The 57,671-nt window shown below is 67.7% G+C and carries 45 protein-coding genes and 1 pseudogene (2 of these 46 running past the window's edge); 28 read left to right on the top strand and 18 right to left on the bottom strand.

Going from position 1 to position 57,671, the window contains the following annotated elements:
• Positions 1 to 698 carry the 3' portion of a sugar phosphate nucleotidyltransferase gene (locus tag AC0IZJ_RS07290; protein ID WP_471848479.1) on the top strand. The gene continues 394 nt to the left of window position 1, outside the view, so only the last 698 of its 1,092 coding nucleotides appear in the window; the start codon falls outside the window, past its left edge; it ends in the stop codon at positions 696 to 698.
• A 181-nt stretch (positions 699 to 879) separates the two neighbouring features.
• On the opposite strand, the gene rfbC is transcribed toward AC0IZJ_RS07290, so the two are convergent.
• The 8 genes from rfbC to AC0IZJ_RS07250 all read right to left on the bottom strand — a co-directional run bounded on the left by rfbC (position 880) and on the right by AC0IZJ_RS07250 (position 9,465).
• A complete protein-coding gene (gene rfbC / locus AC0IZJ_RS07285; RefSeq protein WP_471848143.1) occupies positions 880 to 1,431 on the bottom strand; it encodes a dTDP-4-dehydrorhamnose 3,5-epimerase in 552 nt (183 codons plus the stop codon).
• Position 1,432: 1 nt separating this feature from the next.
• A complete protein-coding gene (gene rfbA, locus AC0IZJ_RS07280; RefSeq protein WP_471848141.1) occupies positions 1,433 to 2,320 on the bottom strand; it encodes a glucose-1-phosphate thymidylyltransferase RfbA in 888 nt (295 codons plus the stop codon).
• Positions 2,321 to 2,338: 18 nt separating this feature from the next.
• The gene (rfbD, locus tag AC0IZJ_RS07275; RefSeq protein ID WP_471848139.1) at positions 2,339 to 3,220 is read right to left on the bottom strand and encodes a dTDP-4-dehydrorhamnose reductase; all 882 of its coding nucleotides are present in this window, start codon (positions 3,218 to 3,220) and stop codon (positions 2,339 to 2,341) included.
• A gap of 85 nt (positions 3,221 to 3,305) precedes the next feature.
• On the bottom strand, positions 3,306 to 4,364 hold the full coding sequence (rfbB, locus tag AC0IZJ_RS07270) for a dTDP-glucose 4,6-dehydratase (protein WP_471848137.1): 1,059 nt from the start codon (positions 4,362 to 4,364) through the stop codon (positions 3,306 to 3,308).
• 3 nt (positions 4,365 to 4,367) lie between these two features.
• A complete protein-coding gene (locus AC0IZJ_RS07265) occupies positions 4,368 to 5,810 on the bottom strand; it encodes a mannose-1-phosphate guanylyltransferase/mannose-6-phosphate isomerase (protein ID WP_471848135.1) in 1,443 nt (480 codons plus the stop codon).
• Between the two features lie 13 nt (positions 5,811 to 5,823).
• The gene (gene galE / locus AC0IZJ_RS07260) at positions 5,824 to 6,840 is read right to left on the bottom strand and encodes a UDP-glucose 4-epimerase GalE (RefSeq protein WP_471848477.1); all 1,017 of its coding nucleotides are present in this window, start codon (positions 6,838 to 6,840) and stop codon (positions 5,824 to 5,826) included.
• Positions 6,837 to 8,066, bottom strand: coding sequence for a hypothetical protein (locus AC0IZJ_RS07255; RefSeq protein WP_471848133.1), 1,230 nt, complete (start codon positions 8,064 to 8,066; stop codon positions 6,837 to 6,839). Before AC0IZJ_RS07255 ends, galE begins: the two co-directional genes overlap by 4 nt.
• 10 nt (positions 8,067 to 8,076) lie before the next feature.
• On the bottom strand, positions 8,077 to 9,465 hold the full coding sequence (locus tag AC0IZJ_RS07250; protein ID WP_471848131.1) for an undecaprenyl-phosphate glucose phosphotransferase: 1,389 nt from the start codon (positions 9,463 to 9,465) through the stop codon (positions 8,077 to 8,079).
• A 168-nt stretch (positions 9,466 to 9,633) separates the two neighbouring features.
• On the opposite strand from AC0IZJ_RS07250, the gene AC0IZJ_RS07245 reads away from it, so the two are divergent.
• Positions 9,634 to 10,128, top strand: coding sequence for a hypothetical protein (locus AC0IZJ_RS07245; RefSeq protein WP_471848129.1), 495 nt, complete (start codon positions 9,634 to 9,636; stop codon positions 10,126 to 10,128).
• Positions 10,125 to 11,687, top strand: coding sequence for a ubiquinone biosynthesis regulatory protein kinase UbiB (gene ubiB / locus AC0IZJ_RS07240; RefSeq protein ID WP_471848127.1), 1,563 nt, complete (start codon positions 10,125 to 10,127; stop codon positions 11,685 to 11,687). Before AC0IZJ_RS07245 ends, ubiB begins: the two co-directional genes overlap by 4 nt.
• Positions 11,688 to 11,738: 51 nt before the next feature.
• Here the strand turns inward: ubiB and AC0IZJ_RS07235 are convergent, their stop codons facing one another.
• Positions 11,739 to 12,809, bottom strand: a complete 1,071-nt coding sequence (locus tag AC0IZJ_RS07235) for an NF038122 family metalloprotease (protein ID WP_471848125.1) — start codon at positions 12,807 to 12,809, stop codon at positions 11,739 to 11,741.
• Positions 12,810 to 12,917: 108 nt separating this feature from the next.
• Positions 12,918 to 13,265, bottom strand: a complete 348-nt coding sequence (locus tag AC0IZJ_RS07230) for a hypothetical protein (RefSeq protein WP_471848123.1) — start codon at positions 13,263 to 13,265, stop codon at positions 12,918 to 12,920.
• 193 nt (positions 13,266 to 13,458) lie between these two features.
• Here AC0IZJ_RS07230 and AC0IZJ_RS07225 point away from each other — a divergent pair, with 193 nt between their 5' ends.
• From AC0IZJ_RS07225 to AC0IZJ_RS07195, 7 genes are all read left to right on the top strand, one after another.
• Entirely contained in the window at positions 13,459 to 14,148 is a 690-nt protein-coding gene (locus AC0IZJ_RS07225) for a phosphatase PAP2 family protein (protein WP_471848121.1), read from the top strand.
• 202 nt (positions 14,149 to 14,350) lie between these two features.
• Entirely contained in the window at positions 14,351 to 21,598 is a 7,248-nt protein-coding gene (locus AC0IZJ_RS07220; protein WP_471848119.1) for a dockerin type I domain-containing protein, read from the top strand.
• Positions 21,599 to 21,636: 38 nt separating this feature from the next.
• Complete coding sequence (locus AC0IZJ_RS07215; protein WP_471848117.1) at positions 21,637 to 22,245, top strand: hypothetical protein; 609 nt, start codon at positions 21,637 to 21,639, stop codon at positions 22,243 to 22,245.
• 39 nt (positions 22,246 to 22,284) lie between these two features.
• On the top strand, positions 22,285 to 23,967 hold the full coding sequence (locus AC0IZJ_RS07210) for a type I secretion system permease/ATPase (protein ID WP_471848115.1): 1,683 nt from the start codon (positions 22,285 to 22,287) through the stop codon (positions 23,965 to 23,967).
• On the top strand, positions 23,964 to 25,301 hold the full coding sequence (locus AC0IZJ_RS07205) for an HlyD family type I secretion periplasmic adaptor subunit (protein ID WP_471848113.1): 1,338 nt from the start codon (positions 23,964 to 23,966) through the stop codon (positions 25,299 to 25,301). The genes AC0IZJ_RS07210 and AC0IZJ_RS07205 overlap by 4 nt, the downstream gene beginning before the upstream one ends.
• Before the next feature lie 119 nt (positions 25,302 to 25,420).
• Positions 25,421 to 25,789, top strand: coding sequence for a hypothetical protein (locus AC0IZJ_RS07200; RefSeq protein ID WP_471848111.1), 369 nt, complete (start codon positions 25,421 to 25,423; stop codon positions 25,787 to 25,789).
• On the top strand, positions 25,702 to 28,281 hold the full coding sequence (locus AC0IZJ_RS07195) for a protein kinase domain-containing protein (protein WP_471848109.1): 2,580 nt from the start codon (positions 25,702 to 25,704) through the stop codon (positions 28,279 to 28,281). The genes AC0IZJ_RS07200 and AC0IZJ_RS07195 overlap by 88 nt, the downstream gene beginning before the upstream one ends.
• Before the next feature lie 5 nt (positions 28,282 to 28,286).
• On the opposite strand, the gene AC0IZJ_RS07190 is transcribed toward AC0IZJ_RS07195, so the two are convergent.
• Positions 28,287 to 28,841: an ECF-type sigma factor gene (locus AC0IZJ_RS07190; protein ID WP_471848107.1), complete on the bottom strand. Its 555-nt coding sequence runs from the start codon at positions 28,839 to 28,841 to the stop codon at positions 28,287 to 28,289.
• A gap of 278 nt (positions 28,842 to 29,119) precedes the next feature.
• On the opposite strand from AC0IZJ_RS07190, the gene AC0IZJ_RS07185 reads away from it, so the two are divergent.
• The 4 genes from AC0IZJ_RS07185 to aspS all read left to right on the top strand — a co-directional run bounded on the left by AC0IZJ_RS07185 (position 29,120) and on the right by aspS (position 33,536).
• The gene (locus AC0IZJ_RS07185) at positions 29,120 to 30,583 is read left to right on the top strand and encodes a high affinity choline transporter 1 (protein ID WP_471848105.1); all 1,464 of its coding nucleotides are present in this window, start codon (positions 29,120 to 29,122) and stop codon (positions 30,581 to 30,583) included.
• A gap of 56 nt (positions 30,584 to 30,639) precedes the next feature.
• Entirely contained in the window at positions 30,640 to 30,966 is a 327-nt protein-coding gene (locus tag AC0IZJ_RS07180) for an FmdB family zinc ribbon protein (RefSeq protein ID WP_471848103.1), read from the top strand.
• Positions 30,967 to 30,989: 23 nt separating this feature from the next.
• Positions 30,990 to 31,658 (top strand): DUF502 domain-containing protein, encoded by a 669-nt coding sequence (locus tag AC0IZJ_RS07175; RefSeq protein ID WP_471848475.1) that lies wholly within the window; start codon positions 30,990 to 30,992, stop codon positions 31,656 to 31,658.
• Positions 31,659 to 31,745: 87 nt separating this feature from the next.
• The gene (gene aspS, locus AC0IZJ_RS07170) at positions 31,746 to 33,536 is read left to right on the top strand and encodes an aspartate--tRNA ligase (protein ID WP_471848101.1); all 1,791 of its coding nucleotides are present in this window, start codon (positions 31,746 to 31,748) and stop codon (positions 33,534 to 33,536) included.
• Positions 33,537 to 33,591: 55 nt separating this feature from the next.
• Here the strand turns inward: aspS and mpl are convergent, their stop codons facing one another.
• Genes mpl through thiD form a run of 3 tightly spaced genes read right to left on the bottom strand, consistent with a single transcriptional unit; the run spans position 33,592 to position 37,237 of the window.
• Positions 33,592 to 34,959, bottom strand: a complete 1,368-nt coding sequence (gene mpl / locus AC0IZJ_RS07165) for a UDP-N-acetylmuramate:L-alanyl-gamma-D-glutamyl-meso-diaminopimelate ligase (RefSeq protein WP_471848099.1) — start codon at positions 34,957 to 34,959, stop codon at positions 33,592 to 33,594.
• 30 nt (positions 34,960 to 34,989) lie between these two features.
• Positions 34,990 to 36,276 (bottom strand): glutamate-1-semialdehyde 2,1-aminomutase, encoded by a 1,287-nt coding sequence (gene hemL, locus AC0IZJ_RS07160; RefSeq protein WP_471848097.1) that lies wholly within the window; start codon positions 36,274 to 36,276, stop codon positions 34,990 to 34,992.
• A 13-nt stretch (positions 36,277 to 36,289) separates the two neighbouring features.
• Entirely contained in the window at positions 36,290 to 37,237 is a 948-nt protein-coding gene (thiD, locus tag AC0IZJ_RS07155) for a bifunctional hydroxymethylpyrimidine kinase/phosphomethylpyrimidine kinase (protein WP_471848095.1), read from the bottom strand.
• Between the two features lie 181 nt (positions 37,238 to 37,418).
• Between thiD and AC0IZJ_RS07150 the strand changes: the two genes are divergently transcribed.
• From AC0IZJ_RS07150 to AC0IZJ_RS07120, 7 genes are all read left to right on the top strand, one after another.
• Positions 37,419 to 37,571: a rubredoxin gene (locus AC0IZJ_RS07150; RefSeq protein WP_394471142.1), complete on the top strand. Its 153-nt coding sequence runs from the start codon at positions 37,419 to 37,421 to the stop codon at positions 37,569 to 37,571.
• Positions 37,572 to 37,620: 49 nt separating this feature from the next.
• The gene (locus AC0IZJ_RS07145) at positions 37,621 to 38,010 is read left to right on the top strand and encodes a response regulator (protein ID WP_471848093.1); all 390 of its coding nucleotides are present in this window, start codon (positions 37,621 to 37,623) and stop codon (positions 38,008 to 38,010) included.
• A gap of 25 nt (positions 38,011 to 38,035) precedes the next feature.
• The gene (locus AC0IZJ_RS07140) at positions 38,036 to 38,401 is read left to right on the top strand and encodes a response regulator transcription factor (protein ID WP_457422395.1); all 366 of its coding nucleotides are present in this window, start codon (positions 38,036 to 38,038) and stop codon (positions 38,399 to 38,401) included.
• A gap of 17 nt (positions 38,402 to 38,418) precedes the next feature.
• Positions 38,419 to 38,949 (top strand): chemotaxis protein CheW, encoded by a 531-nt coding sequence (locus tag AC0IZJ_RS07135; protein ID WP_471848091.1) that lies wholly within the window; start codon positions 38,419 to 38,421, stop codon positions 38,947 to 38,949.
• Between the two features lie 69 nt (positions 38,950 to 39,018).
• Positions 39,019 to 41,394, top strand: coding sequence for a methyl-accepting chemotaxis protein (locus tag AC0IZJ_RS07130; protein ID WP_471848089.1), 2,376 nt, complete (start codon positions 39,019 to 39,021; stop codon positions 41,392 to 41,394).
• Between the two features lie 9 nt (positions 41,395 to 41,403).
• Positions 41,404 to 47,385 (top strand): hybrid sensor histidine kinase/response regulator, encoded by a 5,982-nt coding sequence (locus AC0IZJ_RS07125; RefSeq protein WP_471848087.1) that lies wholly within the window; start codon positions 41,404 to 41,406, stop codon positions 47,383 to 47,385.
• A 4-nt stretch (positions 47,386 to 47,389) separates the two neighbouring features.
• The gene (locus AC0IZJ_RS07120) at positions 47,390 to 48,433 is read left to right on the top strand and encodes a GGDEF domain-containing protein (protein ID WP_471848085.1); all 1,044 of its coding nucleotides are present in this window, start codon (positions 47,390 to 47,392) and stop codon (positions 48,431 to 48,433) included.
• A gap of 167 nt (positions 48,434 to 48,600) precedes the next feature.
• Here the strand turns inward: AC0IZJ_RS07120 and AC0IZJ_RS07115 are convergent.
• Positions 48,601 to 49,080 (bottom strand): annotated as a pseudogene (locus AC0IZJ_RS07115) (FxDxF family PEP-CTERM protein); the annotation flags it as partial.
• A 269-nt stretch (positions 49,081 to 49,349) separates the two neighbouring features.
• A complete protein-coding gene (locus AC0IZJ_RS07110) occupies positions 49,350 to 50,783 on the bottom strand; it encodes a cryptochrome/photolyase family protein (protein WP_471848083.1) in 1,434 nt (477 codons plus the stop codon).
• Between the two features lie 103 nt (positions 50,784 to 50,886).
• Here AC0IZJ_RS07110 and AC0IZJ_RS07105 point away from each other — a divergent pair, with 103 nt between their 5' ends.
• The 6 genes from AC0IZJ_RS07105 to AC0IZJ_RS07080 are packed head-to-tail and all read left to right on the top strand — an operon-like array spanning position 50,887 to position 55,407.
• Entirely contained in the window at positions 50,887 to 51,474 is a 588-nt protein-coding gene (locus AC0IZJ_RS07105) for a YqgE/AlgH family protein (protein WP_471848081.1), read from the top strand.
• The gene (gene ruvX, locus AC0IZJ_RS07100) at positions 51,474 to 51,872 is read left to right on the top strand and encodes a Holliday junction resolvase RuvX (protein ID WP_471848079.1); all 399 of its coding nucleotides are present in this window, start codon (positions 51,474 to 51,476) and stop codon (positions 51,870 to 51,872) included. Before AC0IZJ_RS07105 ends, ruvX begins: the two co-directional genes overlap by 1 nt.
• A gap of 58 nt (positions 51,873 to 51,930) precedes the next feature.
• The gene (gene pyrR / locus AC0IZJ_RS07095) at positions 51,931 to 52,416 is read left to right on the top strand and encodes a bifunctional pyr operon transcriptional regulator/uracil phosphoribosyltransferase PyrR (protein WP_471848077.1); all 486 of its coding nucleotides are present in this window, start codon (positions 51,931 to 51,933) and stop codon (positions 52,414 to 52,416) included.
• The gene (locus AC0IZJ_RS07090) at positions 52,416 to 53,378 is read left to right on the top strand and encodes an aspartate carbamoyltransferase catalytic subunit (protein ID WP_471848473.1); all 963 of its coding nucleotides are present in this window, start codon (positions 52,416 to 52,418) and stop codon (positions 53,376 to 53,378) included. The genes pyrR and AC0IZJ_RS07090 overlap by 1 nt, the downstream gene beginning before the upstream one ends.
• Positions 53,375 to 54,679 (top strand): dihydroorotase, encoded by a 1,305-nt coding sequence (locus tag AC0IZJ_RS07085; RefSeq protein ID WP_471848075.1) that lies wholly within the window; start codon positions 53,375 to 53,377, stop codon positions 54,677 to 54,679. Before AC0IZJ_RS07090 ends, AC0IZJ_RS07085 begins: the two co-directional genes overlap by 4 nt.
• The gene (locus AC0IZJ_RS07080; RefSeq protein WP_471848073.1) at positions 54,676 to 55,407 is read left to right on the top strand and encodes a lysophospholipid acyltransferase family protein; all 732 of its coding nucleotides are present in this window, start codon (positions 54,676 to 54,678) and stop codon (positions 55,405 to 55,407) included. The genes AC0IZJ_RS07085 and AC0IZJ_RS07080 overlap by 4 nt, the downstream gene beginning before the upstream one ends.
• Here AC0IZJ_RS07080 and AC0IZJ_RS07075 read toward each other — a convergent pair.
• Positions 55,391 to 56,149 (bottom strand): TIM barrel protein, encoded by a 759-nt coding sequence (locus AC0IZJ_RS07075; protein WP_471848071.1) that lies wholly within the window; start codon positions 56,147 to 56,149, stop codon positions 55,391 to 55,393. The genes AC0IZJ_RS07080 and AC0IZJ_RS07075 overlap by 17 nt on opposite strands.
• The gene (locus tag AC0IZJ_RS07070; protein ID WP_471848069.1) at positions 56,146 to 56,772 is read right to left on the bottom strand and encodes a DUF4254 domain-containing protein; all 627 of its coding nucleotides are present in this window, start codon (positions 56,770 to 56,772) and stop codon (positions 56,146 to 56,148) included. Before AC0IZJ_RS07070 ends, AC0IZJ_RS07075 begins: the two co-directional genes overlap by 4 nt.
• Before the next feature lie 52 nt (positions 56,773 to 56,824).
• On the opposite strand from AC0IZJ_RS07070, the gene AC0IZJ_RS07065 reads away from it, so the two are divergent.
• A protein-coding gene (locus tag AC0IZJ_RS07065; protein ID WP_471848067.1) for a glycosyltransferase family 9 protein crosses the window boundary here: on the top strand, positions 56,825 to 57,671 show its 5' portion. The gene runs 119 nt beyond the window's last position; only the first 847 of its 966 coding nucleotides appear in the window; its start codon is at positions 56,825 to 56,827; its stop codon lies off the right edge, out of view.

Here is a 57,671-nt window from a genome sequence, read left to right as displayed (position 1 = left end):
AGGGCGCCATCGCCAGCGTGGTGACGTTCGAGGTGCCGCGGGAGCAGACGAAGAACTACGGCATCGTGGTGGCGGATGCCGAAGGGCGGGTGACGTCCTTCCAGGAGAAGCCCAAGCCTGAGGACGCCAAGAGCCTGCTGGCTTCAACGGGCATCTACATCTTCGAGCCGGCCGTGCTCGACCTGATCCCGTCGGGCGTTGAGTTCGACATCGGCAGCCAGCTGTTCCCGCTGCTGGTAGAGAAGGGCCTGCCGTTCTTCGCGCAGAACCGTTCGTTCAACTGGATCGATATCGGTCGCGTGACGGACTACTGGGCCGTGACCCAGCAGGTGATGGCGGGTGGCGTGGCCCAGATGGACATGCCGGGGCGCGAAGTCAAGCCGCAGGTCTGGGTGGGTTTGAATACCTCAGTGGACTGGGACAACGTGCAGATCGAGGGGCCGGTCTACATCGGCTCCAACGTGCGCGTCGAGCACGGTGCCAAGATCATCGGCCCGACCTGGATAGGTCATGGGTCGCATGTGCGCAGCGGCGCAACCGTCGAGCGCTCGGTGCTCATCGAGCACACGCGCATCGGTGAAGGCATGACCGTGCGCGAGATGATCATCTCGCCACAGTACTGTGTGGACCGCAGCGGCCACACCAGCTATGTGGGCGATGAAGTGACGCCGCTGCGCTGGGGCGATGCGCGCGCTTGAATGTGAGCCCCTCGCCCAGTTGCGCCGCGCGAAACGCGGGGCGCAACTGGGCGGTCCCCCGAGGGGAAGGCGATGCTCGCGGCGTTGAGCCGCTCGCACATCGCCTGACGGGCCGGCTTGGGAGCGGCCCGGCGCTCGGCCCGAATGCGGGGCTCCGGCGCCGACGTTCAGCTCACCTGGATCAGTCGAAGGTCTTGGCGTCCGCCAGGAGCGGCGCCGCCACGTCCTTGGCGGATAGCTGCGGCGTGATGCCGTCGAGGGGCCATTCGATGCCGATCGCTGGGTCGTTCCAGCGCACGGCGCCCTCACATTCGGGGGCGTAGCGGCCGCTGGTTTTGTAGAGGAAGTCGGCCGTCTCGCTGAGCACGACGAAGCCATGGGCAAAGCCCGGCGGGATCCACATCTGGCGGTGGTTCTCGGCCGTCAGCTCATTGCCGACCCAGCGGCCGAAATTGGGACTGGAACGCCGCATGTCCACGGCGACATCGAAGACGGCGCCGGCCGTGCAGCGCACCAGCTTGCCCTGGGCGTGCGGGTCGAGCTGGTAGTGCAGGCCGCGCAGCACGCCGCGCGAGGAGCGCGAGTGGTTGTCCTGCACGAAATGCACGTCGTAGCCGAGCGCGGCATTGAAGCGTGCCTCGGTCCAGCTTTCCATGAAGAAGCCGCGGGCGTCGCCGAAGACCTTGGGCTCGATGAGCAGGACTTCCGGCAGGGCGGTGGGGATGACGTTCATGTCAGAAAACGCGGGTGTCGGTCAGCAGCTTGAGCAGGTATTGGCCGTAGCCATTCTTGGCGAGTGGTTTGGCCAGGGCTTCGAGCTGGGCGGCGTCAATCCAACCCGCGCGGAAGGCGATTTCTTCCGGGCAGGCGACCTTGAGGCCCTGGCGCTTTTCCAGCGTGGCGATGAACTGGCCGGCTTCCATCAGGCTGTCGTGCGTGCCCGTGTCCAGCCAGGCATAGCCGCGACCCATGATCTCGACGTTGAGCTGGCCGCGCTTCAGGTACTCGGCGTTGACGTCGGTGATCTCCAGCTCGCCGCGCGGGCTGGGCTTGATGTTGGCGGCGATGTCACAGACCTGCTCGTCGTAGAAGTACAGGCCGGTGACGGCGTAGTTGCTCTTGGGCGTCTTGGGCTTTTCTTCGATGGACAGTGCCCGTTTGTTGGCGTCGAAGTCGACGACGCCATAGCGCTCGGGGTCGTGCACGTGATACGCAAAAACGCTGGCGCCGCTGTCGCGCCGGGTTGCGCTGTCGAGCAGACCGGCGAAGTCGTGGCCGTAGAAGATGTTGTCGCCGAGCACCAGGGCGCTGGGGTGGCCGTCGACGAAGTCGCGGCCGAGGATGAAGGCCTGGGCCAGGCCGTCCGGGCTGGGCTGCACGCAGTAGCTGATCTTGATGCCCCAGCGCGAGCCGTCGCCCAGCAGCGACTCAAAGCGCGGCGTGTCCTGTGGCGTGCTGATGATGAGCACGTCGCGGATGCCCGCCAGCATCAGCGTGCTCAGCGGGTAATAGACCATGGGCTTGTCGTAGACGGGCAGCAGTTGCTTGCTGACGGCCAGCGTGGCGGGGTGCAGGCGCGAGCCGGACCCGCCGGCGAGGATGATGCCTTTGCGGTTTGTCATCGGAGACCTCGGTTTCGTTTACAGGATTTCGGTCAGCATGCGCTCGACGCCCTGCTGCCAGCCAGGCAGTTGCAGGCCGAAGCGCTGTTGCAGCTTGGCCGTGGACAGGCGCGAGTTCAACGGGCGCTGGGCGGGTGTCGGGTAGTCGCTGGTCGGGATCGGCAGGATCTGCTCCGGTGCGACCTTGATGGCCTTGCCCTGCTTGCGTGCGAACTCGATGACGAAGCGGGCGTAGTCGTGCCAGTTCGTCTCGCCGCCGGCGACCGCGTGGTAGGTGCCGCTCAGGGCCGGGTTGGCGCGGGTGGCACGCAGCATGTGGGCCGTGAGGTCGGCCAGCAGTTCGGCGCCGGTGGGCGCGCCGATCTGGTCGGCGATGACCTTGAGCTGCTCGCGCTCTGCGGCCAGGCGGAGCATGGTCTTGGCGAAATTGCCGCCGCGGGCCGCGTAGACCCAGCTGGTGCGCAGGATCAGGTGCTGGCAGCCGCTGGCGCGGATGGCGTCCTCGCCTTCGGCCTTGGTGGCACCGTAGACGCTCAGCGGCGCGATGGGCGCTTCTTCGTCGCGGGCATGGCTGCCGCTGCCGTCGAAGACGTAGTCGGTCGAGTAGTGCACCAGCAGCGCGCCCAGGCGCTTGGCCTCGATGGCGAGCAGTGCCGGTGTGGTGGCGTTGATCTGGCGGGCGAGGTCGGGTTCGCTTTCGGCCTTGTCGACGGCGGTGTGGGCTGCCGAATTGACGATGACCTGAGGCGCCAGCGCCTGCACGCGGGCCAGCAACTGGTCGGGCTGTGTGAAGTCGCCGCCGCTGTCGAAGTCCAGCGCCGTGACCTCACCGGCCACGGCCAGCGAGCGTTGCAGTTCCCAGCCGACCTGGCCGCCCTTGCCGAGGAGGAGAATTTTCATGTCAGCCCCTCGTCCGACGAGTACATCGGCCGGTCCCCCAGGGGGACGCATGACCGGCTTGGGGCGGCCCGGCGCTCGGTCATATTCATGCGCTGTACTGCTTGGAGACCCAGTCCTTGTAGGCGCCACTCTGCACGCGGGCGACCCACTCGGGATGGTCGAGGTACCACTGCACCGTCTTGCGGATGCCGGTCTCGAAGGTCTCGGCCGGCCGCCAGCCGAGCTCGCGCTCGATCTTGCGCGCGTCGATGGCGTAGCGGCGGTCGTGGCCGGGGCGGTCCTTCACGTAGGTGATGAGGCGCTCGTAGGGGCCATCGGCCGAGGGCTTGAGCTCGTCAAGCAGCTTGCAGACGATCTTGACGATGTCGATGTTGGCCTGCTCGTTCCAGCCGCCGATGTTGTAGGTCTCGCCCAGCTTGCCACCGGCCAGCACGGCGCGAATGCCGCTGCAGTGATCTGTGACATAGAGCCAGTCGCGGATCTGCTGGCCGTCGCCGTAGACCGGCAGTGGCTTGCCCGCAAGCGCGTTGACGATCATCAGCGGGATCAGCTTCTCGGGGAAGTGATAGGGCCCGTAGTTGTTCGAGCAGTTGGTCGTGACGACCGGCAGGCCGTAGGTGTGGTGCCAGGAACGCACGAGGTGGTCGCTGGCGGCCTTGCTGGCCGAGTAGGGGCTGTTGGGCTCGTAGGGATTGGTCTCGGCGAAGGGCGGATCGTCGGCCTTCAGCGAGCCATAAACCTCGTCGGTCGAGACGTGGTGGAAGCGAAAACCAGCCTTGGCATCGGCCTCCAGCCCGCCCCAGTAGGCACGTGCGGCTTCGAGCAGCGTGAAGGTGCCATCGACATTGGTCTTCATAAAGGCGCCGGGGCCGCTGATGGAGCGGTCGACGTGACTCTCGGCCGCGAAATGCACGACGGCGCGCGGCTGGTGCGTGGCCAGCAGGCTGTCGACGAGGGCGCGGTCGCAGATGTCGCCCTTGACGAAGATGTGGCGCGCGTCGCCGTCCAGGCTGCTGAGGTTTTCGGGGTTGCCGGCGTAGGTCAGCACGTCGAGGTTGACGACGGGCTCGTCGGACTGGCGCAGCCAGTCGAGCACGAAATTGCTGCCGATGAAGCCGGCGCCGCCGGTCACAAGAATCGTCATGGTTCAGGTCCTGCCGTAGGTGTCTTCAAAACGGACGATGTCGTCCTCGCCCAGATAGGAGCCGGACTGGACTTCGATGATCTCCAGGGGCACCTTGCCGGGGTTGGCCAGGCGGTGGGTCTGGCCGAGGGGGATGTAGGTGGACTGGTTCTCGGTCAGCAGAATGGTCTTATCGCCGTTGACGATCTCGGCCGTGCCACAAACGACGATCCAGTGCTCGGCGCGGTGGTGGTGCATCTGCAGGCTCAGGGACGCACCCGGCTTGACCATGATGCGCTTGACCTGGTGGCGCGGGCCGTTGTCGATGCTGTCGTACCAGCCCCAGGGGCGGTGCACCTTGCGGTGCAGTGCCTGCTCGCCACGTTGCTCCGCCCCGAGGCGGTTGACGATCTGCTTGACCTCCTGGCTGCGCGAGCGGTCGCTGACCAGCACTGCGTCGGGCGTCTCGACGACGATGATGTCCTTCAGGCCGACAACGCCGACGAGGCGGCTGGTGGCGTGCACCAGCGTGTTCTGGCTATCGGCGATCAGTGCGTCGCCGACGAATGCATTGCCGTTCTCGTCCTTCTCTGCCACCTGCCAGACGGCTTCCCAGGCACCGAGGTCGTTCCAGCCGGCGTCCAGCGCAACCATGCGCAGCGGGATGTCGGTGCCGGGGCAGCGCTCCATGACGGCGTAGTCCACGGACTCGCTCGGCACCAGGGCGAACTCGGCCTTGCCGGGGCGCACGAACTTGGCGTCGGTCTTGCGCACGGCCCAGGCGGCCCGCGTGGCCGCAAGGATGTCGGGGCGGAAGCGCTCCAACGCCTTGACCCAGACGCTGGCGCGCAGCACGAACATGCCGCTGTTCCAGTAGTAGTCGCCCTCGGCGAGGTAGCGCTGGGCGGTCTCGAGGTCGGGCTTCTCGACGAATTGCGCCACGGCCAGGCCACCCGCATTGCCCAAGGTGCGGACATAGCCGTAGCCGGTCTCGGGCCGGTCGGGCGTGATGCCCAGGATGGTGATGCCACCTTCGGCGGCGATGCGGACAGCACCTTGCAGCGCGGCGGTGAAGGCGGCACCGTTGGTGACGGTCTGGTCGGCCGGCGTGACGACGAGCACCGGATCGTTGCCGTCTTCCAGCGCGGCCAGTGCGGCCAGCGTCAATGCCGGTGCAGTGTTGCGGCCCAGGGGTTCGAGCAGCACGCTGCTGGGTTCCTGCTGGGTCTCGCGCAACTGGTCCAGCACCAGAAAACGATGCTCCTCGTTGCCGACGATGCAGGGCGCGGCCAGTTCGAATTCCGGGGAGGCTAGGGCGGCCAGGCGGCGCGCGGCGAGCTGGAACAGGCTCTCGTTGCCAGACAGCACGAGGAACTGTTTGGGGTAGCCGGCGCGGGACAGCGGCCACAGCCGGGTGCCGGAGCCGCCAGCCATGATGACCGGCAGAACGGAGGTCTTGGAAGCCATGGTGCTTTTCAGTTCAGTCGAAACCTTGGGGATTGGTGTGCTGCCAGCGCCAGCTGTCTTCACACATGCGGGCGAGGTCCAGCTTGGCCTCCCAGCCAAGCAACTCGCGGGCCATCGTGGGGTCGGCCCAGCAGGCAGCGACGTCGCCGGCGCGGCGCGCGACGATCTCGTAGGGCACGCTGCGGCCGCTGGCGGCCTCATAGGCGCGCACCAGGTCGAGCACGCTGTACCCCTGGCCGGTGCCGAGGTTGACGGTCAGCGAGCCGGGCTGGGCCAGCAGGCGGCGCAGCGCGGCGACATGGCCTTCGGCCAGGTCGGTCACATGGATGTAGTCGCGCACGCCGGTGCCGTCCGATGTGGCGTAGTCGCCGCCGAAGACCGACAGCTTGTCGCGCCGACCCACAGCCACCTGGGCGACGTAGGGCATCAGGTTGTTGGGCGTGCCGCGAGGGTCTTCGCCGATGCGGCCGCTCTCGTGGGCGCCGACCGGGTTGAAGTAACGCAGGCAGGCGGTCTGCCAGTCGGGGTCGGCCAGCCCCAGGTCGCGCAGGATCTGCTCACCCATCAGCTTGGTGGCGCCGTAGGGGTTGGTGGCCGAGGTCGGGGCGTCCTCGCGCAGCGGCAGGGTCTCCGGTGCCCCGTAGACGGTGGCGCTGGAGCTGAAGACGATGCGTGTGCAACCGTGGCGCTGCATGACCTCGCAGGTGTTGACGAGGCCGCCGAGGTTGTTGCGGTAGTAGGCCAACGGCTGGCTGACCGATTCGCCCACCGCCTTGTAGGCGGCGAAGTGCACGACGGCAGCCGGCCGGTAACGGTCGAAGATCTCGTCCATCTGCGCCGCGTCGCAGACGTCGGCGCGCTCGAACTCGACGGGCGCCGAGGCCAGTTCGGCCAGGCGTTCCAGCACGCGCGGCGAGCTGTTGACGAAGTTGTCCACGCCGACGACGCGGTAGCCGGCCCGCTGCAGCGCGAGCCAGGTGTGCGAAGCGATGTAGCCGGCCGCGCCGGTGAGCAGGACGGTTGTCATCAGTAGAGGATGGCTTGGCCGGTGCAGCCGTAGCTGCTGGCGCTGTAGACGTACTGCGGCACGCTGTTGTCGCGGCTGACGTGGTCGTACTGGCAGTTCAGGCTGAAGCTGCGCGAGAAGGCCCAGCGCAGACCGAGGTTGTAGCTCTTGGTGTCGTCGAGAGCGTCGGTCACGTTCGCGCCGGACTCGCTGTTACGCCGCGAGTTGTTGGAGATGGCTTTCGCGCTGAGGCTGAGCTTGCCCGTCAGCGAATAGCTGCTGCCAAACTGCCAGGTTGTGTAGACACGGTTCAGATCACCGGTTCGGACGACGCTTTCCTGGCCGGTGTCGCGGGAGTACTGAGCATTGAACTGCAGCTTTGCAGTTGGCTGCCAGTTCCAACCGACGGCGCCGGTCGTGCCGCTGAAGTCGCGCAGCAGCTCGAGGCTGTTCTCGGTCTTGCTGCGACTGATGCGGGTGTTCAGCGTGCTGTGGCCGCCGAGTGTCCAGCGCGCCGTGAAATCGATGTCGTCGCGGGTGTAGTCGTTGCGCTCCCTTGCTTCCCTCGGTACAGGCGAACCAAGGTCAAGCTTGCCGTTCGGATAACGTGGGTTGAGGCCCTTGGTGCGCCGACCGACGAGGCCGAGGCGCACGTTGCCCGCCGGTGTCGCGTAGATGCCGAGCGAGCCGGTGTTCTGCTCATAGACGAAGCGGTCGTAGGCGTCTGCGGTGAAGCTTCTGCTGCGGCGTGTCCACCCGCCTTCGAGCGTGTAGCGAGTGGCAACACCGAGACGGGCCAGCGCCTGGTACTCGTCCGTGCTTTCGATGTTCTTTTGTCGCCGGATGACGGTCGGGTCGACGCCGTTGCCGATATTGAAGTCGGCGAGTGACTTGTCCGACTTCGCGCTCAATACGCCGGACAGGTTGCCAACGGTCTCCCAGTTCAGAGCGGCGCGCAGGCTGTGCGAGCGGTAGTTCAGCTCCTTGTTGGTCGAGTAGCGATTGTTCTGCAGCGAGCCGTCCAGCGTCAGATGCTGGCGCCCGAGGCGTTGGTCGATACCCGCCAGCAGGCCGGCGCTGGTCACCGTGTCGCTATTGGGTGCGCTGGACTCCCGATAGACGTTGGACACATGCGAGACGCCCAGCGAACCGCCAGCGTAGAACGGTGTCGTGTCATCCGTCTGGGCCTGGGCCGAGTGCGTCAGTGCGGCAACGGTGGCGAGAGCGGCAAGCCGGATGCGGCTGGGCATTTGATGGGTCTTAGTAGGCATGACGGTCGAACACCACCAGCCGCACCGTGCGCAGGATGATCTGCAGATCGAGGGCCAGCGACCAGTTGCGCAGGTATTCAAGATCGTATTCGACGCGCGCGATCATCTTGTCGATGGTGTCGGTCTCGCCGCGCAGGCCGTTGACCTGGGCCCAGCCGGTGATGCCCGGCTTGACCTTGTGGCGCACCATGTAGGCCTTGATGAGCTGGCGGTATTCCTCGTTGTGGGCGACCGCATGCGGCCGAGGCCCGACGATGCTCATGCGGCCCTGCAGGACGTTGATGAATTGAGGCAGCTCGTCCAGCGAGGTGCGGCGGATGAAGGCGCCGAAGGGCGTGATGCGGGAGTCGCCCTTGGTCGCCTGCTTGACGACGGCACCGTTGTCCTGGGTGCGCATCGAGCGGAACTTGTAGACGATGATCTCTTCGCCATCCAGGCCGTTGCGGCGCTGCTTGAAGATGACGGGGCCGGGCGAACTCATCTTCACGCCGATTGCGAGCGCCAGCAGGATGGGCGAGATCAGGATGAGGATGAGGGAGGCCAGTACGACATCGCTGACACGCTTGATCAGCTGGTTGGTGCCGGTGAAGGGCGTCTCGCAGATGCCGACGACCGGCACGCCCGAAATGTCCTGCAGCCGGCCCTGGATGATGCTGATGCCGAAGACGTCGGGGACGAAGAACAGAGAGGCGGTCGTGCCCTGCACCTGTTCCAGCAGCTCGACGATGCGTGGCTGCGAGCCCAGCGGCAGCGTGATGTAGACCTCGCGCACGCCCTTTTCACGCACGAACTCGCTCAGCTTGGACAGCGGCCCCAGCAACTCGGCGCCGGCATCGGGGTGCAGGCGCTCGCGGTTGCGGTCGTCGAAATAACCCAGGCAAATCACGCCCTGGTTGTCACGAAGCGCCCGCGTGACCTTGTTGCCCAGGGCGCCCGCGCCCACCACCACGGCCGTGCGCCGCGCGCTGGGGTCGCGCGCCCGCCAGCGCTGCACGCGACGGCCAATCTCGATGGCGACGATCTGGGCGACCGGCGTGATGGCGGCCCACCAGATCAGCACCTCGTTCTCGAAGTAGTGCAGGCTGCTGGTGGCATAGCCGCACAGCAGCAGGATGCCCAACAGCACCAGCCAGGACGAGACAACGTCGACCAGCGCGCTGGCCGGGTGATCGTTGAAACGGTTGCGGCCGGGGAAGGTCAGCGCGAACACCAGCAGGCACAGCGTCAGCGTCGGCCGCATGACCGGCTCTTCGAAATGACCGTTCACGAGCAGGAAGGTCAGCACGATGATGCCGGGCTCAAGAAAGGCGGCAATCAGCGACTCGACCGACTGCGGTGCGCTGTAGAACGTCCTTTTGTAGCTTCGATCCTCGAACATCGTGACAGTCAGTGGCCCAGGTAAGGCAGTAGCTTGCAAAAAGCGATCCGGGATTCTCCATCAACAATTTTGACAACCGTTGCGGGCCCGTCCCCTGTTCAGGGTCCGCTGCCTACAATCTTGCGCATGTCTGCCCCCTGGCCTTTGCCCCCCCTGTCGCCGCTGTTGATGCCAGCCCTGCAAGACCGCCTGGTGCTGCTCATCAACCATGTCGTGTCGCGCGAACCCATCGCCGCCAGGCGCCTGCAGCCGCTCGCCGGGCGTGGGCTGGTCGTCCATCTGGCGCGCTGGCCGGCAATGCTGCCTGCCGCACCCGATTTGATACTTGGCGTCACACCTGCGGGCCTGTTTGAGCGGCTGGATGCACCCCCGCCGGGCGCTGGCGGACTGCGCATCGAGATCGACGCTTCCAATCCGGCGAAGCTTGCCTTGGGCGCACTCACCGGCGGGGCGCCAGGGGTCAGCGTGCAGGGTGATGCCGCCTTTGCCGGCGAAATGCACTGGCTGATGGACAACCTGCGCTGGGACATCGAGGACGACCTGGCCAGCATCGTCGGCCCCTTGCCGGCCCGTCAGCTGGCCCAGTTCGGTCGCACCCTGCGGCGCACGCTGTCGGGCATGGCCGAGCGCTTTGCGCCCAAGATGTCCGGTAACGGCGCATGAGGTTTGTCTCGCGGCTGCTCGTCATCCTGTGGACTGTCTGGCGTTTCGGCCTCGATGACCTGGCCCTTTCGGGCTTGCGCCGGCGGCGTTTCCAGGTTCTGAGGCGGGTCACCCGGCTGGGGCGCCGCTGGCAGGAGCCGCGTGGCGTGCGTCTGCGCCTCGCTTTGGAGCGCCTGGGCCCCATCTTTGTGAAGTTCGGCCAGGTGCTGTCGACGCGGCGCGACCTGCTGCCCATCGACGTCGCGCAGGAGCTGGCCAAGCTGCAGGATCGCGTGCCGCCTTTCCCCGCCGCCCAGTCGCGCGAACTGGTCGAACGCGCCTTCGGGCAGCCGTTGGAGGCCTTGTTTGGCAGCTTTGACGCCGAGCCCGTGGCCAGCGCCAGCATTGCGCAGGTGCATTTCGCGACGCTCAAGGACGGCCGCGAGGTCGCCGTCAAGGTCTTGCGACCGGGCATGCTGGACATCATCGACGACGACCTGTCGCTGATGCGCCGGCTCGCCGTGTGGGTCGATCGCTTCTCGGTCGACGGCCGGCGCCTGAAGCCGCGGGAGGTCGTCGCCGAGTTCGACATGTACCTGCATGACGAGCTGGATCTCGTCCGCGAGGCGGCCAACGCCGCGCAACTGCGCCGCAACATGGCCGGCCTGGACCTGGTGATGGTGCCCGAGATGCACTGGGACTTCTGCAAGCCGGAAGTCATCGTCATGGAACGCATGAAGGGCGTGCCCATCTCGCAGCGCGCCGTGCTCGAAGAGGCCGGCATCGACATCAAGAAACTGGCCCGCGACGGCGTCACCATCTTCTTCACCCAGGTGTTCCGCGACGGCTTTTTCCACGCCGACATGCACCCGGGCAACATCCAGGTCAGCCTGGCGCCCGAGACCTTCGGCCGCTACGTGGCGCTGGACTTCGGCATCATCGGCACGCTGACCGAGGTGGACAAGGACTACCTGGCACAAAACTTCATCGCCTTCTTCCAGCGCGACTACAAGCGCGTTGCCGAGCTGCACATCGCCTCCGGCTGGGTGCCGCCCGAGACCCGTGTCGACGCGCTCGAGAGCGCGGTCCGGGCGGTTTGTGAGCCTCATTTCGACCGGCCGCTGAAGGACATCTCGCTCGGCCAGGTGCTGATGCGCCTGTTTCAGACCTCGCGCCGCTTCAACGTCGAGATCCAGCCCCAGCTCGTGCTGCTGCAGAAGACCCTGTTGAACATCGAGGGCCTGGGCCGCCAGCTGGACCCGGAGCTGGACCTCTGGGCCACGGCCAAGCCCTTCCTGGAGCGCTGGATGAACGAGCAGGTCGGCTGGCCGGCGCTGACCAAGCAGCTGCAGAAGGAGGCGCCGCGCTTCGCCCAGCTCATCCCCGCGCTGCCGCGTCTGCTGCACGATGCGCTGAAGAACCAGTCCCAGCGCGGTGGCGACGTCGACGTGCGTGCGCTGGTGCGCGAACTGCGCAGCACCAATCGGCTGCTGTCGGGCCTGCTCTGGGGCGGCACGGGCTTTGCCTTCGGCATCACTCTGGCGTGGCTGGCCTTGCGTTTTCTGGATCTGGGCTTGTAGATCCAATGAACGCGTCCTGCGCGAACCAACGCGTGGGGACTGCGGCAGCAGTCATGCAGAAGGGCGGCGGCGCCAGGCTGCGCCGGCCAACGCAGCGAACCCGAGCGAGAACAGCGCCAGGCCCGACGGTTCCGGCACCGCCGTCACGCGCCAGCCGATGACGTCCATCGCCAGCAGGTCGGCAGCCGTGATGGTGGACGCCGCCACGCCGGGGATCACCACCGGTTGCAGCAAGCCGGTTGCATCACCGTCGCGCCAGTGGCTGGCCGATTGGCCATCGCCGAACTGGCGGCCGCGGGCGAACTCCGGGCCGAGCGTGACGCCGCCGTCGATGGAGAAATACTTGGACCGGTTGTCGGCGGTGAAGTCGATGACGCCGGCTGCGGCGCTTTGCGCCGAGTAGCGGAACAAGTCCAGCGAGTTGACGTAGTTGTAGCTGCCTGCCGGCATCGGCGCGCGCAGGCCGTCGAGCACATCGACGCCGCTGAAGAAGCCGAGTGCGTGACCAATCTCGTGCGTGGCCACGCCCACGAAGTCGTACTGTCCACTGCCGATGCCGTCGCTGGGGTCGTAGTCGAAGGCGACGTTGTTGGTGATGCGGATCAACGCATCGCAGTTCGTCGCGCAGCCGGGTGAATTGCTGTCGCCAAATGCCAGGCCCAGCGCCCGGGCATTCGCGGCTGACAGGCGCACGCCCACGGAACTGACGTCGACATACGGGGTGGCGGAGCCCACGCCGTGCGGGTTGTCGGAGCTGCGGTTGACGAGCCGGCTGAAGGCGGCGCCGGTCGTCAGGCTCGCCAACGCGCTGGCGTCGGCCGCGCTGGTGCTGTGTGTGGACAAGCGGCTGCGGAAATCGCTGTAGAACATGCCGACGTACAGCGGCCGCGTCTCGCCCAGCGTGCCGCCGCCCAACGCGAAGCCTGCGCTCAACGTCAGGTCCAAGGTCATGTCGGTGGTGATGAGGGCCGACCAGCGCGCTCCCGCCGCCTCGAACGCCGCTTGCGCCTGAGCGCTGGTGCCGGGCGCGTAGCTGAAGTTGAAATCCAGGGCATCGGCCGTGCCGCTGAGCGAGAGAGCCACTGAGGCAACGGAAACGGCAAGAGCGGCAGATCGGGACATGGCTGACCTTTTGTGGGTGACGATGAAGCGGCGGAAGGCAGCTTGCCCAGACCCTTACGCAGCCAAGCCTCCATTCCGGACAAAGGCGCACACCGCTCCTGCATGGCGTCAGCAATGTTTGTTGGGCAGCAGCGGTCCGGCGGGGAAGGTCGGGTCAGTGTTTGCCGCTCGGCGCATCCGGCGCCGCGCGCGCAGCGCCAGCGCGATGGTCACCAGGCAGGCCAGGGCGGAGAGCAGGAACGAGATGGACAAGGCCGTGTGGTCCATGACGACGCCTGCATAGGCAGCGCCCAGGGCATTGTTGACGGCCCACATCCACCAGGTGGACAGGGCGATGTCGCGGGCGCCGTCGACGCTGCGGGCGACAGCGATGACCTGGGGCAGGTAGAAGACGGCCCGAACGCTGTTTGACAGCGAGAACGCGGCGATCAGCCACTCGTGGTTGAACTCGTGCATCAAGGTCTCCGGCTGGATGGCAACGTGCTGGCGGTGTTGCCCATGCCAGTCGGTACGCAATGCCGCCATCGAATCGGACACACCGCAGCCCGGCTTCGTGCCCTAACGTAACGATTACCGGCGGTGTCCATTTCGCAGGCATGCCTGCGTAGTCCAGGGCAGACGGGTCTGTGCGCCCGTCGCGGAGACCCTGATGACCGAATCCAGCTTCCGGCCTCGCGACGGCCTGTTCCCGGCCATGCGACCAGCGCGCTGGCGGGCCTTGCCGTGCATGGTGGTCACGTCGATGGCCTACGCCGCCCTGTACGCGCTGGCCAATCACCTGACCAGCCTGCGCGCCGATGTCGGCGAAGGCGTGTTCGACTGGGAGCGCGCCATCCCCTTCGTCGGGTGGAGCGTCGTCCCCTATCTGTCGATCTGCGCGTTCTTCGTGCTGTCCTTCTTCATCGACCCCAACCCCGAGCGCCTGCGCCGCCACGTGCTGCGGCTCTTCCTTGTGCTGCTTGTCTCGGTGCTCTGCTACGCCGCCTTTCCGCTGCGCTTCACGTTCGAGAGGCCTCCCACCGATGGGCTGATCGGCCTCCTCTTCGACCTGCTGGGCCACTGCGATATGCCCTACAACCGGGCGCCCTCGCTGCACATCGGCGTGCTGGTGCTGCTGTGGGCCCGCTTTGCGCCCAGCCTGCAAGGGTGGTGGGCCGTGGGCCTGCATGGCTGGTTCGCACTCATCGGGGTCTCGGTGCTGACCACCTACCAGCACCATGTGCTCGATGTACCCGCGGGTGCCTTGCTCGGTGCGCTGGCGATCATGCTCATTGCGCCTCCTCGGCGTGGCGCCAGCGAGATGCGCGCTGTCGGGCTGAACGCCTCGTCGTGGCGGTGACTTGGCCCCCCTAGGACGGCATGTCCGTGCTGGCGACGCCTGCACGTACTGAGGGTTGTGCAATCAACGGGAGAGATGACGGCCAGGGCCGCGCTGACAGCGCACTCTGGCAAGCGTCTCCAAGGACATGACCCCATCGCAACGACCCGACCACACCAGGCTTGAACTGCCGCATGGGGCAGATCACCAGTCTCCCGCAACGGTGTCGCAGGAAACTGATCGCTTTGTCCTGACCGTCGACGCACAGCCGCTTCCCGCCTCCATCGCCGAGTCGCAGGCGGTCGCGGTGAACGCCCCGGTGGATGAAGTTCATGCCGATGTCGCTGCCGGCCAAGGCAGCCGGGCACCAGCCTTTGCGTTCTCGTTCTCGCTCATTCAGCCGCCTGTCATCGAACTGCAGGCGGACGCCGAACCCGTGATCACCCAGGCGCAGATCGACCAGTTGCTAGCAGGCCTCGGCCAAAGCCTGGCCAGGATCGAAGGCCAGGTGCTCACCGAGGTGTTTGCCGACACCTTGCCGCTGCTCGGGACCCACCTCGCCGACGCGGCTGCCGCAGGCACGCCGGCCCTGCACTTCGTCGCGACGCTGCAGAACGCGCTGACGGGCGACGGCCATGGCCTGGGTGCGCTCAAGGGCGGCGGCACCTACACGCAAGCACAGGTGGTGCAGGCGCTGAACGCCGGCTTCGACAGCGCCGGCATCCGCGCCGGCGCAACGCTCAACCTGGCTGACCCGGCCAACCTCAAGCTGGTCATGAGCGCCAGCAAGGTCTACCAGGGCTTCGACACGGCCATGGACGTCGGCCTGGGGCTGCCCGGCATCGATGTGGACGTCAGCGGCACCGCCAACACGGCGATGAGCTATATGTTCAACCTGGCTGCCGGGCTGGACACCAGCGGGTTCTATCTCGACACCGACAACTATTCGTCCCTCAGCGCCACGTTCGGCACGACGTTGTCCGGGCTCGGCACCGAAACCAGATTGGGCCCGCTGCGCTTTCTTATCGCGGATGAGTCGGCCACCGACGGCGACGGCGTCGCACCGACGCAATTCAGCGGTGCCTTCCTCATGGACCTGCTGGACCCGGGCACGCAGGGTGCTGACGGCAAGCTCCGGCTGGGCGAACTGGGCGCCGGGGCCGACGTGATGGACGCCACGCTCAACGGCACGGCCAACGTCAACCTCAACCTCGTCAGCGACCTCGGCACCGCCGTGCTGCCTGACATTGCCGCCGACCTGCGCCTGAACTGGTACTTCAGCGGCGCCAGGCTCGACCCGACCCAGGGCTACGCCAACTTCGGCGATGCCCCCACGCTGTCCTTCAACAACGTGTCGCTCGGCCTCGGGTCCTTCTTCAGCGATTTCGTCGGCCCGGTGTTCGACGCCGTGCAGACCTTGACCGCGCCGCTGCAGCCCATCGTCGATGTGCTGCAGGCGGAGATCGGCTTCCTGTCCGACCTGGCCGGCGAGACCGTCACGCTGCTGGACGTGGCGGGCTTCAGCGGCGCAGCCGACCCGGAGACACAGGCGCGGCTGGAGCTGTACGTTGAACTGATCGATTTCATCAACTCCGTGCCCGACGGCGGCGACGTGCGCATCGACCTGGGCGATTTCCGGCTGAACGGACAGGACGCGCGCTCCGGCGCTTTCGACCTGGCCAATGCCGTGCCGCAGTCGATACGCAACGCGCTTGCGCCATCTGCCCAGGACGCCGGGCTGGCCGGCTTCCTGCAGGAGAAGAACGACCTGCCCGGTGGCGGGCTGGCCTTTCCCATCCTGGAGAACCCGACGACCGCCATCAACCTGCTGCTCGGCAAGCCGGTCGACTTCTTCACCTACAACGTCCCCGGGCTGGACATCGAAGGCCTGGGCTACGACGAGTTCTATCGCATCTTCGGCCCCTTCGGCGTGCGGCTGACAGCCGAGCTTGAAGCGCATGCCTACCTCGACATCGGCTACGACAGCTCGGGCCTGGCGCAGTTCGCTGCCAGCGGCGATGCCGAGGACATCTTCAACGGCTTCTACGTGGTCGACCAGGAAGGCGCCGAAGGCGTGCTCACCGCCAGCCTCGAAGCGTTCGCCGCTGCCAATCTCGTGTTCGCGGAGTTCGGCGTCGGGGGCGGCATCAACGGCAACCTGAGCGCCGAACTCAACGACCGCGATTCGAAACCCGGCGATGGCCGCATTCATCTGGCCGAGCTGGACGGCACCTGCCTGTTCGACCTCTCCGGCGAACTCAGCGCCGGCCTGAGCGCCTACCTGACGGTCGGCATCGGCCCGTTCAGCGAAACCTTTGAGAAGGACCTCGGCAGCGCCGTGCTGCTGAGCTTCGACGCCACCGGCTGCGACACCGACGGCACGCCCGACGGGCCCGTGCTGGCCCACACCGTCGGCGCCTCGCTGGCGCTGCATGTGGGCGAGGACACCGCGCTCCGCAGGATCGGTTCGCTGGAAGACGCCACCGACGACTTCGCCGTGGTGCGCCGGTCCGGCGCAGCCGGCAGCGAGACCGTCGCGGTCCTCGGCAACGGCCTCGTCACTGCGGCCGGCGAGAAGGTCGGCCCGCAGGACTACGCCGTCGGCGCCAACGGCCGCATCACCGCCAACGGCGGCGTGCTCGACGACACGCTGGCGCTGGCGCCGGACGTGCTGTCCCCCGCCACGCTGCGCGGCGCCGAGGGCGCCGACCGCGTCATCGGCGGCGCGGGCAACGACCAGCTCTTCGGCGACGCCGGCACCGACCTGCTGCGCGGCGGGGCCGGCGACGACACGATGAACGGCGGCGCGGACCAGGACTTCCTCGAAGGCCAGGACGGTGACGACCAGCTCATCGGCGGGGCCGAAGCCGATACCCTCGAAGGCGGCGCAGGTGCCGACCGACTCGACGGTGGCGCCGGCTACGACACGGCAAGCTACCGCAGCGCGGCCATCGGCGTGCTGGTCAATCTGGCGGTGCCTGGGTCCGGCGGCGGTGATGCCCAGGGCGACAGCTATGTCTCCATCGAGCGGATCGTCGGCTCCAGCCGCGCCGACATCCTGCTCGGCAGCGCGGAGTCCAACAACTTCGGCGGCGGCGAGGCGGACGATGTCATCGACGGCAAGGAGGGTGACGACCTGCTGTCCGGTGACACCGGCGCCGACCGTCTCGACGGTGGCGCGGGGTCGGACTTTGCGACCTACACGCTGTCGACGGCGGCCGTCACCGTGAACCTGGCAACGGGCCAGGGCAGCGGCGGCGACGCCCAGGGCGACGTCCTGTCCAACATCGAGAACCTGCAAGGCTCCGACTTTGGCGACGTGCTGGAAGGCAGCGCCGCTGCCAACTGGCTGCGCGGCCTGAACGGTGAAAACACGCTGCGCGGCCTGGGCGGCAACGACCTGCTGGAAGGTGGCAAGGATGCCGACCTGCTCGAAGGCGGCGACGGCGTCGACATCCTGCGCGCCAGCGTCAACTTCGACTCCACCGACCCCATGCTCACCGGCGGCCTGGACACGCTGCGCGGCGGGGCGGGCGACGATGCCCTCTACGGCGATGCCGGTGGCGACCTGCTCGAAGGCGGCGATGGCGCCGACCAGGTCTTCGGCGGCCGCGACGACGACGTCATCCATGGCGACGCTGGCGACGACGCGCTCCGCGGCGGGGCAGGCAACGACCTCATCGATGCCGGCGAAGGGGCCAATGTGGCCAGCGGCGACGACGGCGCCGACACCCTCACCGCCGGCACGGGCAACGACCAGCTCAGCGGTGGCAACGGCGACGACGTGGTCACCGACCTGGCCGGCCACAACCAGTTGAACGGCGACGCCGACAACGACCGGCTGACGGCCGGTGCCGGCAACGACCAATTGCGCGGCGGCAGCGGCAACGACCGGCTCGAAGCGGGCGAGGGCGCCAATCTGCTGTACGGCGATGCCGGCGACGACCTGCTGCTGGCAGGCGCCGGTGCGGACCTGATCGACGGCGGCGCCGACAACGACACCGCCGCCAGCGGTGCCGGCAATGACGACGTCAGCGGCGGCGAAGGCAACGACGCGCTGGACGCCGGCATCGGCAGCGACCGTGTCGACGGCGGCAACGGCGACGACCTGCTGTCGGTCGGCAATCTGCGCGGCGCCGTGCAGGACGCCGAGCGCATCGACCACCTCTTCGGCGCTGCCGGCTTCGACACCATCACGGCGGACTTCTCGAACCAGACGACGCAGATCACCGTCATCGCTGGCAATACCCAGTCGCTGGTGTTCGCAGACGGTACCGAGGCGCGCGACTTCGAGAACGCGCATGACCTGTTCACCGGCAGCGCGGCCGACGTGCTGCGGCTGGATGGCGCCGCTGATGACGGCTTCGGCAACCTGCTCAAGACCGGATTGGGCAACGACGTGATCTTCAGCGGCCGGGGCAACGACAACGTCGACGCGGGTGAGGGCGACGACTTCGTCAACGGCGGCGATACGACGGTGAAGTTCCTGTACGACGGCTGGGGCACCGTCATCGGCCATGACGGCGACGCTGACGTGCTGGCAGGCGGAGATGGGAACGACACCCTCTCGTTCGACCAGCTGCGCAAGACCGTCATCTATCAGGGCATCGGCTCCGACAACGGCAAGCTCTACCCGCTCGGCGTCTACGTCAACCTGGCCACAGGGCAGGCCGGCCGCGCTGCCGAGGGCATTGTCTTCAGCGGCTTCGAGAACGTCATCGGCACTGACGGCGGCGACACCCTCATCGGCGACGACGGCGACAACGTCTTCCAGCCCCTGCGCGGCGGCGGCCTGACCAGCGGCGTCACCAGCGGCCCCGACAGCATCGACGGTGGCGGCGGTGACGACACCCTGCGCATCGACTTCTCGCTGTCCGACCTCGCTGACGCAGCCGGCGTGCGAGCCAACGGCGCCTGGCTCAGCCGGCTAGACCTGGCCCGCACCAAGGGCTACGACGACTATGGCTACAGCAACATCGAACACCTGGACGTGACCGGCGCAAGCAAGGCGGACCTGATTTACTCGGCGCGGGCCGGGTTCGCGGACCGGCTCGTGGGCCTGGGCGGCGACGACATGCTGGGCGGCAACGGCGGCGCCGACACGCTGCTGGGCGGCGACGGCAACGACCGCCTCAGTGCACAGGGCCAGTTCGACCTCGGCTACAACGGCACGGCCGATGGCCATGACGTCATCGAAGGCGGCGACGGCGATGACCTGATCGAGGACATCGCCTTTGCCTTCGGCGGGCCCGTTCTGGGCGCCACGGCGTTGTTCCAGCTCGACGGCGGGGCGGGGCGCGACACGCTGTCGGTCGACTTCTCCAACCAGGCCGTCGCCATCGTCTGGGACAGCGCCGCGCCCGCCAACCTTGAGTTCGCCGACGGCGCCTATGCCCGCAATTTCGAGGTGCTGCGCCACCTCGCCACCGGCGCTGGCAACGACGTCATCACGCAGCAGGGCCGGGCCGACAACAGCTTCTACCTCGGTGCCGGTGACGACACGCTCACGCCTGGCCTTGGCGTCGACACGGTCGATGCAGGCGCTGGCGTCGACACGGTCATCCTGGACTACTCCGTGGGCGACACGGCCGAGATGGCGGGCGTGCAGGGCGGCGGCAATTCGGACGGCGGCACCTACTTCCGGCCGCTGGCGACCGACCTGTTCAACCGGCCGGACAACATCTACCTGCGCAACGTCGAGCGCGTGCAGGTCACCGGCACCAGCAAGGCGGACAGCATTGCCGGCACCTACGGCGACGACGTGTTGATCGGCGGCGGCGGCAACGACGTGCTCGACGGCTTCTGGGGCGGCAACAACCTGCTGGACGGTGGCGACGGCGACGACGTGCTCAAGGGCAGCTACGGCATCAATGGCTCGGGCGCCGACGACACGATGCTCGGCGGCGCCGGCAACGACGTGCTGACACCCCGCTCCGGCAGCGACACGGCCTCCGGCGGCGCCGGCAACGACAGCATCGTCGTCAACGAGTTCCCGCAGGGCGGCTACGGTGTGGACGTGTTCGACGGCGGTGACGGCGATGACGTCATCACCGACATCTACTTCAACAGCGGCACCAGCTATGCCACGGCCGCCAGCCGGCTTCAACTCGACGGCGGCGCCGGCTTCGACACGCTGTCGGCCGACTTCGGCAACCAGACGGCCGCCATCAACTTCGTGGGCGGCCAGAGCAACTCGGTCGACTTTGGCAACGGCAACTTCTTCCGCAGCTTCGAGTCGTTCGGGCAATTCGTGTCCGGCGCCGGCAACGACAGCTTCCTGATCGGCGGCCGCAGCGACCAGTCGCTTGGCGCTGGCGGCGGCGACGACATCATCGACGTGGGCGTGGGCATGGACTACGTGCTCGGTGGCACGGGTGACGACCTGCTCGTCATCGACTATCGCAACGGTGACGACGCCCGCATCGGCGGCGTCGAGTTCTACGCCGGCCAATACCTTCAGCGCTCCAACGTCGACACCGGTGCGCTCGTCGACCGGCTGTTCGTCAGCGGCGTCGAGCGCTTCAAGCAGATCGGCGCCAGCAAGGCCGACACCCTCGTGGGTGGTGACTTTGCCGACACGCTGGACGGGCAGGGCGGCGACGACACGATCACCGGCGGCACCGGTGCCGACCTGCTGACCGGCGGCGCTGGTGCAGATCGCTTCGCCGGCCTGGCCTTCGCCATGCAGGGCGACACCATCAGCGATTTCGGCCTGGACGACAGGCTGGACATCGCCAGCTCCACTTTCACGCGGCTGCGCTACGACGCGGTGACGGGCACGCTGGATCTCGACCCCCTGAACAACGGCCGCTTCGACGTGCGGCTGAACCTCGCGCCCGGCCTGGTCGGCGAGTTCGTCGCCACCCTCAAGCCGGCCGGCCAGCCCGCAGGCACCGAGGTGCGGTTGATGAAGGACAGCGATGCCGACGGCATTGGTGACTTCCACGACAACGCGATCCTGATTGCCAACCCGGACCAGCGTGATACCGACGGCGACGGCTACGGCAACGTGGCGGATGCCGACTTCAACCAGGACAGCACGGTCGATCTCGTCGACCTGTCCATCCTGGGTAGCGTGTTCGGTTCGGCCAACGCCAACGCCGACATGAACGGCGACGGCACGGTCGACATGACCGACCTGTCCATGCTCGAAGGCCTGTACGGCAAGGCGCCCGGGCCGTCCCATGTCGATGGCCAGGTGGCGGGCTTGTCCACCACGGTCAATCACGAGGCCTTCGACTTCGGGCCGTTGCGGCAGGCCGCTGCCGCGCAGCCACCAAGTGCAGCGCTCCCCGACGCCGACGTTGCACTGCTCTCTTTTGGCGCCTCGCTGTTGGCAGGGGCCATGGAGTGCGACGCCATGGAGCCCTGGCATGCCCAACTCGATACCACCGACGACATGCCGGAGCTGTTGCGGGTTGGCGTTGACCCTGGCGTGCATGGCGCCCTGCACGGCGCGATGCACGCTTGAGCACCGCCGCTCTGACAACTCACCCACGGGAAATTTCAATGAAAACCACCTTCCTTCAGTCGGCCACGCTGCTGCTCGCCAGCATGGGCTTCAACGCGCTGGCGGCACCGGCGCTGGTCTTCATGCCTTCGTCGCCGAGCGTGGCCACGGGCGATGTCTTCCAGCTGTCGCTGAAAGGCCAGTCCTTCAACGAGACGGTGGGCGGCGTGGCGATCAACAACGTCAGCGGCGGTCAGGCGTTCAGCTTCAGCTATGGCGCCAGTGCCTTCGAGATCTTGTCGATCTACATCGCGCCGCGCTGGACGTTCGCACCGGCGAACAAGACGGGCACCGTGGACGCTGCCGCAGGCACGGTGGTGGGCCTCGGCTTCGGCGTGTTCCCCGCAACGACTGACGACGACTTCGACATCGCCACCTTCACGGTGAAGGCGCTGTCTGCGGGCCCGGGCAGCTTTTCGATGACGGCCGGTCAGCTCATCGGCACGGTCGGCGGCGTGCCTGGGCAGTCGATCAGCGCGACGCCCGCCACGGTGACGGTGTCCATCACGGCGGTCCCTGAGCCGGCGCCAGCGGCGCTGCTGCTGCTTGGGCTGGGCGCCGTCGTGACATTCCGCATGGGCCGCGGTGGCGATGCGCGCTCGCTGTGACGGCGGGCCTTTCAATCAGCCGACTGTCCTGGTGATCTTGTGAAAACCTATCTCCAGCGCACGGCGTTCTTCTTCCGCTACGCGTGGCTGTTCAGCCTGTTCATCAACCTGACGCTGCTGCTGTCGCCGCTGTACATGCTGCAGGTGTACGACCGCGTCCTCGCGTCGCGCAGCCTGCCGACGCTGGCGATGCTGACGCTGGGTGTTGCGCTGGGCTATCTCGTCTACATCGGCCTGGAAACGCTGCGCTCGCGCATCCTCGTGCAGGCCGGCCTGGCGCTGGACGGGCTGCTGTCGGCCCATGTGCTGGATGCCGTGTTCCAGAAAGCCGCCCGGCTGGGCGGGCCTAGCCATGCGGCCGCGCTGCGCGACGTTGCCGTGCTGCGGCAATACCTGACCGGCAACGGCCTGTTCGCCTTCTTCGACGCGCCCTGGGGCATTGCCTTCCTGGCCATCATCTTCATCATCCACTGGGTGCTCGGGCTGGCGGCGCTGTTCGGCATGGGGCTGCTGCTGGCCATCGCCTACATCGACGACCGCAGAACGAGGGGCCTGCTGCAGGACGCGAACACGCTGTCGCGCGAGGCGGGGCGCTACGTCGACGGCGCCGTGCGCAACGCGGAAGTCATCGAGGCGATGGGCATGCGCGCGCGGCTCATCGAGCGCTGGAGCGAACGCAACGCCGCGGTGCTTGCCGCCCAGAACACGGCCAGCAACCGGGCCGGCAGCCTGGTGGCAATGTCCAAGGGGCTGCGGCAACTGCTGCAGAGCGCCATGCTGGGCCTCGGCGCCTACCTCGTCATCACCGAGAACCTCAGCTCGGGCACGATGATCGCGGCGACGCTGCTGCTGGGCAAGGCGACAGCGCCGCTGGAGCTGGCCATTGCCGGCTGGAAGGGCTTCATCGAGGCACGCGCCGCTTACGGCCGGCTGGACGGCCTGCTGCAGGAGGGCGCGGCCGGGGCGGTGTCGCTGCAACTGCCACCGCCCGCAGGCGCCTTCCGCCTGGAGCATGTGAGCTTTGGTGCCGGCGCCGGCCAGCCGTTGATCCTGAAGGATGTGTCCTTCGAGCTGGAGGCCGGCGCCTGCCTGGCCATCATCGGCCCGAGCGCGGCGGGCAAGTCGACGCTGGTGCGCGTGATGCTGGGCCTGTGGCAGCCGCAGGCCGGCAGCGTTCGCCTCGACGGCGCCCGCCTGGCGGACTGGTCCTCCGACAGGCTGGGCCCGCAGCTGGGCTATCTGCCGCAGGACACCGAACTGCTGGCCGGCACCGTGGCGGAGAACATCGCCAGGCTCGCGCCGGCCGATGCGTCCTCCGAAGCCGTGGTGGCCGCCGCCCGCCTGGCCGGCGCGCACGACATGGTGCTGCAGCTGCCCCAGGGCTACGACACGCTGATCGGCGACGGCGCCAGCAGCCTGTCGGGCGGCCAGCGCCAGCGCATCGGCCTGGCGCGCGCCCTGTTCGGGGAGCCGCGCGTGGTGGTGCTCGACGAACCCAACTCCAACCTCGATTCCGAAGGCGAATCCGCGTTGGTGGAGGCGATCAAAGGCCTGAAGGCGCGCGGCGCAACGGTCGTCTTCGTGACGCACAAGCCCTCGCTGTTGAACCAGGCCGACAAGGTGCTGGTGCTCGACGGCGGCAGCGTGCTGGCGTTCGGCCCGCGCGAGTCCGTGCTGGCAAGACTGCAGGCGCCCGCCGTGGCGGTGGAGCGTGTGGCATGAGGCTCGTCACCAACGCAGGCGTGCTGCCGGAGTTTCACGATCCGTTCCTGGCAGGCCGCCGCATCGGCCGCGCGGGCGGCGTGGCCATTGCGCTGCTGTTTGGCGCGTTGTTCCTGTGGCTGACGCTGGCGCCGCTGAACGGCGCCGTGGTGTTGGCCGGGCAGGTCAAGGTGGTGGATTACCGCAAGACGGTCCAGCATCTGGAAGGCGGCATCGTGCAGGCGATCCTGGTGAAGCCGGGTGACCAGGTGAAGGCCGGCCAACCGCTGCTGCAACTCGAAGCGGTGCAAGCCGACGCCGCCGTCACCGGGCTGCAGGACCAGCTCGACGCCGAGCGTGCCCGCAGCGCGCGCGCCGACGCGGAGCGGGCGATGCGCGCTGGCATCAACTTCCTGGCCGAGTCCCGCGGGCGCGCGGCGGCCAGCGCCCGGGCGCAGGCGTTGCTGCTCTCGGAGACCGAGACCTTCACGGCGCGGCGCCAGCAGCTCATGGGCCAGACGGCCTTGCTGCGGCGCCAGGCCGAACAGGTACGCGCCGAGGTGGCGGCGCTGCAGAACCAGGTCAAGGCGGCCGACAGCAACCGCAAGGTGCTGGCGGAGGAGCTGGCCATCAACCAGGACTTGTACCGCCGCCAGTTCGTGCAGCAGACGCGGCTGATGGCCTTCGAGCGCGCGCTGGCCGACAAGGACGAATCGCGCAGCAGCTACCAGGCCGAACTGGCCAAGGCGCAGCAGAAAGTCGTGGAGCTGGAGCTGAAGGCCATTGCGTTGCAGGACGACTACGTCAGGCGGGCGTCGGACGAATATGTCGAAGCCAACCGCCGCGCGCTGGACCTGCAGGAGCGCTTGCGCCCGCTGGCCAGCGTGCTGGCGCGCCAGGTGGTCGTGGCACCCATCGCCGGTGAGGTGGTCGACCTCAAGGTGCATACCGTCGGCGGTGTCATCGCGCCGCGCGAGGTGCTGATGGACATCGTGCCCGCGCAGCGGCAATTGCTCATCGAAGGCAAGGTCAGGCCGGAAGACGTGGCCGAGCTGCGCCAGGGGCAGCGCGTCGAGGTGCAGATCACGGCTTTCAAGCAGCGCGCCACACCCTTGCTGACGGGCCGGCTGACCTACATCTCGGGCGACAGCCTCAGTGAATCCAGCAGCGGCGGCGCCAACGCGTACTACCTCGTTCAGGCCAGCATCGATTCACCGTCCGAGAAGGCCATGCCGGCGCGCCTGGGCCCGGGCATGCCCGCCACGCTCTTCATACAGACGCAGGCCCGCACCGCCTGGGACTACCTTGTGCAGCCCCTGGGCGAATCGATGAGCCGCGCCTTCAAGGAGCATTGAGGCTGGCGTGCCCGATGATCCGGGCACGCCGGTGCAACCATCGGCGGCACAACCGTGTCCGCTTCGAGCGCCGGTGCACGTATTCGGCAATGGTGGGTGGCGCTCTTGAGGCATGACACATGACCGCAATCGGTGAGTTGGCGGGCAGCTGGCCGGCCATCAGCGCTTTGCTCGACGAGGCGCTGGCGCTTCCGGCTGCATCCCGCCAACTCTGGCTGAACGACCTCGGACACACGCAGCCGGCGCTTAGCGGCGCCGTGCGAGCCCTGCTCGAAGCCCATGCGCACGCCGAAAGCGGTGACTTCATGGGCACCCTGCCCAAGCTGCCGGGCGGGCGGCTGCCCGATGGCGCGGACGACAGCGCCGAACCCGCAGCCGGTGACCTCATCGGCAAATACGCTTGCTGGCGCCTCTCGGCCATGGCGGCATGGGCGTCGTGTGGCGCGCCGAACGCGCGGAGGGGCCGCTGCACCGCGAGGTGGCGTTGAAGCTGCCGCGGCTGGCCTGGGGTGGCGCCGTCGCGCAGCGGCTGGCACGCGAGCGCGACATCCTCGCCACGCTGGCACACCCGCACATCGCGCGCCTGTACGACGCCGGGGTCGACGCCCAGGGGCGGCCGTTCATCGCCATGGAGCTGGTGGACGGCGTGGCGATCGACGCCTATTGCAGCCGCCATTCGCTGCCCTTGCGCGAGCGCCTTGGTCTGCTGTTGCAGGTGGCGGCGGCGGTGGCGCATGCGCATGCCAAGCTGGTGGTGCATCGCGACCTGAAGCCGGCGAACATCCTGGTCACGCCGGACGGTCAGGTGCGGCTGCTCGACTTTGGCATCGCCAAGCTGCTGGACGGCGGCGCTACCGCCGAAACCGCGCTGACACGCCAGGCCGGCCATGCGCTGACGCTGGATTACGCCAGCCCAGAGCAGATCCGCGGCGAACCGCTGGGCACGGCCAGCGACGTGTACAGCCTCGCCGTGGTGGCCTACGAACTGCTGGCGGGGCGCAAGCCCTATGTGCTCAAGCGCGCCAGTGCGGCTCAGCTGGAAGACGCCATCGCGTCGATAGACCCGCCGCTGGCGAGCGTTGCCGCGAGTGACGCGGCTTTGAAGAAGCAGCTGCGCGGCGACATCGACGCCATCCTGCAACAGGCCCTGCGCAAGGACCCGGCGCAGCGCACCGCCAGCGTCGACGCCTTTGCGCAGGACATCCGCCAGTTCCTGGCCGGGCTGCCGGTGCAGGCGCGGCCCGACACCCGCAGGTACCGGCTGCGCAAGTTCGTGCAGCGCAACCGGCTGCCGGTGGGCGCTGCAGCGGTTGCGTTGTCGGCGCTGGTGGTGGCCAGTGGTGTTTCCTTGTGGCAGGCGCGCATCGCGCGACAACAGGCGCAGCGGGCGTTGGCGGTGCAGGCCTTCCTGACCGACATCTTCCTCACCAACCGCATCGACCAGGAAGACCCGCTCAAGGCGCGCGAGACCAGCGCGCGCCAATTGCTCGACATTGGCGCCAAGCGCATCGACAGCAACCTGCAGGCGGACCCCGAAGTCCGCGCCGAGATGCTGGAGCTGCTCAGCAAGATGTACTTCGACCTGGGCCTGGACGCCGAAGCCGCCGAGCTGTATCGCCGCCATGGCGAAGCGCTGAAGCAGGCTTTCGGGCCCGTGGATCGACGCGTTGCCATTGCGCTGGCGGAATACGCGCAGAAGATCGATCAGCTTGGCAAGGACGCCGAGCAGAAGGGCGCCCTGGCAGAGGCGAAGCGCATTCTCGATGTGCTGGGCGAAACCCAATCCGTGGCGCGGGCGCACCTGCTCGAAGCGATGGCCAAGGCCTACCCGTTTTCCGGGCGCCAGACCGTCGAATGGGCCGCCGAGGCCGTCGCCCTCTATCGCAAGCATCCGCAGTCCGATGGCCTGGCTGGGGCACTCAACCGGCTGGGCATCTCGCTCACGCAGCTTGAAGACCATGCCGGGGCAGAGGCGGCCTTTGCCGAGTCGCTGCAGCTGCTGCGGCGCAATGCCGGCACCAAGGGCAGCGCGATCATCACTGGCGGCCTGATGCTGGCCGGTTCCCAGGCCCGCCAGCACAAGGTCGAAGCGGCCGAGGGCACCTACCGCAGCACCTTGACGCTCTCCCTGCAGCGCAATGGCGTCGCACACATCGACACGCTCTACACGCAGGCCTGGTTTGGCTGGTTTCTGCTGCGGACTTCGCGTCGTGCCGAGGGTTGGTCGATCCTGCAAGCCGCGGCTTCCACCCTGGAGCAAGGCACGTTCGCGCCCTTCATCACGCGCGTCGTGAAGATGCACCTGATCTACGGCCTGGCTCATGAGGGCCGGTTCGGCGAGGCGCAGGCGCTGATCGACTGGACGATCGGCGAGTTCCGCACCGTCGCCAACGGCCGCAACTGGCTGATGCCACTGTTCCTGCGGCTGCAGGCCGAGCAGCGCCTGAGCCAGGGGCAGCCGGAAAAGGCCGAGCAATCACTGGCTGAGGCGTGGGCCAGCTACGAGCAGCTGTCGCCGGAGCAGCAGCGGCTGGCCATCAGCGGGTTGGTGCTGAGCAGCGCAAGGATGGCGCTGGCGCAGGGCCGGGCAGACGCCGCGCTGCAGTCACTGGCACGCATGCCAGCGCGCGAAGCAGCCCCGCGCAGCGCCTTCGATCCAGACGGTCTGACGGCGCAGTCGCTGCGTTCCCAGGCGCTGCTGATGCAAGGGCGTGATGCCGATGCTGTGGCGGCTGCGCAAGCGGCGAACGACACGCTGGCGGCTTCCGGCCTCGCGGACCGGCATCAGTCAATCGAAGCCGAGGTCCTGCTTGCGCTCGGCCGGGCCCTGCAGCAGCAAGGCCGCTTTGACACCGCTTGCCCGGCGCTCAAGCGCGCCACGGGCTTGCGCGTGTCCAGCCTGGGCGAGGGCAGCCCCCACGTCGCTGTCATCCAGGCCGCGCATGACGACTGCCTGCGCCGGTCGGGCGCCAAGCTGTAGCGCCTTCAGCCGCGTAGGGTCATGCTCAACAGCGCGCGTGCCTTTTCCCAGTCGCGGCGTACCGTGCGGTCCGTCAGGCCGAGTGCTTCCCCGATCTCGACATCCGTCATGCCGCCGAAATAGCGCATCTCCACCACACTGGCCAGCCGTGCGTCCAGCCGGGCCAGCTCGGCCAGGGCAGCGTCGACGTCGAAGATCTCTTCTTCGGGCTGACGGGCATTAGCGCCGTTGGCGGTGTCCAGCGACACATGCTCGACACCACCGCCGCGGCGCTCGGCCAGCGCGGCCCGCGCCATGTCCACGATGATGGAGCGCATGACGCGCGCCGAGTAGGCAAGAAAATGCGCCCGGTCGTCGACGTTGAGTCGTTGCTGCGCCACGAACCTGGCGTAGCACTCATGTACCAACGCCGTGGTGTCCAGCAAGGTGTTGCGTACGTTGTGCGCCAGCCGGGCATGGGCGATGCGGCGCAAGTCGTCATACAGCACGCCGAAAAGCTTGTCGAATGCGCCACGGTCCCCTTCGCGAGCGGCGGCGATCCATTGTGTGATGTCGGCCATGCGCGCGACTGTAGCGAGCGCCAACGCGAAGATCGACTTGCTAACTGCTACAAAAATTGACCGTCGAAGTTGCCAGCCGGCGGCGGCGTGATGCTCGCCGCCAGGTCGGGGAGCTCAGTGTCGTCCCGCCGATGGGATCAAGGACGTGATGCTTGTCCGCTCATCTGCTTCACACTCCCGATGCCCCGCTGGGACTGGCGTTGGCAGATCAAGCCTGGCTCCAGCCCTGCGCCTTCATAATTCGCGCGAATTTTTCCGGCCCCATCCGACCCCACGCCATGAACACCACGCTCATCGTCTTTGTCGTGCTCTACCTGCTCGGCACGCTGGGCATCGGCGTCTGGGCCGGCACGCGGGTCAAGAACACGGCGGACTTCGCCGTCGCCGGCCGCAGCCTGCCGCTCGTCATGGTCATCACGACCACCTTCGCGACCTGGTTCGGCGCCGAGACGGTCATGGGCATCCCGGCCAAGTTCGTGCAGGGCGGCCTGGGCGCCATCGTCGAGGACCCTTTTGGCGCCGGCCTGTGCCTGGTGCTGGTGGGCACGTTTTTCGCCGCCAAGCTCTATCGCAAGAATCTGCTGACCATCGGCGACTTCTACCGCCAGCGCTACGGCAAGGGCGTCGAGATCTTCTGCTCGCTGGCCATCATCCTCAGCTACCTCGGCTGGGTGGCGGCCCAGGTCACGGCGCTGGGTCTGGTCTTCAACATCCTGACCAATGGCGCCATGAGCGCCGAGATGGGCATGATCGTCGGCCTGCTGGCGGTGCTGGTCTACGTCGTCATCGGCGGCTTCCTGGCCGTCGCCTGGACGGACTTCATCCAGATGATCGTGCTGGTCATCGGCCTGTCGGTCATCGCGGTGTTCTCGGCCGACCTGGCCGGTGGCGCCGGGGTCGTGCTGGACCTGGCCGCCCAGAAGAACCTCGGCAAGTTCTTTCCCGAGCCCACGTTCACGCAGATCGCCATGTTCCTCGGTGCGGCGCTGACCATGATGCTGGGCTCCATCCCCCAGCAGGACGTGTTCCAGCGCGTCATGTCCGCCAAGGACGCCAAGACCGCCCAGCGCGGCGCCATCATCGGCGGCTTCAGCTACATCGCCTTCGCCTTCGTGCCCATGTTCATCGTGCTGGCCGCCGTGGTCGTCATGGGCGACAAGGCGCTGGACCTCGCCCAGAACGACTACCAGCGCGTGCTGCCCACCTTCATCATGGGCCACATGCCGCTGTTCATGCAGATCCTGTTCTTCGGCGCGCTGCTGTCGGCCATCAAGAGCACGTCATCGGCCACGCTGCTGGCGCCGACGACCAGCTTCGTCGAAAACATCCTCAAGCAGATCCGCCCCGGCATGAGCGACAGGCAGTCCCTCGTCGCCATGCGCATCACCCTGGTCATCTTCGCGTGCTGCGTGCTGGCCTACTCGATCGCGCTGCAGGGCACGCCCATCTACGAGCTCGTCAGCGCCGCCTACCAGGTCACGCTGGTCGCCGCCTTCGTGCCACTGGTCTTCGGCCTGTACTGGAAGCGGGCGACGACCCAGGGCGCCGTGCTCTCCATCTTCTCCGGCATCGCCGTCTGGGTGGCCTTCTTCGAGCAGGTCAGCACCTGGGGCGAGTTCTTTCCGGGGCAGCTGGCCGGCCTGCTCGCCGCCCTGGTGGCCATGGTTGCCGGCTCTCTGGCGCCGCAGGTGCTGACCGATCGCCATGAGCACGTCAGCCATCATCTGCACCCCCACAGCTGAGCCGTCCCTTAAAATCGCGGGCTTTTCGTCTATTTCCTGACCTCGCGAGCCCGACCATGCCGATCTACGCCTACCGCTGCAGCGCCTGTGGCCATGCCAAGGATGTGCTGCAAAAGCTGTCCGACGCGCCGCTGACCACCTGCCCGGCCTGCGCGGCCGAGAGCTTTTCCAAGCAGGTCACCGCCGCCGGCTTCCAGCTCAAGGGCTCGGGCTGGTACGCGACCGATTTCAAGGGCGGCGGCACGGCCGCGCCGGCTGCGGCCGCCGCGGCAGGTGCCGCTGCGGCCACTCCGGCTGCATCCGCTGCCAGCGATGCGCCCAAGTCCGAGGCTTCCAGCGCGTCACCGTCCACGCATGGCGGCGGCTCCTGCCCCTGCCATTGAGCCGGGTCGACGTGGGCGCTTCCATTCGCAAGTATCTCGTTGCCGGCCTGCTGGTCTGGCTGCCCTTGGCCATCACGATCTGGGTGCTGGCCCAGGTGCTGGACGTGGTCAACGGCGTCTTTGGCTCCATGCTGGCCGCGCTGGCGCTGATCATGCCGGCCTCGCTGAGCGAAGCCATCCTGGACCTGCGCCATGTGCCGGGCCTGGGCCTGGTGATCCTCGTCGGCGGCCTGCTGGCCACGGGCGTGCTGGTGGCCAACATCTTCGGCCAGTGGCTGCTGACGCAGTGGGACCGGCTGATGTCCCACATCCCCATCGTCAAGAGCATCTACAGCTCGGTCAAGCAGGTGTCGGACACCCTGTTCTCCAGCAGCGGCAACGCCTTCCGCGAAGCCGTGCTGGTGCAATATCCGCGCGCCGGCAGCTGGACCATCGCCTTCGTCACCGGCACGCCCAGCGGTGAGGTGGCCTGTCACCTGGAGGATGATCACGTCAGCCTCTACGTGCCGACCACGCCCAACCCGACTTCGGGCTTCTTTCTCATCGTGCCCCGGACGGACGTGAAGCCGCTGCACATGACGGTGGACGAGGCGCTGAAATACATCATCTCGATGGGCACGGTGGCGCCGCTGCCGCATGCCGGTTCGCCCGTCGTCCTGTTGGACGACGCGGCACGAAATCAGCCGGGTTGAACGCCCCGGCCGGCGTTCAACCCTGAGGGCCCCGCGAGCCCGCAAGCGCCCACAAGACACCCTGCAAAGAATTCGGAGAAAAACACCATGCGCACCTGCTATGCCGGCCAAGTCAGCGAAAAGCTGCTCGACCAGACCGTGACCCTGATGGGCTGGGCCCATCGCCGCCGCGACCACGGTGGCGTCATCTTCATCGACCTGCGTGACCGCGAAGGCCTGGTCCAGATCGTCTGCGACCCCGACCGCGCCGACAGCTTCAAGATTGCCGAAGACGTCCGCAGCGAGTACTGCCTGAAGATCGTTGGCAAAGTGCGCGCGCGCCCGGCCGGCACCGAGAACGCCAACCTCGTGTCCGGCAAGATCGAAGTGCTCTGCCATGAGATCGAGGTGCTGAACCCGTCGGTGCCCATCCCCTTCCAGATCGACGAGGACAACCTCAGCGAGACGACCCGCCTCACGCATCGCGTGCTGGACCTGCGCCGCCCGTACATGCAGAACAACCTGATGCTGCGCTATCGCGTGGCAATGGAAGTGCGCAAGTTCCTGGACGAGCACGGCTTCGTCGACATCGAAACGCCGATGCTGACCAAGAGCACGCCCGAAGGCGCGCGCGACTACCTCGTGCCCAGCCGGGTGCACGACGGCCACTTCTTCGCGCTGCCGCAGTCGCCCCAGCTGTTCAAGCAGTTGCTGATGGTGTCGGGCTTTGACCGCTACTACCAGATCACCAAGTGCTTCCGCGACGAGGACCTGCGCGCCGACCGCCAGCCCGAGTTCACGCAGATCGATATCGAGACCAGCTTCCTGACCGAGGAAGAGATCCGCTCGATGTTCGAGGGCATGATCCGCCACGTCTTCCGCAAGAACCTCAACGTCGAGCTGGGCGACTACCCGGTGATGAAGTACGCGGAGGCCATGCACCGCTTCGGCTCCGACAAGCCCGACCTGCGCGTCAAGCTCGAGTTCACCGAGCTCACCGACGCGATGACGACGGTGGACTTCAAGGTGTTCAGCGGCCCGGCCACGACGCCGGGCGGCCGTGTCGTCGCGCTGCGCGTGCCCAAGGGCGCCTCCATGAGCCGCGGCGAGATCGACGCCTACACCGAGTTCGTCAAGATCTACGGTGCTAAGGGCCTGGCCTGGGTCAAGGTCAACGAGGTGGCCAAGGGCCGTGAAGGCCTGCAGTCGCCCATCGTCAAGAACCTGCACGACGAGGCAGTCGCCGAGATCCTCAAGCGCACCGGCGCCCAGGACGGCGACCTGCTGTTCTTCGGCGCGGACAAGGCCAAGGTCGTCAACGACGCCATCGGCGCGCTGCGTCTGAAGGTCGGTCACAGCGAGTTCGGCAAGGCCAACGGCCTGTTCAACGATGTCTGGGCGCCGCTGTGGGTGGTCGACTTCCCGATGTTCGAGCACGACGAGGAGAACAACCGCTGGGCGGCCGTTCACCATCCGTTCACGGCGCCGAAGGACGGCCATGAGGACCTGATGACGGCCGACCCGGGCAAGTGCATCGCCAAGGCCTACGACATGGTGCTGAACGGCTGGGAACTGGGCGGCGGCTCGGTGCGTATCCACCGCGCAGAGGTGCAGGCCAAGGTCTTCGCGGCGCTGAACATCAGCGAGGAAGACCAGCGCATCAAGTTCGGCTTCCTGCTGGACGCGTTGCAGTACGGCGCCCCGCCGCACGGCGGCTTGGCTTTCGGCCTGGACCGCATCGTCACGATGATGACAAAGGCCGATTCCATCCGCGACGTCATCGCCTTCCCCAAGACCCAGCGCGCCCAGTGCCTGCTGACCGGCGCGCCGTCGCTGGTTGACGAGAAGCAGCTGCGCGAACTGCACATTCGCCTGCGCAATGTGACGCCGGCGGCCTGATCGGTCCGGCCAGGCAAGAAACCCGCTTCGGCGGGTTTTTCTTTGTCTTAGGGCCTCAGGCCCGGGATGCCAAGCTTGCTAACAGCTTGTCGTGTATGCCGCCAAAACTGCCGTTGCTCATGCACAGCAGGTGGTCGCCCGGCTTGGCCGCCTTGACGACGGCGGCGACCAGCGCGTCCACATCCGCACCGACGACCGCCTGTGCGCCCATGGGCGCCAGCGCCTCCCTGGCATCCCAGGTCAGGCCCTGCTGGTTGCAGAAGGCCAGGTCAGCCTCTTCCAGGGCCCACGGCAACTGCGCCTTCATCGTGCCCAACTTCATCGTGTTGGAGCGCGGCTCGAAGATGGCCAGGATGCGCTCGGCCGGGGCGATGCGGCGGCGCAGGCCGTTGATGGTCGTGCGCAGTGCCGTCGGGTGATGGGCGAAGTCGTCGTAGACCTTGATGCCGCGCACTTCGCCGCGCAGTTCCATGCGCCGGCGCACGTTCTGGAACTCGGCCAGCGCCGCAGCCGACTGCTCGGGCGACACGCCGACATGCTCGGCCGCCGCGATGGCCGCCAGCGCATTGAGCTGGTTGTGCTCGCCGAACAGGCTCCACTCGACGCGGGCGACCTTGAGGCTGCCGCGCAGCACGTCAAAGGCCTGCGGCTCGCCGCGCGCGCGCAGCATGCCAGCTTCTTCCTTTTTCGCGCCAAAGCGCTGCACCTCGCTCCAGCAGCCGCGGGAGATGACGCGTTGCAACGCCTCCTCGCGGGCGTTGACGACGAGCCGGCCGTTGCCGGGCACCAAGCGCACGAGGTGGTGGAACTGGGTCTCGATGGCGCCCAGGTCCGGAAAGATGTCGGCGTGGTCGTGCTCGAGGTTGTTGAGGATGACCGTGTGCGGCCGGTAGTGGACGAACTTGCTGCGTTTGTCGAAGAAGGCCGTGTCGTACTCATCGGCCTCGATGACGAAACACTTGCCTTCGCCCAAGCGAGCCGACAGGCCGAAGTTCTGCGGCACGCCACCAACAAGGTAGCCGGGCTTGTGGCCTGCTTGTTCGAGGATCCAGGCCAGCATGGACGTCGTCGTCGTCTTGCCATGCGTGCCGGCCACGGCCAGCACATGGCGGCCCTGGAGCACGTGCTCGGCCAGCCACTGGGGGCCGGAGACGTAAGGCAGGCCGGCGTCAAGGATGGCTTCCATCAGCGGGAAGCGCTCGCCGCGCGTGACGACATTGCCGACGACGAAGACGTCGGGCTTGAGCTCCAGCTGCTCGGCGCCGAAGCCTTCGATCAGCTCTATGCCCAGCGCCTCGAGCTGGGTGCTCATCGGGGGGTAGACATTGGCGTCGCAGCCGGTCACGCGATGGCCGGCCTCGCGGGCCAGCGTCGCCAGGCCGCCCATGAAGGTGCCGCAGATGCCGAGGATGTGGAGATGCATGTCGATGAGCCTCCGGGGAGGCGCGAGGAATCAGCGCAGGGCGGTGCGCGCGGCCGCGAGGGTGGCGTCGATGTCGGCCTGGCTGTGGGCCGCCGACACAAAGCCCGCTTCATACAGGGCCGGAGCAAGATAGATGCCGGCGTCCAGCATGGCGTGGAAGAAGCGGTTGAATCGCTCCTTGTCCGTCGTCATGACGGTCGTGTAGTTCTGCGGCAGTTCCGGCATCAGGAAGAAACCGAACATGCCGCCTTCGCTGTCGGCGCTGAAGGGCACGCCGTTTTCGGCGGCGACGGTCGTCAGGCCTTCCACCAGCTGCTGCGTACGACGGGTGAGGGCGTCGAAGAAGCCGGGCTTCTGGATCTGCTTCAGCGTTGCCAGCCCGCAGGCCGTAGCCACCGGGTTGCCCGACAGGGTACCGGCCTGGTAGACGCCGCCCAGCGGCGCCAGGTGCTGCATGACCTCGCGCTTCGCCCCGAACGCCGCCAGGGGCATGCCGCCGCCGATGACCTTGCCGAAGACCGAAACGTCGGGCGCGAAGCCTGGGATGAGCTGGGCGTAGTGCGCCTGCGCGCCACCAAGGCCGACGCGAAAGCCCGTCATCACCTCGTCCAGCACCAGCAGCGCGCCGTGCTGCGTGCACAGGCGGCGCATGGCCGTCATGAATGGCAAGGACGCGCGCACGAAGTTCATGTTGCCGGCAATCGGCTCGACGATGACGCAGGCCAGCTCGGCGCCGTGCTGTGCGAACGCGGCCTCCAGTTGCTCGACGTTGTTGTATTCCAGGACGACCGTGTCGGCCGCCGCGCCCGGCGTGACGCCCGCGCTGGTCGGGTGGCCGAAGGTCGCCAGGCCCGAGCCGGCCTTCACGAGCAGCGCGTCCGTGTGGCCGTGATAGCAGCCCTCGAACTTGATGAATTTGGCCCGGCCGGTCGCGCCGCGCGCCAGGCGGATGGCGCTCATCGTCGCCTCGGTGCCCGAGCTGACCAGGCGCACCTGGTCCATGCTCGGCACGAGCTTCAGGATCTCCTCGGCCAGCTCGATCTCGCGCTCCGTCGGCGCGCCGAAAGAGAAGCCATCGACGGCCGCCTTCTGCACCGCCTCAAGCACGGCGGGGTGGCCGTGGCCGAGGATCATCGGCCCCCAGGAGCCGATGTAGTCGACATAACGCTTGCCTTCAGCGTCGTAGATATAGGCGCCTTCGCCGCGGGCGATGAAGCGCGGCGTGCCGCCAACGGCGCGGAAAGCGCGCACCGGCGAGTTGACGCCGCCGGGGATGACGCGCGCGGCGCGCTCGAAGAGCTCGGTATTGCTGGCCATGTCTAGAAGGGGCTCAGTGCATGCGCCGCGGCATCTTGGGCGACGGCTCGGGTTCGGCTTCGACCTCCTCGAAGGTCGGCTCGCTGCCGTCTTCGTCCGCCGGCGGCAGGGCCCAGAAGAAGCGGTCGGGCACGACATTGCCCATGCCGGGCCGGAAGCCCGCGTCCAGCGACTGGTCCAGGAAGGACAGCGCCTCGCTGACGGCCGAGTGCAGTTCGGCGCCGACCGCCAGCAGCGCCGCGAGTGCCGCCGACAGCGTGTCGCCCGCGCCGACGAAGGAGGTCTCGAAGCGCTCGAACTTCTCGCCGGTGATGGGCCCTTGCGAGTTCGCCAGCACGTTGTCGACGAACTGGTTGGGCAGTTGGATGCCGGTGACCAGCACATGCTGCGCGCCCGCCTGAGCGGCGGCCACGGCCAGTTCGCGTGCGGATGGCGAACGCTCGTTGTCCCAGTCCGGTAGCAGGAAATCGGTCAGCGTCTTGTGGTTGCCCACCAGCACGACCGTCTGCGGCAGCACCAGCTCGCGCAGCGCGTCGAGGTACTGCTGCTGGTCATCCTCGTCGATCCAGGCGACCGAGGGCAGGTAGGTGACCAGCGGCACGTCCGGGTAGTCGCTCAGCACCTCGGCAACGGCGCTGACCGCCTCGGCGTTGCCGAGGAAGCCGACCTTCCAGGCCGTGATGGGCACGTCTTCGAGGATGTGGCGGGCCTGCTCGGCGACGGTGTCGGGATCGAGGTTCTCGTGTTCGAAGATCTCGGCCGTGTCGCGCAGCACGATGGCAGTAACTACGGGCAGGCAGTGCGCGCCCATGGCGGCAATCGTGGCCACGTCGCCTGCCAGGCCGCCGGCGCCGGAGGCGTCGCTGGCGTTGAAGCTCATCACACAGGCCGGCGGCGGGCTTTCCTGTTCGTCCTGCGGTTCGTCAACCTCGGGGTCGGTGGGAATGGGAGTTGGGCTCATGGGAAGGTCGTTGCGGTCGCGGCAGAGCTGCTGCAAAGCGTGGAGTCTGCCGCTAAAAGGGCGTTTTCCGGGCCCTGGGCACAGGCGTTTGCCCTCAGCATTGCGCTTTCAGGCCCTGGCTAGAATGATTCGATTGTAGTGAGCAAACTCTGAGCAACCCGTGAGCGAACCCAGTACCTGGATGTGCCTGATCTGCGGATGGATCTATGACGAAGAGACGGGCGACCCCGAGCACGGCATCGCGCCCGGCACGAAGTGGGCCGATGTGGACATGAACTGGGTCTGCCCCGATTGCGGCGCACGCAAGGAAGACTTCGAGATGGTGCGCATCTGACTCGGCCTCACCGGCCCGGACCCGAGCTGAAGCTCCGAGGAGACAAGGTTTGAACGAGCAAGTTTCCGCTGCAGGGCCGACCCGGGTCCTGGTCATCGACGACAGCAACACCATTCGCCGCAGCGCCGAGATTTTCCTGAAGCAGGGCGGTCATGACGTCGCTCTTGCCGAGGACGGCTTCGACGCACTGTCCAAGCTTGGCGACTTCCGGCCCGACCTTGTTTTCTGCGACATCCTGATGCCGCGCCTTGATGGTTACCAGACCTGCGCCATCATCAAGCGCAACCCGGAGTTCTCGGGCGTGCCGGTCATCATGCTGTCGTCCAAGGACGGCCTGTTCGACAAGGCGCGTGGGCGCATGGTGGGCTCGCAGGACTACCTGACCAAGCCTTTCACCAAAGACCAGCTGCTTCAAGCGGTGCTGCAGCACCGGCCGTAAGAAGCGCCGACTGAGAGACAAAGCCATGAGCATTCAAAACATTCTGCTGGTTGACGATTCCAAGACCGAACTGCACGCCCTCTCCGAGATGCTGGTCAAGCGCGGCTACAGCGTGCGCACGGCTGAGAACGGCGAAGAGGCGATGAAGCGCCTGGCCGAGGCCAAGCCCGACCTGATCCTGATGGACGTCGTCATGCCCGGCCAGAACGGCTTCCAGCTGACCCGCGCGATCACGCGCGACGAGCGCTACCTCGGCGTGCCCGTCATCATGTGCACAAGCAAAGGCCAGGAGACGGACAAGGTCTGGGGCATGCGCCAAGGCGCCAGCGACTACGTCGTCAAGCCCGTCAAGGCCGAAGAGCTGTTGGCCAAGATCAAAGCCCTCGGCTGAAGCCACAGGGCGCAGACATGGCGAACAAGACTGCACTGCGTGAACTGCAACAGCGCCTGGCCGAGCGCATGCAGGCGGCGCGCGAGACGACGCTGATTGCGAAATGGCTGGCTGTTGAATCTGCGGGCGTCGGCCTGCTGTTCTCGCTGAAGCAGGCCAGTGAAATCTTTGCGCCCGTGCCTATCAAGCCCGTGCCCTATGCCAAACCCTGGCTGGCTGGCGTGGCCAATCTGCGAGGCGGCCTGTTCACGGTTGTCGACCTGGCCGTCTATCTCGGCTTGCGCGACGGTGCCGCTGCGCGCGGCGTTGCGCCCCAGGCCCGGCTCGTGTCGCTGAGCACCGAGCTGAATCTGAATTGCGCGCTGCTGGTCGACCGCCTGGCCGGCCTGCGCAGCGACGAACAATTGCCGCTGGCCGCCGAACAGCCGGCCGGGCCGCTGCCTCGTTTTGCTGGCGCCCTGCGCCGCGACGAGGCCGGCCGCCATTGGCAGGAAATCAATCTGGAAGCGCTGTCGAGGCAGGAGAACTTCCTGCACATCGTTGGGTAGTGCGCGCTTCCCAGCTTCTAGGCTCGCGCAGGTACGCGGGCGCCACAAACACTGAAGAACGAGGGTGAGATGAGCCTGCTGGACAAGATCAGGGGAAAGTCCGAAGCCGATGACCAGCCGTTTGCGGCACCGGAGGCTTCCGATACCACCATCGACTCGCAAGGGGGTGGCTTCGACGCGACTCGCAATGCCGACACGACCCTGGCCGGCGTCGAGTTGCCGTCCGTGCGCACTGTGGCCTTCGTACGCGATGACGCGCCGTCCATCATCTCGCCGGCCATGCCCACCGAGCCAGGCCCGAACAGTGAGTTTCCGGCCAGTTCGCTGAACTTTGCGCAGACCACGCAGGCGGCCGACCCAACGACGCTGCCGTCCGCTGCTCCGGCGGCCACTGGCGCCGAGAAGCTCGGCGACATCTTCAGCCGCCACCGCCAGGCTGTGCTGACCGGTCTCGTCGCCCTTGGCCTTGTCGGCACTGCGGTGTCCGTCGGTCTCGTGCTCGTCAACTCCAACCGCAGCGCGGCCCAGGTCCGCGCAGCGGGCCAGGCGCTGATGCACTCGCAGCGTATGGCCAAGTCGGTGTCTGCGGCGTTGGTCGGCAACCCGACGGCTTTCGCGGAACTGCGCGAGTCGGTCGGCACGCTCAGCGGCGTGGTCAACAACCTGCGCACTGGCGAAGGTGAGCTGAAGATCGCGCCGGACAGCGTGCAGCCCACGCTGGAATCGCTCAAGCCTTTCGTCGAACGCGCCGAGAAAAACGGCAAGATCGTCCAGAACCAGGAAAAGATCCTGACTCAGGTCGGCCAGGCCCTGCGCGCCATCAACCGCCAGTCCAGCGACCTGCTCGAAAGCGCCGAGGCCGTGTCATCTCAAGCGCTGCAGATCGGCGCCTCGGCGGGCGAGGTCTCCGCGGTCGGCCAGTTGGTCATGCTGACGCAGCGTATCGGCAAGAGCGCCAACGAATTCCTGACCCAGGAAGGCGTCAGCCCCGAGGCGGTCTTCCTGCTGGGCAAGGACTTGAACTCCTTCAAGCTCATTACCGAGGCCCTGATCAGCGGCAGCCCCGAGCTGCGCCTGAACGCCGCGCGTGACCCGCAGCTGAAGGAACGCCTGCAGACCCTGCTCAAGCAGTACGAGCAGACCCGCACGCAGGCGGCCGCCATTCTGGGCAACTTGCAGGGTCTGGTGTCGGCGCGTGAAGCGCAGACGGCGATCCTGGGTGACTCCGAACCGCTGCGCAAGAACCTCGAGCAGGCCGCGTCGGACCTGGAAAAGTCGGGCGGCGCGGGTTTGGGGACCTACCTCCTGCTGCTGATCTCGCTGGGAGCCCTCGTCGGTGGTGCTTATGGCTTCCTGCGGCTGTTCGTGACGGACCAGTCCGAGCGCGCAGCGCTCGCCGAATCGCAGAGGCGCGACGCCGAAGCCCAGGAGCAAGAGGCCAAGCGCGTCAACGACGCCAACCAGGCGGCCATTTTGCGGTTGATGAACGAACTGTCCTCGGTCGCTGAAGGTGACTTGACGCAGCAGGCGACGGTGACGGAAGACATCACCGGCGCCATCGCCGACTCGGTGAACTACACGGTGGAAGAGCTGCGCAACCTGGTCGGCCAGGTGCAGCAGACGGCAGCCCGCGTGACGGACACGACAGGCGCGGTCGACCAGACGTCGACCGACCTGCTGGCTGCGTCGAAGGAACAGCTGCATGAGATCCGCGCCACCGGCGAGGCCGTGCTCGGCATGGCCAGCCGAATCACCGACGTGTCAGCCCAGGCGCAGACGACGGCCGGCGTGGCGCGCCAGAGCCGGCAGGCCGCTGAACAGGGCCTGGCCGCGATGCAGAACAACATCGCCGGTATGAACACCATCCGCGACTCCATCCAGGAGACCTCCAAGCGCATCAAGCGCCTCGGCGAGTCGTCTCAGGAAATTGGCGAGATCACGGAGCTGATCTCGGACATTACGGAACAGACGAACGTGCTGGCCTTGAATGCCGCCATCCAGGCCGCTTCCGCTGGTGAAGCCGGTCGCGGCTTCTCGGTGGTTGCGGAAGAAGTGCAGCGACTGGCCGAACGTTCCGGCGACGCGACGAGGCGAATTGCGGCTCTCGTCAAGACCATTCAGACCGACACACACGACGCCGTGGCCGCCATGGAGCGCTCGACGCGCGGGGTGGTGGAAGGTACCCAGCTGTCCGACGCGGCCGGCCGCGCACTGGAAGACATCGACAGCGTGTCCCGCCAGCTTGACGGTCTGATCGGCCAGATCTCGACACAGGCTCAGCAGGAAGCCGAGCACGCCAACGAGGTGGCCTCGAACATCCAGCACATCTTCGCGGTGACCGAGCAGACCTCCGAGGGCACGCGCTCCACCGCCCAGATGGTGCACGAGCTGTCGCGTTCCGCCGAGGCGCTGCGCGCGTCCGTGTCCCGTTTCAAGGTCGCCTGACGAACCGACATGGACAGCTCACTGCGAGAAGCCGAACTCCCGGCCGACCTCAGCCCGCTTGCGTGGGTGCAGGAGGAATTGCGCCGTTCGCTGGAGTCGGTGCACAAGACCTTGCGCCGCCTCATTCGCGACGGCAGCGACAACCGCCTGTCGGCCTTTGGCGGCGACGCCCAACCCAGCGTGCCCCTGCAGCAGGCAGCGGCCCAGCTCCACCAGGTCAGCGGCGTGCTGTCGCTTGTCGGCCTGCCGGCGGGTTCTACCGTGCTGCGCGCCGCGGAGGCGGCCGTTGGCCGCTTGGCTGAACATCCGCTGGAGGTCGAGGCCAGCACCGTCGACACCATCGAGCGCGCCAACTTCGCGTTGCTGGCCTACATTGCCCGGCTGCTGGCCGGCAACAAGACATCGACGCTGGCCCTCTACCCCAGCTACCGCGAATTGCAGCAGCTCAACGGCGCCGAGCGCGTGCATCCGGCCGACCTTTGGCAGCACGACTGGGCCTGGCGCAGCGTGCCGGTCGAGAACGGCGTGCTGCCGCGTTCGCCCGAGGCCGTGCGTGCGCCCTTCGAGACCGCGTTGCTGCGCCACATGCGCGAGCCCGGCGCGGCGCATGCGGCCCATCTGTCCGGCCTTTGCGCCGGTCTGGCGGCCGCCTTGCCTGCCGGTCAGGGCCGCACGTTGTGGCAACTGGCCGCCGCCGTCTTCGAAGGCCAGGCACTCAAGCTGCTGCCCAGTGATGGCTACACCAAGCGCCTGGGCTCCAAGCTGCTGCATGAGCTGCGCCTGGTCGGCCGCGGCGACCATGACGACCCACAGCGCGAGCGTCTGGCCCAGGACCTGTTGTTCTTCTGCGCCCAGTGCCGTCTCACCCAGGGGGCCGGCCCGCGCCTGCATGCCGTGCACGAGGCCTACCGCCTTGGCGACGAGCAGGTCGGCGACTACGAAGACGCCAGCCTCGGCCGCATCGACCCGGCCTGGGTCGTGCAGGCGAAGCGCCGCGTGTTGGCGGCCAAGGAAGGCTGGTCCAGCGCCGCCGAAGGCGACCAGCACCGTATCGGCAGCCTGGACGAACAGTTCGCCGGCCTGGCCGAGTCCCTGACCCGCCTGTTCCCGAGCGGCGAGGTGCTGGCCCAGACGCTGCAGCGCGCCGTCGTCGCGACATTGCGCTCGCGCAGCACGCCGCCGCCCGCCCTGGCGATGGAAGTCGCCACCAGCCTGCTCTACGTCGAGGCTGCGCTGGAAGACGCCGCCTTCGACCAGCCCGAGCAGGCCGACCGTGTGCGCCGCCTTGCGCGCCGCGTTGAGGCCGTGGCCCACGGCCAGCCGGCCGAGCCGTTGGAAGGCTGGATGGAGGAGCTCTACCGCCGCGTCTCCGACCGCCAGACCCTGGGCAGCGTCGTGCACGAACTGCGCGCCAGCCTGTCCGAGGTCGAGAAGCAGTGCGACGACTATTTTCGTGACCCGTCTCGCCGCGAGTTGCTCATTCCCGTGCCTGGCCAGTTGCAGGCCATGCGCGGCGTGCTCAGCGTGCTCGGCCTGGACCAGGCCGCCCACGCCACGCTGCGCATGCGCGACGAGGTGGACAGCTTGGCCAGCACCGAGATCGACTTCGAGCGCGCCGCCGCTCGCGGCGTCTTCGAGCGCCTGGCCAACAATCTTGGCGCCTTGGGTTTCCTCATCGACATGCTGAGCGTTCAGCCGGCCCTGGCCAAGCGCATGTTCGAGTTCGATGAGTCCACCGGCCGCCTGGATGCGGTCATGGGCCGCCGTGAAGGCGCCGTCGAGCTGCCCGACTTCGAGGCCAGCGGCTTCCACATCGACCTGGGCGACGAGCCCGCCGAATTCGCCACTTCCCACGAGGCCACTCAGCCGCTGCGCATCGACCTGGCGTCGCTGGACCTGCCCGACCTCAGCCTGCCCGACCTCGATCTGTCCGAGCCGGCCCCGGTGCCTGCACCTGCACCTGTGGCTGCACCTGCACCTGTGGCTGCACGCGCGCCTGCCGCCTCCGAGCCCAGCGTCGCCGACGACCCGGAGATGCGCGAGATCTTCCTGGAGGAAGCCGACGAGGTCATTGGCAATGCCCGCGCCGCACTGGCCGCCTTGCGCGAGGCCCCCGCCGATCACGGCGAGCTCACCATCGTCCGCCGTGCCTTCCACACCCTCAAGGGCAGTGCCCGCATGGTGGGGCTGAATGACTTTGGCGAAGGCGCCTGGGCCTGCGAGCAGCTCTACAACACGCGGCTGGCGGAGCACTCGCCGCAGGCCGACCCTGCGCTGCTGGGCTTCACGTCCGAGGCGCTGGACTATTTCACCCGCTGGCGCGAACAAATCGCCGGTAACGAGACCGGCCAGAGCCTGCCCGATCCGCTGCGCCGCAGCGCCGATGCGCTGCGCCTCAATGGCGAGCATCTGCCCCTGACGCCGGCCCAGGACCAACCTGCGGTGGACTTTGACCTGGCACTGGAGCCCGGCGGCGACGTCGAGGTCATCGAAGTCGGTGACGCCCCAGCAGACGAAGCGGGCAATGCCACCGCGCCGGTCGCCGACGAGGCCGAGACCGTCGCGCCGGACTTCGTCCTCGATCTGTCCGAGCCTGCAGGCCTTGAAGTTATCGTCACCGAAGCCGCGCCGGCTCTGCCCGAAGAGGACACGCTGGACGTCGGCGAGCACGCGACCGAGCTGATGCCGCATCTGGCCACCGAGCCCATGCCGCTGGTGGCCCCGGACGAAATGACGCTGGCCAACTTCCGCCTGCAACTCGATCTGGACGAACCTGCCGTCGAGCTGCAGCCTTTGCCCGCCGGTGAGGTGCCGCAGCGGCCCGAGGAAACCACGTTGGTCATTCCGGCGCTGGCACCGGTCGAGGCCGAAGCGGAGGCCGTTGCCACGCCGCTGCCTGTTGTCGATGAGGCCGAGCCCGAACCGCTCGATGCGGACGACGGCTACAAGCTCATCGGCCCGCTGCGCATCAGCATCGCCTTGTTCAACATCTTCCTGAACGAGGCCGACGAGCTGTCGCGCAAGCTCTCCATCGGTCTGGCCGAATGGTCGGCCGAGCTGCACCACACCGTGCCGCAGAGCTGCGAGGTGCAGGCCCACGCGCTGGCGGGCAATGCGGGTACTGTCGGCTATGACGATCTCTCCGCCCTGGCGCGCGAACTTGAGCATGCCCTCGGCCGTGCCCAGCGCGCCGTCGGCTACGAGGCGGAAGACGCCGAACTATTCGTGCGCGCTGCCGACGACATCCGCCGCCTGCTGCACCAGTTCGCCGCCGGTTTCCTGAAGCCCAATGACCCCGAGGTCATCGCCCGCCTGCACGCCTACCAGCCGCAGGAAGAGCCGATGACGTCGGCGACGCCGCTGGACGAACGGCCCTTGCCCGTGCCCGCGCTGCACGACACCTTCGCCGGCGACCTCGACGACTTCCTGCCGGACAGCCCGGTCACGCAGCCGGCGCCTCTCGTGGAGCTGCCGTCGCAAGTGATGGCCGAGGCGCAGCCCGAGCCTGAGGTTGAAGCGCCGTCGTTGCCGCAGCCGTGGCTTGCCGCGGCCGAGCCCGAACCCGAAGCCGGCCTGCCGGACAACATCGAGCCCGAGCTCTATCCGATCTTCGAAGAGGAAGGTCGCGACCTGTTGCAGGATCTGCATGGCGCCCTGCGCGACTGGCTGGCCGAACCGGCCGAGCTGAGCCGCTCTGACGCCTGCATGCGCGCGCTGCACACTTTCAAGGGTGGCGCCCGCCTTGCCGGGGCCATGCGCCTGGGAGAGCAGGCGCACAACCTGGAGTCTGCCATCGAGGCCTTGCTGCGTGCCGGCACGGCCGATCACGGCCAGGTCCAGGCGCTTCAGCATGACGGTGACGCGCTTGAGCATGCTTTCGAGGAACTCGGCCGCAGCCTGAACGCGCCCGCCGTTGTGGCGCCCGTGGCGACACCGGCAGTCATCGCTCCGCCGCCGCCCGCACCGACTGCGGCACCGGTGGATGCAGCGGAGCCCGAGCCCCGTTACGAGCCGCTCGCCCGTTTCGCCCAGCCCGCCCCGCTTGCCGAGGAGGCCTCGACCGAGCCGGCCCGCGAGATCGACTGGAGCCGCTTCGCCGACAGCGCCGAGATCGCCGCTGGCAGTGACAACCTCGCCATCGGCCAGGCGCTGGTGCGCGTGCGCGGCAGCCTGCTGGAACGCATGGCCACCCAGGCCGGCGAGGTCAGCATCCGCCGCGCGCGGATGGAGTCCGAACTCGTTCAGATGAAGGCCGCGCTGCTCGACCTGGACGACAACCTGGAGCGCCTGCGCACCCAGCTGCGCGAACTGGACCTGCAGGCCGAGGCCCAGATGCACACCCAGCAGGAGCTGGCGCAGCAGGGCGGCCGCGAGTTTGACCCGCTGGAGTTCGACCGCTATACCCGCTTCCAGGAACTGACCCGCATGCTGACCGAGTCGGTCGGCGACGTGGCCACGCTGCAGCGCACGCTCAGCCGCAACGTGCAGATCGGTGAAGACGAGCTGGCCGCGCAATCACGGCTGACGCGCGAGCTGCAGGACGACCTGCTGCGCACCCGCCTGGTCGACTTCGACTCGATTGGCGAGCGCATGCACCGCGTCGTGCGCCAGGCCGCCCGAGACGCCGGCAAGCAGGTCAAGCTGGAAATCACTGGTGGCCAGACCGAGCTGGACCGCTCGGTGCTGGAGCGCACGGCAGGCGCCTTCGAGCACCTGCTGCGCAACAGCGTCGCCCACGGCATCGAGATGCCGGAAGCCCGCACGGCCGCCGGCAAGGAGGCCGCCGGCACGCTGCGCATCGAAGTGGGCCAGCATGGCAATGAAGTGCGCTTGAACTTCGTCGACGATGGCGCGGGCCTGAACCTGGCCCGCATCCGCGAGCGCGGCCTGCAGCTGGGCCTGCTCGCACCGGATGCCGAGCCCGACGACGCGCAACTGCGCCGGCTGATCTTCGCGCCCGGCTTCTCCACGGCCAGCCAGATCACCGAGCTCAGCGGTCGCGGCATCGGCATGGACGTCGTGCGCGCCGAAGTCGGCACGCTGGGCGGCAGCATCGAAACCACCTCCACCAGCGGCAAGGGCACCAGCTTCCTGCTGCGCCTGCCGCTGACCACCGCGCTGACCCAGGTCGTGCTGCTGAAGAGCGCCGAGCAGGTGGTGGCCGTACCGGCGGCGCTGATGCAGTCGGTCCAGCGCGTTCCCGTCGAGGCGGTCGAGGCAGCCTATGCCACCGGCAAGCTGCAGCATGGCGGCGCCGAACTGCCGTTCTACTGGCTGGGTGGCCTGCTGGGTCACGGTGGCCGCGGCCACACGCATGGCAAGCACGCGCCCATCGTGCTGGTGCGCAGCGCGCAGGCCTCGCTGGCCCTGCACGTCGATGAAGTCGTCGGCAACCAGGAAGTCGTCGTCAAGAACCTCGGCGCCCAGCTCAACCGCGTGCCGGGTCTTGCCGGCATCAGCCTGCTCGCTTCCGGCGACGTGGCGCTGATCTACAACGTCGTCGCCCTGGCCGACTGGTACGGCGCGGACGCGCAGGCCCGCCTCGCGACGGCGCGCGGGCAGCTGTCCGAGCACACGCCGGTCTCGCCGGACGCCGAAGAGGTCGTGCAGGCGCCGCTGGTCATGGTCGTCGACGACTCGCTGACCGTGCGCCGGGTCACCCAGCGCCTGCTGGAACGCGTGGGCCTGCGCGTCCTGCTGGCCAAGGACGGTCTGGACGCGATGGAGAAGCTGTCGGGCGACGAACTGCCGTCGGTGGTGCTGTCGGACATTGAGATGCCCCGCATGGACGGCTTCGACCTGGTGCGCAACATGCGTGCCGACGCGCGTCTGGCCCCGCTGCCGGTCATCATGATCACGTCCCGCATCGCCCAGAAGCACCGCGACTACGCGGCTCAGCTGGGCGTCGACCACTACCTTGGCAAGCCCTATGACGAAGAGCATCTGCTCGGGTTGATCCGCCAGTACACGCAGGCCGCAGTGGTAGTCTGACCGCATGTCCCAGGTAGTCGACCATCTTGCCGAGCTGACCGGTTTCCGTGACCGCGACGTCATGGACGTCACGCTCGTCATGGCGCTGCGCGACCTGCTCGAACCCGAGTCGGCCGCCATCTACCGCGCCGTGGGCGAGCCGGGCCAGGAGCGCTGGCTCACCCGCGCCCATCTGCGCGCGGGGGATGCCGTCGCCACGGCCGACCCGCTGTGGGCGAAGCCCGAGACGCTGCCGCTGGTGGCCACGCACCCGTTGCGCCTTGAGGCCATGCGCAGCCGCAGCGTTACGCAAGTGGCCCAAGGCGGGCAGTGGCTGTACCTGTTTCCCATCGCCACCGAGCGTGACGTCATCGGCGTCATCGAGATCCTGTCGACCCGCCGGCTCGGCACGGGCGCGCAGCGCATGGTCAGCAGCGTGCTGCGGATCTATCACAACTTCCAGGGCCTGCTCGACTACTCCGAGCGCGACACGCTGACGGGCCTGCTGAACCGCAAGACCTTCGACGAGAGCTTCCTGAAGGTGCTCTCAGACCTTCCGGCGCGGCCTGCAGCGAGCCACGAGGCCGAGGACCGGCGCCACGAGGCGGCGACCACACACTATGTGCTCGGCGTCATCGACATCGACCACTTCAAGAACGTCAACGACCGCTTCGGGCACCTGATCGGCGACGAAGTGCTGCTGCTGCTGTCGCGATTGATGCGCGGCTCCTTCCGTTTTCACGACATGCTCTACCGCTTCGGCGGCGAGGAGTTCGTCGTGCTGATGCGATGCGACGAGCAAGTCCATGCTGGCGAGGCCTTCGAGCGCCTGCGCCTGAACACCGAGCGTTACGCCTTCCCTCAGGTGGGCCATATCACGGTGAGCATCGGCTTCACCGAAGTGCGCAGCGGCGACGGGCCGGCGACGGCTTTCGAGCGCGCCGACAAGGCCGTCTATCACGCCAAGGGACATGGCCGCAACCAGGTGCATAACTATGCGGCCCTGGTGGCGAGCGGTGTGATCCAGGAAGCCGTCCAGCACGACAACAGCGACGCCGAGTTGTTCTGACTCTTCTTGGCTGATAGGTCAGCGGCCGTCCGGTGTGTATTGGTTGCGAGCAGTGACGCCAAATAGAAAACGCGCCGACCCGTGTTGGTGACGGGTAGGCGCGCTTTGTAGCAAAGGGCCGAAGAGTCAGCCCGGTGCTCTGGGACGCTCAGAGGCGTCCTTTTCGATCAGGAGTTGCGACGGCGGCGGCTGCCGATGAAGCCCATCATGCCCAGGCCAGCCAGGAGCATGGCGTAGGTTTCGGGCTCAGGCACCGGCAGGGCCGTGGCCGACGCGGAGATCGCGTAGGCGGACAGCTCGGCGTTGGACATGCCGAAGACCTTGAAATGATAAGAACCAGCGGCCAACGCGTCGAAATGGCTCGTCGACACGGCGGAGAAGCCGTGGCCAACGACCAGTTGGTCATCGGCGGTGCCGACGGTCGCGTCAAAACCTGCGGTGTAGATGCCGTAGAAGGCGGGGTTCAGGCTGCCAACGAAGGTCGTGACATTGCTTTCGACCTTCGAAGCTGCGGTGAGCGAGAACGTGAAGTTGTCATTGACGATGGCGCCAAACGACGTGGCGAAACCACCGCTGTTCGTGATGTCTTCGTCAAGCACGCCGAGAGCCTTCGTGGTGGCGTTGGCGCCGATCGAGGCGATGGACAGGAGGGCAGCAGCGGAGATAGTTTTGAAGGTCATTTGAGATGGTTTCTCGTGCGGTTAGGGTTAGCGTTATCAAAGCAATATAGATGCCAGATATAAATTCCTTTATGAAACAACGGCTTGTATCTGTTGGGCCAGCTGTCCGTAAAAGAAGTCGACACACCCATTCGAGGGATTAAATGTGAATATTCGCCCCGTCCTACACCAGGCGCGGAGATTGGTCCCGCAATAACCCGGGTCTGCGCGGTTGAGTTTCTCGCGCCAGCAGTGGGTCACACCTTGCGGCTTTTCACGACCGCGTAGCGCGCCAGCGTCCGTCCCCGCGCCGCAGCGTGGTCGACGATGGGCTGCGGGTAGTCCACCCCCTGCATCGCCAGCGGCGCGCGCTCCCAGGGCGCGTGGATGGCCTTGGCGTCGAGGCCGGCCAGCTCCGGGCAGTAGCGGCGGATGAAGCGACCCTCGGCATCGAACTTTTCGCTCTGGCTGGTCGGGTTGAAGATGCGGAAATAGGGCTGCGCGTCGCAGCCGCTGCTGCTGGCCCACTGCCAGCCGCCGTTGTTGGCGGCGAGGTCGTAGTCCAGCAGCTTCTCGGCAAAGTAGGCCTCACCTCGCCGCCAGTCCAGCCCCAGGTCCTTGGTCAGAAAGCTGGCCGTCACCATGCGCAGGCGGTTGTGCTGGTAGCCGGTCTGGTTGAGCTGGCGCATCGCGGCGTCCACCAGCGGGTAGCCGGTGAGACCGTCGCACCAGGCCTGGAAGAGGGCGTCAGCATGCTCGCCCGTTTCCCACGCGATGCCGTCGTACTCGGGCCGAAAGGCCGCGCGCATGGCATGTGGGTGGTGGTACATCACCTGGTGATAGAAATCGCGCCAGATCAGCTCCGACAGCCAGATCTCGGCGCCGTGGTCGCCGCCCTGCATCAGCTGATGAGCGATGCGCGCCAGGCGGCGGATGGACACGGTGCCGAAGCGCAGGTGCACGCTCAGGTAGCTCGGGCCCTTGGCGGCGGGGAAGTCGCGCTTCTTGTCGTAGTCGGCGATGCGGTCCAGGAAGTCGTCCAGCAGCGCCTCGGCGCCTCGACTGCCCTGGCCGACGTGCTCGATCAGCCCGGCGAGCTCGAAGCCGATGTCTGCCAGCGCCGGCACCCCCTTGGCAAGCGTCGTCTTCGCCAGCGCGTGGGCGTGGCGTTCAACCGGATAACTGCTCAGGTAGAACTCGTCCACCTTGCGCAGCCAGGCGTTCTTGTAGGGTGTGAACACGCCGTACGGCCCGCCGACCGCCGTCATCACCTCGCGGCGCTCGAAGATGACATGGTCCTTGAACGTTCTCAACCCGGCGTTGAAGGGCTTCAGCAGCTCCGCCACCAGCGCGTCGCGCATCAGCGCCTGCGGTTCGTCGTCGTGGTTGGTGAAAACGGCCTGCACGCCCAGCTCGGTGGCAAGGCGCGGGATCTCGTCCGCCGCGAAGCCATGGCGCACGATGAGCGCGCCGCCCAGCCGGCGCAGGTCTTCGTCCAGCACCTTCAGCGCACCGAGAATGAACTCGACGCGCCGGTCCGCACGCGGCAGGGCGTCGAGGATGTCGCGGTCCAGCACGAAGGCGCAGAAGACCTGCTTGGCGCTTCGGAGCGCGTGGTAGAGCGCCGCATGGTCATCAACGCGCAGATCACGGCGGAACCAGACCAGCGCACGTTCGAAAGAAGGATTCATGCCCGCAGATTAAGGTCTTGGCGTGCCAGCCCATGCGCGCTTGCCTTGACCGGTACCGGCCTCCCAGGCGATTGGCGCTGACTCGCAAAGAGCCCGGAATAAAATGCGTGCCATGCCTGCCGACCGGATCGTCCTGACCAACCAGTTCCTCATCGCCATGCCGGGCATGGCCGACGAGGCCTTCGCAGGCGCCGTGGTCTACCTCTGCGAGCACAACGACAACGGCGCGTTGGGCCTGGTCATCAACAAGCCGATCTCGCTGACGCTGGGCACGCTGTTCGAGAAAGTCGAGCTCAGCCCGCCCAGCGACCCGCTGGCCGAGACGCCCGTCTACTACGGCGGCCCAGTGCAGACCGACCGAGGCTTCGTGCTGCACGAGCCGCTGGACGAGCAGGGCGGCCACTACAACGCCACGCTGGTCGTGCCGGGCGGCCTGGAGATGACCACCAGCCGCGACGTGCTGGAGGCGCTGTCCAACGGCGCCGGTCCGCGCAAGATCCTCGTCACGCTGGGTTACAGCGGCTGGGCCGCCGGACAGCTCGAGGAAGAAATTGGTCGCAACGGCTGGCTGACGGTCGACGCCTCGCCGGCCATCATCTTTGACACGCCCGTGGAGCAGCGCTACGAGAAGGCCCTGGCGCTGCTGGGCGTGGACCCGCGCATGCTCAGCTCGGACGCGGGCCACGCCTGATGAAGGCTGCCGCTGAGCCTTCGCAGCTTCAGTCCTTTCTCGCGTTTGATTTCGGCACCCGCCGCATCGGCGTGGCCTCCGGCACGCGCCTGCTCGGTGCCGCCGAACCGCGTGCCACCGTCAAAAGCGGAGACTTCGACGCCATCGCCGCCCTGGTCAAGACCTGGCAACCCGACGCCCTCGTCGTCGGCGTTCCTCGCTACCCCGACGGTGCTCCGCACGAGATGACCGCCAAGGCGCAGAACTTCGGCCGGCGCCTGGCCGGGCGCCACCATCTGCCGGTCTTCGAGGTGGACGAGCGCTACACCAGCGTCGAGGCAGAAGCCGAAGGCGCCCAGGACGTGGACGCCGCCGCCGCCGCCCTCATCCTTGAACAATTCTTCAGAGAACACCCATGAGTGCCGCCCGGGCATCCGAAGGGACCACACCGCAGTGCTTTGCACGGAGGTTTTTAAAATGAGCGACCTCAAACTGGACGCTGAAGGCCTGTACCTTGAGCTCAAACGCGGCGTGCAGCGCCTGCTGACCGCCGACACCGCCCTGGTGGGCATCTGGAGCGGCGGCGCCTGGCTGGCCGAGCGCCTGGCAGCCGATCTGGGGCTGGTCTCCGGCACCATCTCCAGCGCCCTGCACCGCGACGACTTCGGCTCGCGCGGCATGGCCAAGGCCGACCACACCAAGCTGCCCTTCGACGTCAACGACCGCGACATCCTGCTCATCGACGATGTGCTCTACACCGGCCGCACGACGCGCGCCGTCATCAACGAGCTGTTCGACTTCGGCCGCCCGGCCAGCGTGCAGCTGGCGGTGCTGGTGGACCGCGGCGGGCGGCAGTTGCCGATCGAGCCGGTGTTTTCTGCGGCGCGGGTCAGCCTGTCCGCAGACCAGCACCTTCGCCTGGCGCGTACGGACGATGGCCGATTCGCCTTCGAGGTCAAATGATGTTGAGCAAGCGAAATCCCCAGCTGAACAAGCACGGCGAGCTGATCCATCTGCTGTCAATCGAAGGCCTGCCGCGCGCGGTCATCGACCAGATCCTGGACACGGCCGGCAGCTTTCTCTCGGTCAACGAACGCGAGGTCAAGAAGGTGCCGCTGCTGCGCGGCAAGTCGGTGTTCAACCTTTTCTTCGAGAACAGCACGCGCACCCGCACCACCTTCGAGATCGCGGCCAAGCGCCTGTCTGCCGACGTCATCAACCTCGACATCGCCCGCAGCTCCACCGCCAAGGGCGAGACGCTGCTGGACACGGTCGCCAACCTCAGCGCCATGCATGCCGACATGTTCGTCGTGCGCCACAGCGAGAGCGGTGCGCCGCACCTGATCGCCCAGCACTGCGCCCCTCATGTACACGTCGTCAACGCCGGCGACGGCCGCCATGCGCACCCGACGCAGGGCCTGCTGGACATGTACACGATCCGGCACTTCAAGAAGGACTTCCGCAACCTGACGGTGGCCATCGTCGGCGACATCGTGCATTCGCGCGTCGCCCGCTCGGACATCCACGCGCTGAACATCCTGGGCGTGCCCGAGATCCGCGCCGTCGGCCCGAAAACGCTGGTGCCCGGCGACCTGCGCGACATGGGCGTGCGCGTCTGCCACGACATGGCCGAGGGCGTGCGGGACGCCGACGTCATCATCATGCTGCGCCTGCAGAACGAGCGCATGAACGGCGGCATGCTGCCCAGCAGCGGCGAGTTCTTCAAGCACTTCGGCCTGACGCCCGACAAGCTGCGCCTGGCCAAGCCGGACGCCATCGTCATGCACCCGGGCCCCATCAACCGCGGCGTGGAAATCGCGTCCGAAGTGGCCGACGGCAAGAGCAGCGTCATCCTTCCGCAAGTGACATTCGGCATCGCTGTCCGAATGGCTGTCATGGCCATCCTCGCCGGGAACGAAGCATGAAGATCCTGATCAAAGGTGGCCGGCTGATCGACCCGGCATCCAACCTCGACCGCATCGGCGACGTCGCCATCGCCAACGGCCGCATCGTGCATCTGGGCGATGTCGGTGACTTCAGCGCCGAGCGCACGGTCGAGGCCACCGGTCTCATCGTCGCCCCTGGCCTGGTCGACCTCTGTGCGCGCCTGCGCGAGCCGGGCCATGAGCACGAAGGCCTCCTGGAAAGCGAACTCGCGGCGGCCGCAGCCGGCGGCGTGACCAGCCTGGTCTGCCCGCCCGACACCGACCCCGTGCTCGACGAACCGGGCCTGGTCGAGATGCTGAAGTTCCGCGCCCGCAAGCTCAGCCGCTGCCGCCTCTTTCCGCTCGGCGCGCTGACGCGCCAACTTGGCGGCGCGGCACTGACCGAGATGGCCGAGCTGACCGAGGCCGGCTGCATCGGCTTTTCGCAGGCCGAGGTGCCGATCAAGGACACGCTGGTGCTGAGCCGCGCGCTGCAATACGCCGCCACCTATGGTTACACCGTCTGGCTGCGCCCGCTGGACGCCTACCTGGGCGGCGGCGTGGCCGCCAGCGGCTCGGTGGCCACGCGGCTGGGCCTGTCCGGCGTGCCGGTCAGCGCCGAGACGGTGGCGCTGCACACCATCTTCGAGCTGGTCCGCGCCACCGGCGCACGGGTGCACATCTGCCGCCTCAGCAGCGCCGCCGGCGTCGAGCTGGTGCGCGCAGCGAAGAAGGAAGGCCTGCCCATCACGGCCGACGTGTCCATCAACTCGCTGCACCTCAGCGATGTGGACATCGGCTACTTCGACTCCGCCATGCGCCTGACGCCGCCGCTGCGCCAGGGCCGCGACCGAGACGCGCTGCGCGCCGGTCTGGCCGATGGCAGCATCGACGCGCTGGTGTCCGACCACATGCCCGTGACCACTGACGAGAAGGCCGTGCCCTTTGCCGAGGCGACGCCGGGCGCGACCGGGCTCGAGCTGCTGCTGTCCCTGAGCCTGCGCTGGGCCCAGGACTCCGGCCTGCCGCTGCAACGCGCGCTGGCCGTCGTCACGGCCGAGCCGGTGCGCGTGCTGGGCAGTGCCCTCGGCTCGCTGGCCGCCAGCGCCGGGCGTTTGGTGGAAGGCGGCGTCGCCGACGTCTGCGTGTTCGACGCCGGCGCCAGCTGGGCGGTCACGCCGGAGCTGCTGGCCAGCCAAGGCAAGCACACACCGTTCGCGTTCTCGTCCAGCGGCTTCGAGCTGCCGGCGCGGATGCGAACCACGCTGGTGGCGGGCCACATCGCCTACAACGCCGAATGACGGATCGGTTGAGGGGCATCTGGCGCCTGGCGCGCCTGACACCCCATGTGTTGCACGGCCTGTGGATCGTGCGCACCGCGTTCGGCCGCATGACGCCCGAGCAGCGCCACGAGCGCATCCAGTGGTGGTCGCGCAAGACGCTGCGCATCCTCGGCATTGAGCTGAAGGTCTCGGGCACCGCGCTGACTGCGGGTCATCTGGTTGTGGCCAACCATGTTTCCTGGCTGGACATCGCCGGCGTGCACGCCGTGTTGCCGCAGGCGCGCTTCGTCTCCAAGGCCGACGTGAAGCACTGGCCGGTTGTCGGCGCCCTGGTCACGGGCGCCGGCACGCTCTACATCGAACGCACGAGCAAGCGTGACGCGTTGCGTGTCGTGCACCAGACGGCCGAGGCGCTGCAAGCGGGCGACTGCGTCGCCGTCTTCCCCGAAGGCACGACCGGTGCCGGCCCCGAGCTGCTGCCCTTCCATGCCAACCTGCTGCAGGCCGCCGTTGCCACCCAGTCGCCGGTGCTGCCGGTCGTGCTGCGCTGGTACGAGCCGGGCGAGCGCTTCAGCGCGTCGGCGCGTTTCATCGGTGACATGACGCTGACGCAGAGCCTCTGGGCCATCGCCTCGGCGCGAGGGTTGGGCATCGATGTGCAGATCCTGCCGCCCGTGCCGACGGCCGGACTGGACCGCCGCGAATTGGGCGAGAGGCTGCGCGGGGCGATCAGCGCGCGCCTGTAAGCCAGGCCAGGCCTGCTGTCGTGCCCGCATGCGGCCGGTATTCCAGGCCGATGGCACCGGGCCATGCGCGCGCCCGCAACAGCGCGAAGTCGGCGGCGTATTCCTCTGCTTCGGGTTCCTGCCGGCCGGCCACGCCGGCGACCTGCACATGGCCGAGGACGCCGAGGTCCAGCGCCCGTCCCACATGCATCAGCGACTCGCCCTCGGCGACGCGGCAGTGATAGAGGTCCAGTTGCAGCTTCACGCGCGGGGAATTCAGCGCCGCCAGCAGTTCCAGCGCCTGCGCCTGGCGGTGCAGGAAATAGCCGGGCATGTCGCGCCGGTTGATGGGCTCGACGACCAGCGGCAGCGGCGACTGCTCCGCCGCCCAGCCCAGATTGGCAAGCCATGTCCCGCGCGTCTCGGGCGTGTCTTCCGCGAGGCCGGACAGCACGTGCACGCGCTCGGCGCCCAGGCCGCTGGCCAGTTCCAGGCCACGCAGCGTCGCATCGCGGAACTCGGCTTCGCGGCCGGGCAGGGCCGCGAAGCCGCGCACGCCGGCCGCCCAGTCGCCGGCCGGTGCATTGATGAGCACGACACGCAAGCCGGCCAGGCTGGCGGCCAATGCATCGGCGTCGTGCAGATGGGGCTGTTGCAGTTCGACGGCCGAGAAGCCATCGGCCCGCGCGGCGGCCGCGCGGTCGAGGTAGGCGTGCTCCGTGTACAGCCAATCGAGGTTGGCGGCGAAGCTCGCAGGGATCACTTCGACTCCGCCACCAGGGCCGGGTTCAACCGCGGGTCGTTGTACATCTTGAACTGGCGATAGACCTTGAAGTAGGCCCGGCCGGCGCGTGAGTCGGCCAGCAGTTCGTCGAAGCAGTGGCCGAGGTCGGCGCGCTGCTGGATGAGCCGCTGCAGCCGCTCGCCGCAGGCCTGGCGATGGGCGTCGTCCACGTCGGAGCGCACGGTCTGCTCGCGCATCGCGGCGATCTTCAGGCCGAGGATGGAGATGCGGTCCAGCATGGAGCCGGCCGTCTCGCTGTTCAGCCGCGCGCCGGTCGGCACGGTCGAGCGGGGCAGGGCGCTGGCCAGCGTGGCGGGATCGACGAGGCCGAGCGCGCTGAGCACGAACTCGTCGACACGTTCGATGGCGTCGTTGCGGGCCTGGTTGTGGCGGTCGATGGCACGCTTGTTGGCGACGATCTCGGCGTCCGGCGCCTGGGTGCGGCGGGCCAGGTCTTCCTGTGCCCACAGGCTGCGGTTGTGAAAGTGGTTGACGGCGATCCAGCCGGCCAGGTCACTGGCTTCGATCGCCTGGGGCAGCGAGGCCAGGGCCGCGTCATGCGCGGCGATCACTTCGGTCGAGGAGGGCAGGGCAGCGGTCATAGGCGTGGGCGGGGCGCTGTCAGAATTCCGCGCCACTGTGATTGAACTGCAAATGATAGAAGCCAGCCTCCCGCCCAAGCCGCTGATCGTGCGCCTGCGCAACTTCGTCGGCGACACGGTGCTGAGCCTGCCGGCGCTGCGCCTGCTGGAGCAGCACGGCTACCGGCTGGAACTCGTGGGCAAGGGCTGGGCGCGCGGGCTGCTGGAGGCCGAGGGCTGGGCGGTGCATGTGCGGCCTAAAGATCTGCGCGAACGCATCGCGCAACTGCGCGAGCTGAGGCGGCGCTTCAGGACCGAGGACCCGGGCTTCGACCAGCGCGCCAACACGCTGCTCTTCCCCTATGCCTTCTCCGCTGCGCTGGATGCGCGCCTTGCAGGGCTGAAGGCCGAGGGCCATGCCGGCGACGGCCGCACATGGCTGATGCGTCGCGGCCACCCGCGTCGCGAGGGGCGGCACACGCTGGTCGAGTACTGGGAACTGGCCTGCGACTTCCTCGGCATCCAGGCCGAGCCTCCGGCCGACATCCGCATGAAGGTTTCGGACGCGCAGCGCGATCAGGCACGGGCGCTGCTGGCTTCACATGGCCTGGAGGCGGGCCGCCTGGTGCTGATCTGCCCGTTCGCGAATGGGCGCGTGGAGTTCCTCGACCGCAGCTGGCCGGCCTTTCCGGACTTCGTGCGGCGCCTGCACGCGGCCGGCCGGCAAGTGGTGATCGTGCCGGGGCCGGCGGAGGTGGAAGGCGCGAAGGCGCTGTACCCGGATGCGAGCCGCCTGGACGGCGTCGCGCTGGGTGTTTACAACGCGCTGCTTCAGTTGGCCGGCGTCGTCGTCGCCAACGACACGGGCCCGGCCCACATGGCCGCTGGCGTGGGCGCGAGGCTGCTCAGCATCTGGGGGC

Source organism: Roseateles sp. AC306, from assembly GCF_979253795.1.
This window is presented reverse-complemented; position numbering and strand designations above follow the sequence as displayed.

Coding starts and splice junctions, on each gene's coding strand:
- rfbC (WP_471848143.1), bottom strand. CDS start 1,431: ATGAACGTCATCCCCACCGCCCTGCCGGAAGTCCTGCTCATCGAGCCC.
- rfbA (WP_471848141.1), bottom strand. CDS start 2,320: ATGACAAACCGCAAAGGCATCATCCTCGCCGGCGGGTCCGGCTCGCGC.
- rfbD (WP_471848139.1), bottom strand. CDS start 3,220: ATGAAAATTCTCCTCCTCGGCAAGGGCGGCCAGGTCGGCTGGGAACTG.
- rfbB (WP_471848137.1), bottom strand. CDS start 4,364: ATGACGATTCTTGTGACCGGCGGCGCCGGCTTCATCGGCAGCAATTTC.
- AC0IZJ_RS07265 (WP_471848135.1), bottom strand. CDS start 5,810: ATGGCTTCCAAGACCTCCGTTCTGCCGGTCATCATGGCTGGCGGCTCC.
- AC0IZJ_RS07255 (WP_471848133.1), bottom strand. CDS start 8,066: ATGCCCAGCCGCATCCGGCTTGCCGCTCTCGCCACCGTTGCCGCACTG.
- AC0IZJ_RS07250 (WP_471848131.1), bottom strand. CDS start 9,465: ATGTTCGAGGATCGAAGCTACAAAAGGACGTTCTACAGCGCACCGCAG.
- AC0IZJ_RS07245 (WP_471848129.1), top strand. CDS start 9,634: ATGCCAGCCCTGCAAGACCGCCTGGTGCTGCTCATCAACCATGTCGTG.
- ubiB (WP_471848127.1), top strand. CDS start 10,125: ATGAGGTTTGTCTCGCGGCTGCTCGTCATCCTGTGGACTGTCTGGCGT.
- AC0IZJ_RS07235 (WP_471848125.1), bottom strand. CDS start 12,809: ATGTCCCGATCTGCCGCTCTTGCCGTTTCCGTTGCCTCAGTGGCTCTC.
- AC0IZJ_RS07230 (WP_471848123.1), bottom strand. CDS start 13,265: ATGCACGAGTTCAACCACGAGTGGCTGATCGCCGCGTTCTCGCTGTCA.
- AC0IZJ_RS07225 (WP_471848121.1), top strand. CDS start 13,459: ATGACCGAATCCAGCTTCCGGCCTCGCGACGGCCTGTTCCCGGCCATG.
- AC0IZJ_RS07215 (WP_471848117.1), top strand. CDS start 21,637: ATGAAAACCACCTTCCTTCAGTCGGCCACGCTGCTGCTCGCCAGCATG.
- AC0IZJ_RS07205 (WP_471848113.1), top strand. CDS start 23,964: ATGAGGCTCGTCACCAACGCAGGCGTGCTGCCGGAGTTTCACGATCCG.
- AC0IZJ_RS07200 (WP_471848111.1), top strand. CDS start 25,421: ATGACCGCAATCGGTGAGTTGGCGGGCAGCTGGCCGGCCATCAGCGCT.
- AC0IZJ_RS07190 (WP_471848107.1), bottom strand. CDS start 28,841: ATGGCCGACATCACACAATGGATCGCCGCCGCTCGCGAAGGGGACCGT.
- AC0IZJ_RS07185 (WP_471848105.1), top strand. CDS start 29,120: ATGAACACCACGCTCATCGTCTTTGTCGTGCTCTACCTGCTCGGCACG.
- AC0IZJ_RS07180 (WP_471848103.1), top strand. CDS start 30,640: ATGCCGATCTACGCCTACCGCTGCAGCGCCTGTGGCCATGCCAAGGAT.
- aspS (WP_471848101.1), top strand. CDS start 31,746: ATGCGCACCTGCTATGCCGGCCAAGTCAGCGAAAAGCTGCTCGACCAG.
- mpl (WP_471848099.1), bottom strand. CDS start 34,959: ATGCATCTCCACATCCTCGGCATCTGCGGCACCTTCATGGGCGGCCTG.
- hemL (WP_471848097.1), bottom strand. CDS start 36,276: ATGGCCAGCAATACCGAGCTCTTCGAGCGCGCCGCGCGCGTCATCCCC.
- thiD (WP_471848095.1), bottom strand. CDS start 37,237: ATGAGCCCAACTCCCATTCCCACCGACCCCGAGGTTGACGAACCGCAG.
- AC0IZJ_RS07150 (WP_394471142.1), top strand. CDS start 37,419: ATGTGCCTGATCTGCGGATGGATCTATGACGAAGAGACGGGCGACCCC.
- AC0IZJ_RS07140 (WP_457422395.1), top strand. CDS start 38,036: ATGAGCATTCAAAACATTCTGCTGGTTGACGATTCCAAGACCGAACTG.
- AC0IZJ_RS07135 (WP_471848091.1), top strand. CDS start 38,419: ATGGCGAACAAGACTGCACTGCGTGAACTGCAACAGCGCCTGGCCGAG.
- AC0IZJ_RS07130 (WP_471848089.1), top strand. CDS start 39,019: ATGAGCCTGCTGGACAAGATCAGGGGAAAGTCCGAAGCCGATGACCAG.
- AC0IZJ_RS07125 (WP_471848087.1), top strand. CDS start 41,404: ATGGACAGCTCACTGCGAGAAGCCGAACTCCCGGCCGACCTCAGCCCG.
- AC0IZJ_RS07120 (WP_471848085.1), top strand. CDS start 47,390: ATGTCCCAGGTAGTCGACCATCTTGCCGAGCTGACCGGTTTCCGTGAC.
- AC0IZJ_RS07110 (WP_471848083.1), bottom strand. CDS start 50,783: ATGAATCCTTCTTTCGAACGTGCGCTGGTCTGGTTCCGCCGTGATCTG.
- AC0IZJ_RS07105 (WP_471848081.1), top strand. CDS start 50,887: ATGCGTGCCATGCCTGCCGACCGGATCGTCCTGACCAACCAGTTCCTC.
- ruvX (WP_471848079.1), top strand. CDS start 51,474: ATGAAGGCTGCCGCTGAGCCTTCGCAGCTTCAGTCCTTTCTCGCGTTT.
- pyrR (WP_471848077.1), top strand. CDS start 51,931: ATGAGCGACCTCAAACTGGACGCTGAAGGCCTGTACCTTGAGCTCAAA.
- AC0IZJ_RS07090 (WP_471848473.1), top strand. CDS start 52,416: ATGTTGAGCAAGCGAAATCCCCAGCTGAACAAGCACGGCGAGCTGATC.
- AC0IZJ_RS07085 (WP_471848075.1), top strand. CDS start 53,375: ATGAAGATCCTGATCAAAGGTGGCCGGCTGATCGACCCGGCATCCAAC.
- AC0IZJ_RS07080 (WP_471848073.1), top strand. CDS start 54,676: ATGACGGATCGGTTGAGGGGCATCTGGCGCCTGGCGCGCCTGACACCC.
- AC0IZJ_RS07070 (WP_471848069.1), bottom strand. CDS start 56,772: ATGACCGCTGCCCTGCCCTCCTCGACCGAAGTGATCGCCGCGCATGAC.